We start from the raw sequence: 46,515 nt of genomic DNA on the forward strand, positions 1-46,515 counted from the left end.
CCCCCGCCCCCCCGCCGCCGCCGGGGGGGTCCGCGGCCGCCGCCGCGGCGGCCTCGGACTTGCGTGGGCTCCGTAGCGACCGGCTCGACCTCGCGGCGCGGATGATCGGTCCTGGCGCCGACGGCCTGGTGCGCCGCGCCGCCGTGACCACGATGGTGGCCGGCCGGCTCGCGCAGCTGTGGGACGCCGCGGTCGCCGAGCTCGACGACTCCGAGGGCGTCGCGCTCGCCGCGGTCGGCAGCCTCGGGCGAGGCGACGCCAGCCCGGCCAGCGACCTGGACCTGCTCCTGGTCCACGACGGGCGCAGCCACTCGGCGGCCGAGGTCGCCGCACTGGCCGAGCGGCTCTGGTACCCGATCTGGGACGCCGGGCTCCAGCTCGACCACTCCGTGCGGTCGCTGGCGCAGTGCCGCCAGGTGGCCTCGCACGACCTGCCGGCGGCGGTCGGGCTGCTGGACCTGCGCCCGATCGCGGGGGACCGGGCGATCATCGCCCGGGCCGGCTCGGCGTTGCTCGCCGACTGGCGCTCCGCCGCGCGCCGGCGGCTTCCCGAGCTGCTCTCGTCCACCAAGGCCCGGGCGGACCGATCCGGCGAGCTCGCCTACCTGGTCGAGCCGGACCTCAAGGAGGCGCGCGGCGGCATCCGCGACGCGGTGGTCGTCTTCGCCCTGGCCGCGACCTGGCTCACCGACCGCCCGCACGGCGCGGTCGACGACGCCTACACCCACCTGCTCGACGTGCGAGACGCGCTGCACGTGGTGACGCGTCGGGCGACCAACCGGCTGCTCCGGGTCGACCAGGACGAGGTCGCCGAGCTGGTCGGCGCCGAAGACGCCGACGAGCTCCTGGCCGGCCTGGCCGAGGCCGGACGCACGGTGTCGCACGCGCTCGACACCACCGTTCGGCACGCCCGCCAGGCGCTCGAGCGCCCGTCGTTGCGTCGTCCGGTCCTGGTCCGCGGGCGCCGGCAGGCCCCGCGACTGCGCTCGGTCGGCGAGGGTCTGGTCGAGCACGACGGCGAGCTCGTGCTCGCCGCCGGCGTCCGGCCCGAGGACGACGCGCTGCTCGCCCTGCGTGCCGCGGCGACGTCCGCGCGCACCGGGCTCCCGCTGTCCCCGGTGACCGTGACGTCGCTCGCGCGGACGCCCGACCTTCCCGAACCCTGGCCGGCCGCGGCGCGGACCCACCTGCTCGCGCTGCTCGGCTCGGGCAGCGCCCAGATCCCGGTGTGGGAGACCCTCGACCTGGCCGGCGTCGTGACCCGCTGGATCCCGGAGTGGGCGGCAGTGCGCAACCGCCCGCAGCGTTCGCCCATCCACCGGCACACCGTGGACCGGCACCTGATCGAGACCGTGGCGCGTGCCGCGCGGCACAAGGGCGACGTCCGGATGCGCCGGGACCTCCTGCTGGTCACGGCGCTGCTGCACGACATCGGGAAGGTCAAGGGCTCGACCGACCACTCGGTCACTGGCGCCGAGATCGCGCCGGGCGTGGTGCGACGGATGGGCTTCGACGACGCCGAGGCGGTGGATGTCGGTCGCCTGGTGCGCCATCACCTCACGCTGGCGGACCTGGCCACCCAGGAGGACCCCGAGGCCCCGGCGACGATCGACGCGCTGCTCGAGGCCGCGGACCACCGGCTCGACCTGCTCGAGGTGCTGCGTGCGCTCACCGAGTCCGACGCCTCCGCGGCCGGGCCGAAGACCTGGACGCCGTGGCGCGCGCGGCTGGTCGACGACCTGACCGTGCGGGCCCGCGCCGCGCTCGGCGAGGCCTGACCGGACCGCTCGGGCGGTCCACCCCGCGGACACACGCCGGGTGGGCCACCCGGCGGGCTGCGTGGGGCCGCGCACAGGTACCCTGTGGGGGCTCGTGCAGCAACCACCGGTGAGGTCCTGTGTTCGCCACTCTGTCCGACCGCCTGTCCGCGACGTTCAAGAACCTGCGGACCAAGGGCCGGCTCTCCGAGGCCGACATCGACGCGACGATCCGTGAGATCCGTCGCGCGCTGCTCGACGCCGACGTCGCCGTCCCCGTGGTCCGTGACTTCGCCGGCACGGTGCGCGAGCGCGCCCTGTCGGCAGAGGTGTCCGGTGCGCTGAACCCGGCCCAGCAGGTCGTGCAGATCGTGCACGAGGAGCTGATCGCCGTGCTCGGCGGCAGCCAGCGGCCGCTGACCTTCGCCAAGCGCCCGCCGACCGTCGTGCTGCTCGCCGGCCTGCAGGGCGCGGGCAAGACCACCCTGGCGGGCAAGCTCGCCCTGCACCTGCGCGAGCAGGGCCACACCCCGATGCTGGTCGCGGCGGACCTGCAGCGGCCGAACGCGGTCACCCAGCTCCAGGTGGTCGGCGAGCGGGCCGGGGTCCCGGTCTTCGCGCCGCACCCGGGCGCGAGCGACGAGGGCGAGCCGGAGGATGGTCGCCGCTGGTGGCAGCGCTCCGCCAAGGCCGACCCGGTCAAGGTCGCCCGCGACGGCCTCACGGAGGCGCGTGAGAAGCAGTACGACGTGGTGATCGTCGACACCGCCGGCCGTCTGGGCGTCGACGCGGAGATGATGCAGCAGGCCGCGGACATCCGGGACGCGGTCGACCCCGACGAGATCCTCTTCGTGGTCGACGCGATGATCGGCCAGGACGCCGTGACCACGGCCCAGGCGTTCGCCGAGGGAGTCGGGTTCACCGGCGTCGTGCTGTCGAAGCTCGACGGCGACGCGCGCGGCGGTGCCGCGCTGTCCGTCGCGAGCGTCACCGGCCGGCCGATCATGTTCGCCTCGACCGGCGAGAAGCTCACCGACTTCGAGGTCTTCCACCCGGACCGGATGGCCTCGCGCATCCTCGACATGGGCGACGTCATGACGCTCATCGAGCAGGCGCAGAAGTCCTTCGACGCCGAGCAGGCCGAGAAGATGGCCGGCAAGCTCGTGGCCGGCGAGGACTTCACGCTGGACGACTTCCTGGTGCAGATGCAGCAGCTGCGCCAGATGGGCTCGATGAAGAAGATGCTCGGCATGCTGCCCGGCATGGGGCAGATGCGGGAGGCGATCGACTCGTTCGACGAGCGCGAGGTCGACCGGGTCGAGGCGATCGTGCGCTCGATGACACCGGGCGAGCGCGCGACCCCGAAGATCATCAACGGGTCGCGCCGCGCCCGCATCGCGCGCGGCTCAGGGACGTCCGCGACCGAGGTCAACCAGCTCCTCGAGCGGTTCACGGCGGCGCAGAAGATGATGCGCCAGATGGCCAAGGGTGGCGGGATGCCGATCCCGGGGATGGGCAACCTGCCCGGGACCGGACGCAAGGGCCGCGGCAAGCAGCAGGCGCCACGCAAGGTCAAGGGCCGGTCGGGCAACCCGGCCAAGCGCGCCCAGCAGGAGCGTGAGGCGTCCGAGCGTCGTTCCACGGCCCCGTCCGCACCGGGCGCGGCCTTCGGCCTCGGCGCCGGGCAGCCGAACGCGGACCCGTCGAAGGTCGAGCTGCCGCCGGGGATGGACAAGCTCTTCGGCCGCTGAGCGGTCGCGCGCGCCGTCGGTGACCTCGAGTTCGCCACCACCCCTCGTCCGGTGTGACCGGGAGGCACGTGGTCTGGCACAATGTCCCGCTGTACCCGGCGCGGACGGCCCCTCTACCCGTCCGTACGTCGTGTCCTCGGTCCGATCGGCTGCCTACCCCACGGGACGCCCACCCGGACCACATCGCCAGAACCAGGAGTGACCACTCAGTGGCCGTCAAGATCCGTCTGAAGCGTCTCGGCAAGATCCGGGCGCCGTACTACCGCATCGTCGTCGCCGACTCCCGCACCAAGCGGGACGGTCGCGTGATCGAGGAGATCGGCAAGTACCACCCCACGGAGGAGCCCTCGCTCATCGAGGTCAAGTCCGACCGCGCGCAGTACTGGCTCGGCGTCGGCGCGCAGCCGACCGAGCAGGTGCTCGCCATCCTGAAGATCACCGGTGACTGGCAGACCTTCAAGGGTCTCCCGGGCACCGAGGGCACCCTCAAGACCAAGGGCACCTCGGTCGACGCCGCCACCGCCGTCAAGGCCGCGACGGACGCCGCCGAGAAGGCCAAGGCCAAGGCTGCCGAGAAGAAGGCTGCTGCCGAGGCTCCGGCCGAGGAGACCGCTGAGGCTCCCGCCGAGGAGACCGAGGCCTGATGCTCGCCGACGCCCTCGAGCACCTGGTCCGCGGCATCGTCGACCACCCGGACGACGTGCGCGTCCAGGGTCGGACCCTGCGCCGCGGCGAGCTGCTCGAGGTGCACGTGAACCCCGAGGACCTGGGCCGAGTGATCGGCCGGTCGGGGCGCACGGCGCGAGCGCTGCGCACCGTGGTCGGTGCGCTGAGCCGCGGCAACGTCCGGGTCGACGTCGTGGACGTCGACCGGCGCTGACCGCACCGCACTGCTCGGGCCCGGACCCCTACGCTGGGGACCGGGCCCGACGTGCGTCCGGGCCCGGCCACCCGGTCAGGCACCGACCACCGCCCGTCCAGCACCAGGAGGACTCGTGCAGCTCGCCGTCGGGACCGTCGGACGCGCCCACGGGCTGCGCGGCGAGGTGGCCGTGGACGTCCGCACGGACGTGCCGGCCGAGCGTTTCGCCGCCGGCGCCGTGCTCGGCACGGACCCCGATCGGGGCCCGCTCACGGTGGTCCGGGCGCGCCCCCAGGGCGAGCGGTGGTACCTGACCTTCGAGGGTGTCGTGGACCGCACGGGTGCCGAGGCGCTGCGCGGCACGGTGCTCCAGGTCGAGGCAGAGGTCTCGGACGAGGACGACGCGTGGTACCTGCACGAGCTGGTCGGCCTGCGTGCCGAGCTCGTGGACGGGACCTCGGTGGGTGAGGTCGTGGGGCTCGAGCACCTCCCTGCGCAGGACGCCCTCGTGGTCGCCGAGCTGGACGGGAGCCGGACGTTGGTGCCGTTCGTGGCCGCCATCGTGCCGACGGTGGACATCGAGGGCGGGCGGGTCGTGCTCGATCCGCCGGCCGGCCTCCTCACCGGGGTCGGCGAGCCCGATGTCGACCTGCCGGACGAGGGCTGACGTGCGCGTCGACGTCGTCACGATCTTCCCCGAGTACCTCCGCCCGCTCGAGCTCTCGCTGGTGGGCAAGGCCCGCGAGGCGGGGTTGCTCGACCTTCGGGTGCACGACCTGCGGGGCTGGACGACCGACCGGCACCGCACCGTCGACGACACCCCGACGGGCGGCGGCGCGGGGATGGTCATGCGCCCGGACGTGTGGGGCGTCGCCCTGGACGACCTGCTCGACGAGGGGTCCGAGCTGGTGCTACCCACCCCGTCCGGTGAGGTGTTCACCCAGCGCACGGCGGAGCGCCTCGCCGACGTCGGCCACCTGGTGGTCGCCTGTGGGCGGTACGAGGGGATCGACGCACGGGTCGTCGAGCACTACCGCGCCGCCGGGGTGCGCGTCACCGAGCTGTCGATCGGCGACTACGTGCTCAACGGGGGAGAGGTCGCCGCGCTCGTCGTGGTCGAGGCCGTCGCGCGGCTGCTGCCCGGGGTGGTCGGGAACCCGGAGTCGCTCGTCGAGGAGTCGCACGGCGCGGCCGGGCTGCTCGAGTACCCCGTGTACACGCGGCCGCCGTCCTGGCGCGGGCTGGACGTGCCCGAGGTGCTGCTCTCCGGGCACCACGCGAAGATCGCCCGCTGGCGCCGCGACCGGGCGCTCGAGCGCACGGCTGCCCGCCGACCCGACCTGCTCCGGGCGCTGGCCCCCGACGGCCTCGACGCCGCGGACCGAGCGGTGCTGGACGCGGTCGCGGCCGAGGAGCCAGGTCCCGACCTCGGGTGACGCCGGGACGGGCGGGGCGGAAGCGTGCGGACCCGACGTCGCTCGCAGCGCCGCGGGTGTGGCAAACTAGTCGGTCGGTGTGCGCCCGCTGGCCTCTGCCACAGGGGAGGCGGCTCGAACGGCGTGCACGACTCAGATGAGCCGGGGTCCTGACGGGACCCGGCCCGACACCGCGTCTGACCTGTGGCAGGGGCGAAGGAGAGACGATGCACATCCTCGACTCGGTCGACGCAGCCTCGCTGCGCGACGACATCCCCGCCTTCCGGCCCGGCGACACCGTCAAGGTGAACGTCAAGGTCGTCGAGGGCACCCGCTCCCGCATCCAGGCCTTCCAGGGTGTGGTCATCCGCCGCTCCGGCGGTGGCGTGCGCGAGACCTTCACGGTTCGCAAGGTCAGCTTCGGCGTCGGCGTCGAGCGGACCTTCCCGGTCCACTCGCCGACCATCGAGTCCCTCGAGGTGGTCACCCGCGGCGACGTGCGGCGCGCGAAGCTCTACTACCTGCGCAAGCTGCGCGGCAAGAAGGCGAAGATCAAGGAGAAGCGCGAGACCGTCGCGCGCTGAGCTCCACGACGGGCGGCCATCCCACGGGGTGGCCGCCCGTCGGCGTCCCCGCGCTCGTCCCGTCCGCGGCGCGCCGTTCCTCGATCGGGTTCGGGACACGCCGACCGGCATGGCAGAGTGGTGGCCGTGACCGACGAGCACCCCACCCGCGAGCGCGTCGGACGGCAGCGGAGCGGGTGGGCGACCCTCGTCCGGGAGACCGCGATCATCGTGGTCAGCGCGATCGTCCTGTCCCTGGTCATCAAGACCTTCCTCGCCCAGGCGTTCTACATCCCCTCGGGTTCGATGGAGCAGACGCTCATGGTCGGCGACCGGGTGATGGTGACGAAGCTCGCGCCCGGCCCGTTCCAGGTGCACCGCGGCGACATCGTGGTGTTCGCCGACCCGGGCGGCTGGCTCTCCGAGCCTCCTCCCCAGAGCTCCTCCGGCCTCGGCGGCGTGATCGGGCAGGTGCTGACCTACATCGGCCTGCGGCCCTACGACGCCGGGGAGCACCTGATCAAGCGGGTGATCGGGGTCGCGGGCGACCACGTGGAGTGCTGTGACGAGCAGGGCCGCCTCATGGTGAACGGCGTGCCGATCGACGAGCCGTACCTCGCGGCCGGTGCGATGCCGAGCGAGATCGACTTCGACATCACGGTGCCCGAGGGCTCGCTGTGGGTGATGGGCGACAACCGGCAGGACTCCGAGGACTCCCGCTACCACCAGGGCGACCCCGGCGGCGGTTCGATCCCGGTCTCCAACGTCGTGGGCGTGGCGTTCGTGACGCTCTGGCCGTTCGACCGGATCTCCTTGCTGCGCAACCCGGGCGCCACCTTCGCCGACGTACCGGACCAGAGCGGGCCGTGACCCGCCCCCGGCCCGACCTCCGCCTCGAGCGCAGCCTGCTGCGCGCCGGTGCCCGCGTCCTGGTCGGGATGGACGAGGTGGGCCGTGGTGCGCTGGCCGGCCCGGTCAGCGTCGGGGCCGTCGCGGTGGACCTCACCACCCGGTCCGGGCCCCGCGGTGTCGCGGACTCGAAGCTGTTGACACCGGCCGCGCGGACCGCCCTGCTTCCGGCGCTGAGCCGTTGGGGCGTCGCGCGGGCCGTCGGGCACGCGTCGCCGGAGGAGATCGACGCACTGGGCATCATCGGGGCGCTCCGGCTCGCGGGCACCCGGGCGCTGGCGGCCCTCGGGACCGAGGTCGACGTCGTGCTCCTGGACGGCTCGCACGACTGGCTCACCCGGCCGGCAGGTGAGCTCGACCTGTGGGAGCTCGACGTGGCGCCGCCCGACCAGGAACCCGTGGTGCACACCCGGGTCAAGGCCGACCAGCGGTGCGCCTCGGTCGCCGCGGCCAGCATCCTCGCCAAGTGCGAGCGCGACGCGCTGATGGTCGGGCACGCGGCCGACCACCCCGCCTACCGGTGGGACGAGAACAAGGGATACGGCGCCCCCGAGCACCTGCAGGCCCTGCGCACGGTCGGACCGAGCGCGCTGCACCGGCGCAGCTGGAACCTGCCGGGAGCGGAACCGGCCGTGGATGCGGTGGCGGGTCGGCCGCTGGCGTCTCGATAGGCCATCATGGAGCCGTGAGCGCAGAGGACCTCGAGAACTACGAGACCGAGATGGAGCTCGCGCTCTACCGCGAGTACCGCGACGTCGTCGGGCTGTTCTCCTACGTCGTCGAGACCGAGCGCCGGTTCTACCTCGCCAACCAGGTGGACCTGCAGGTGCGATCGGCCGCCGGCGAGGTGTACTTCGAGGTCACCCTCGGTGACGCGTGGGTGTGGGACGTGTACCGGTCGGCGCGGTTCGTGCGCGCGGTCCGCGTCGTGACCTTCAAGGACGTCAACATCGAAGAGCTCGCGAAGTCCGAGCTCGACGTCCCGCGCTGAGCGGCTGACGGCGGCTACGCCGCCGGCGAGGCATCCCGTCCACAGCGTCGGTGCCTGCCGTCCACACTGCCGGCGCCGGCCGGCGCGTCCCCAGCCGGGCCGGGCCCTCCGACCAGGGCTGACCGTATGCCGCGACCGTGGTGCGCGGAGGTGGTCGCGTGAGCGCGAGACAGGCCCTCGGGCGGTACGGCGAACGGGTGGCGGCCGCGCACCTGGCCGCGCGCGGATGGCGGGTCGTCGACCGCAACTGGCGCGGGCGCGACGGCGAGCTCGACATCGTCGCGATGGACGGCACGACGCTCGTCGTGGTCGAGGTCAAGACCCGCAGCGGCCCCGGGTTCGGCCACCCAGCGCTGGCCGTGACACCCGAGAAGCTGGCCCGGCTGAGGCGACTCGCGGGGCAGTGGCTCACCGAGCACGACCTGCGTCCCGCGGAGGTCCGCCTGGACGTCATCGCGGTCCGCACCGACGTCCCGGTCGCCGAGCGGGTCGAGCACCTGCGCGGCATCTCGTGAGCCTCGGTCGCACCCGGGCCGTCGCGCTGGTCGGTCTGACCGGGCACGTCGTCGACGTCGAGGCCCACCTCGCCGCGAGCGTTCCGGGCCTGGCACTGGTCGGCCTGCCCGACGCCGCACTGAGCGAGGCGCGGGACCGCGTCCGCGCCGCCGTCGCCTCGACCGGGCTGGCGTGGCCGCAGCGGAAGATCACGATCAACCTCTCTCCTGCGTCGCTGCCCAAGGCCGGCGCCGGCTTCGACCTGGCGATCGCCGTCGCGACACTGGCGGGGGCCGGGTTGTGCCCGGCCGAGGTGGTCACCGACGTCGTGCACCTCGGCGAGCTCGGGCTCGACGGGCGGCTGCGCCCGGTGCGCGGTGTGCTGCCCGCGGTCGCGGCGGCGGTGTCGGCCGGGTACCGCCGGGTCGTGGTGCCCGCGGCGGACCTCGGCGAGGCACAGCTCGTGCCCGGCGCCGACGTGGTCGGCGCCGCGTCGCTCGCCGAGGTCCTCGCCGTGCACGGTGCCGAGGTCTGCGTGCCGGACCTGGTGCCGGTGCGGCGGACCGAGCCGGAGACTGCGAAGGCCGGTCAGGGCGGGGACCTCGCCGACGTGGTCGGGCAGGGCCTGCCGCGGCACGCGCTCGAGGTCGCGGCCGCTGGCGGGCACCACCTGCTCATGCTCGGCCCACCCGGTACGGGCAAGACGATGCTGGCCGCGCGGCTCCCGGGGCTGCTGCCAGACCTGGACGACCACGACGCGGTCGAGGTCACCTCGGTGCACTCGGTCGCCGGGACGTTCCGGGCGGCCGACGGGCTGCTGCGTCGCCCGCCGTTCGAGGACCCGCACCACACGGCTACCCCCGCTGCCGTGATCGGTGGCGGCTCCGGCCTGCCTCGTCCGGGAGCCGCCTCGCGCGCGCATCGAGGGGTGCTGTTCCTCGACGAGGCACCCGAGTTCTCCCCGCGCGTGCTGCAGACCCTGCGCCAGCCGCTCGAGCACGGCGAGCTGGTGCTCCACCGCGCCGCCGGATCGGCCCGATACCCCGCACGCTTCCAGCTGGTGATGGCCGCGAACCCCTGCCCGTGCGGCAACTCGGTGGGCATGGGACTGACCTGCACGTGCAGCTCGATCGAGCGACGCCGGTACTTCTCGCGACTGTCCGGTCCGCTGCTGGACCGGGTGGACCTGCAGATCGACGTCCTCCCCGTCACGAGGGTCGAACGGCTGGCGGGTCCAGGGGAGCCGACCGCGGCCGTCGCGGAGCGGGTCGCCCAGGCACGGGCCCGTGCGCAGCACCGGCTCGCCGGGACGGGCTGGCGCACCAACGCGGAGGTCTCGGGCCGGTGGCTGCGCGCGCACGCTCCTCGGGACGCCGCGACGGCGATGCGGGGACTCGAGGTGGCGATCGACCGCGGAGAGCTCAGCCTGCGTGGTGCCGACCGCGTGCTTCGCATCGCCTGGACCCTCGCCGACCTGGCGGCCGTCGCTCAGCCCGGTCCGGATCAGGTAGGCGAAGCCCTCGTCCTGCGCGGCAACCGATGAACGACCTCGAGGCCCGGATCGCCTGGAGCGGGCTCGTCGAGCCGGGCGATCCCGTGGCGGGTGCCCTGGTCGAGTCCCTCGGTCCGGTCGACGCCCTGGATCTGGTCGCTCGTACGGCACGGGCCGATGCCGTCCTTCTGCCAGGACTGACCACGGTGGCCCACGGCCGTGTCCGGCGTGGGCTCGAGGGCTGGGCGCAACGCTGGGGCGCGGACACGTGGCGCCGGCACCGGGACTGGATCGAAGCGCTGTCGGGGCGCGTCGTGGTGCCCGGCGACCCGGGCTGGCCGGCCGGGCTGGACGACCTCGGCCTCGCTCGCCCGATGTGTCTGTGGGTGCGTGGCGCGGATCCGGCGCCCCTGCTCGCGCGCGCCGTCTCGGTGGTGGGGTCGAGGGCCGCGACCAGCTATGGCGAGCACGTGACCGCCGAGCTCTGCGCGGGTCTGGCCGACGCGGATGCCTGCGTGGTCTCCGGTGGGGCGTTCGGCATCGACGCCATGGCGCACCGCGCGGCGCTGACCGCCGACGGCGGCACGGTCGCTGTGCTCGCGGGTGGGCTCGACCGGCCGTACCCGGCAGCGAACGCGCGACTCCTCTCGGCCGTCGCCGAGAAGGGCGCACTCCTGGCTGAGGTTCCGCCGGGTACGGCGCCGACGAGGCATCGCTTCCTGCTCCGCAACCGCCTGATCGCGGCGCTGGGGCAGGTCACCGTGGTGGTCGAGGCGGCCCGGCGGTCGGGCGCGCTGAGCACGGCCGGTCACGCGACGGCGTTGATGCGTCCGGTGGGCGCCGTGCCCGGTCCGGTCACATCGGCAGCGTCGTCCGGGTGCCACCATCTGCTGCGCGACGGCGCTGTCTGCCTCACGAGCGCGGCGGACGTGCTCGAGCTTCTGGACGGGACGCCCGCCGACTCCGGCATCGCCGAACCTCTGCTCGGCGCCAGGGAGCGGATCGTGCTCGACGCCTTGCCGGTTCGCCAGGGGACCGCGCCCGAGGGGTTGACACGCCCGTGCGGACTGGCGCTCCCGGAGGTGCTCGCTGCGCTCGGTACGCTCGAGCTGTCCGGGCGTGCCGTGCGGTCCGCCGGGCGATGGCGACGGGCGTGAACCGCGGTACGTCAGGCATGCCGTGACGTGCAGGAGCGACCACGTCCGCCGTCGTCGGCTTGTGGCTCGAGCGCGGACACGCCACCGTAGGGCCATGCGTGCGCCGGGGGTGGTCGTGACCGAGCAGGTCGTGGCGCGCTTCGCCACGCATCTGGCCGCAGGACGCGGGCTCTCCGCGCACACCGTCCGGGCATACACCGGCGACGTTCGGCACGCACTGGCCTACGCGGCGCGCCATGGCCGTTCCTGGCAGGAGGTGGACCTCCCGCTCCTGCGGTCCTGGCTGTCGTCCATGGTGGCCGCCCACCTGAGTCGCGCGACCATCGCGCGCCGGGGGGCAGCCGTGCGGGCCTTCTTCGCGTGGGCGGCCGCCGAGGGGCTCATCCCCGTGGACCCGGCCGCGAGGCTGGTCACGGCGCAACCCCGGGCCGCGCTCCCGACCGCGCTCGGTGTGAGGCCCGCCGCTGTCCTGGTCGACCGGGCCGCCGAGGCCGCCGCCGACGGCGAGCCCGTCGCGATCCGGGACTGGGCGGTGCTCGAGCTGCTGTACGCGACCGGTGCGCGGGTCGGCGAGGTCGTCGGTCTCGACGTCGACGACGTCGACCTCGACCGACGGCTGGTTCGGGTGATGGGAAAGGGTGCGAAGGAGCGCATGGTGCCGTTCGGCGCGCCGGCGGCCCACGCCGTGTCGGCATGGCTGACGTCGGGGCGTCCACGGATGGTCGTCGACGGCAGCGGGCCGGCCATGTTCCTCGGGGTGCGCGGCGGTCGGGTGGACCAACGCCAGGTGCGGTCTGCGGTGCATGCGGCGGCGGCCCGGGCCGGCGTCGACGACGTCGCGCCGCACGCGCTGCGCCATACCGCCGCGACCCATCTGCTCGCGGGTGGGTCGGACCTGCGTTCCGTGCAGGAGCTGCTCGGCCATGCCAGCCTGGCGACGACGCAGCGCTACACGCACGTCAGCGCGGACCGGCTCCGCGCGTCCTACCGGCAAGCCCACCCCCGAGCCTGACAGGATCATGACCATGCCTCCCCAGGCCGACGCCGAGAACGAGCGCCCGCCGTCCGAGCCGGACGGCCGGGTGTCCGCGCCGCCCGACGGCGGTCCGCTGGGTACTGCGGACCCGGAGCTCGACGAGGCGGACCCGGTGGAGGTCGAGGACGAGCCGGTCGAGCTGCCGGGCCCTGACACCGACGGCATCGCACGGGTCTGGTCGACCTTCAAGGCGACCGGTGACCGCGGTGCGCGCGAGCAGCTGATCCTGCACTACGCGCCGCTCGTCACGATGGTCGCCAACCGGGTCGGGGCAGGGCTGCCGACCTCGGTGGAGCAGGCGGACCTGGTGTCGTACGGCATGTTCGGCCTGATCGACGCGATCGAGAAGTACGAGACCGACCGCGCCGTGAAGTTCGAGACCTACGCAAGCTCGCGGATCCGCGGCGCGATCATCGACGAGCTCAGAGCGATCGACTGGATCCCCCGTTCGGTGCGCACCAAGGCGCGTGCCGTGGACCGCGCGTTCGCTGAGCTCGAGGGCGAGCTGCACCGCGCACCGACCGAGGACGAGGTCGCGTCCCGGCTCTCGATCAGCGTCGGTGAGCTGCGCGGCATCTTCTCCCAGCTGGCCACGGTGAACGTCGCGGCGCTCGACGAGCTGCTCGGCGCGGGCTCGGAGCGCGGTGACGCCCTCTCGCTGATCGACACGCTGGAGGACCCCGGTGCCGTCGACCCGCAGGGCAACCTCGAGGCTCAGGAGACGAAGGTTCTTCTCGCCCGCGCGATCGAACGGCTGGGCGAGCGGGAGAAGATCGTCCTGGTGCTCTACTACTACGAGAACATGACCCTCGCGGAGATCGGCCGCGTGCTCGGCGTGACGGAGTCCCGGATCTCGCAGATGCACACCGCCGCGATGCTGCGGCTGCGGTCGTACCTCCAGGAGGCCGAGCGCGTCTGAGCGGTCATCCGCCGGGCGGGAGCAGCACGACCGGCGCGGTGCGCCCGAGCAGGTCGAGCGGGTTGAGGTAGGTGTCCCCGTCCCGGACGCCCCAGTGCACGCCGTCGTGGCCGCTCCGGGTCTGCAGCGTGCCGAGGACGTCGCCCGCGTGGACCTCGTCGCCGACCTCGACACCCGGGTCGACCGGCTCGAGGCTCGTCCGCAGCCCGTCGGGATGGAGCACCGTGACCACGCCCCGGTCCACCACCGTGCCGGCGAACACGACGCGGCCGTCGCCAGGGGAGTGCACGGTCTGGCCGGGCGTCGCGGCCAGGTCGACACCGCGGTGGCCCGAGCTCCAGCGGAACAGCGGCGCGTCGAACAGCCTCGTCACGGGCCCTGGCACGGGCGCGCGGTAGGCGATACGCGCGCTGTCCGCCGCGGCCTCCGCGGTGCGGACCGGCGACGCGGCCGACGACGTGCTGACGACGACGTCGTCGCTCCAGACCGGCGTCGCTGCCGTGAGCAGGGCGACCGACCCGGCCGTGAGCGCGAGGACCTTGCCGATCGCTGCAACCATGCCGAGATCCTGTGCCGCGGAGGCCGTCCTGCCGCCGCCGGTCCGCCCCACCTGGGGATCGAGCCGATCCGAGGTGGTCGGTGGACGCTGGCCGTCGGTGCCCGCGTAGGACAGGCGGCGGCGACCGGCGGCCAGGAGCGGCTCGCGGCGATCCTCGACCCGTACCCGCGCACGGCGACCCGCGACCCGCACCCGCGTCCGGCGACCCGCCGCGGGTCCGCTACCATTGATCCGCGCCCGGGCTCGCCCGGGTGACATCGCGTGCCCTCTTCCCGCCACGATGCCCGGTCCCATACGGCGCCGGACGGCGGGAGCGTGTGCCGGCAACGGTCCGCCTCACGGCGGCGTCGGCAGCGCGGGGTACCAGGGGCGTCCGGCCACCCGGTCGGCGCCGACAACCGGATCCGGGCCGCCCTCGCGGCCCTCGTCAGTGCGCGGCCCCGGCCGCGTCGGAAGGACTGCGTCATGGCCGTCGTGACCATGCGCCAGCTGCTCGAGAGCGGCGTCCACTTCGGGCACCAGACCCGTCGGTGGAACCCGAAGATGAAGAGGTTCATCCTCACCGAGCGCAACGGCATCTACATCGTCGACCTCGAGTCGACCCTCACCCACATCGATCGCGCGTTCAGCTTCGTCAAGGAGACCGTCGCGCGCGGCGGCACGATCCTCTTCGTGGGCACCAAGAAGCAGGCTCAGGAGCCCGTGGCCGAGCAGGCAGCCCGGGTCGGCATGCCGTACGTCAACCAGCGCTGGCTGGGTGGCATGCTCACCAACTTCCAGACCGTCAACAAGCGACTCCAGCGGCTCAAGGAGCTCGAGGAGATCGACTTCGACGACGTCGCGGGCAGCGGCTTCACGAAGAAGGAGCTGCTCATCATGCGTCGCGAGAAGGACAAGCTCGCGAAGACGCTGGGCGGCATCCGCGACATGACCAAGGTGCCGTCGGCCGTGTGGGTCGTGGACACCAACAAGGAGCACCTCGCGGTCGACGAGGCGCGCAAGCTCGGCGTCCCGGTCGTGGCGATCCTGGACACCAACTGCGACCCCGATCAGGTCGACTACCAGATCCCGGGCAACGACGACGCGATCCGTTCGGTCACGCTGCTGACCCGTGTGATCGCCGACGCGGTCGCCGAGGGGCTCATCGCGCGACACTCCGCACGTGCCGCCACCGAGACGGACACCCCCGAGGCCGAGCCGCTCGCCGAGTGGGAGCGCGAGCTCCTGGCCGGCGCCGAGGCGGAGGCCGCGCCGGCTGAGGCTGCTGCTGAGGCGCCTGCCGCTGAGGCTGCCCCTGAGGCTGCTGCTGAGGCGCCTGCCGCTGAGGCCGCCCCCGAGGCTGCTGCTGAGGCGCCTGCCGCTGAGGCTGCCCCTGAGGCTGCCGCTGAGGAGGTCGCCGCCGAGGAGACCCCGGCCGCGGCCGAGACGACTGCTGAGGCGGCGCCCGTCGAGGCGCCCGCCGAGAGCTGACCGAGAGGACAAGGGACCACACCCATGGCGAACTACACCGCCGCTGACATCAAGGCACTGCGCGAGCGCACCGGCGCAGGCATGCTCGACGTCAAGAAGGCTCTCGACGAGGCCGACGGCGACGCCGAGAAGGCCCTGGAGATCATCCGCGTCAAGGGCCTCAAGGGCGTCGCGAAGCGCGAGGGCCGCGCGGCCTCGGACGGCCTCGTGGCCGCGCACGTGTCCGAGGACGGCCAGACCGGCGTGCTCGTCGAGCTGAACTGCGAGACCGACTTCGTCACCAAGAACGCGAGCTTCATCGCGCTCGCCGACAAGGTCCTCGCCGCCGTCGTCGCCTCGGGCGCCGAGGACGCCGAGGCTGCGCTGGCCGCCGAGGTCGACGGTGCCACCGTCGCCGACGCGATCACCGAGACCGCGGCGACCATCGGCGAGAAGCTCGTGCTGCGCCGGGTCGCCCGGGTCAACGCACCGGTCGTGACGGTCTACCTGCACAAGGTCAACAAGGACCTCCCGCCGCAGGTCGGCGTCCTGGTCGGGACCGACGCCGCAGGCGCTTCGGTCGCCAAGGACGTGGCGATGCACATCGCCGCCTTCTCGCCGGCCTACCTCACCCGGGACGACGTCCCGGCGGACACCGTCGAGAACGAGCGGCGGATCGCCGAGGAGACCTCGCGCAACGAGGGCAAGCCCGAGGCAGCCCTGCCGAAGATCGTCGAGGGTCGCCTCAACGGGTTCTTCAAGGAGGTCGTCCTGCTGGACCAGGCCTTCGCCAAGGACCCGAAGACCACGGTCGGCAAGGTCGTCGCCGGAGCCGGCGGCACGGTGACCGGCTTCGCGCGGTTCCGCGTCGGGGCCTGAGGTCCTCACGGTGGCGGTCCCTTCGGGGGCCGCCACCGTCGTATGTGCGTCATGTCAGCGGTGTGGGACCCTGTGCCCGGGACGGGCCGGGGTCCGGTGAGGCCAAGGAGGAGGCAGGGGTGACGACCGACACGCATCGACGGGTGCTGCTGAAGCTGTCCGGCGAGACCTTCGGCGGTGGTGGCATCGGGGTCGACCCCGTCGTGGTGCGACGCGTCGCCGAGGAGATCGCCGCCGCGGTCACCGACGGCGTCCAGGTCGCGATCGTGGTCGGCGGCGGCAACTTCTTCCGCGGCGCCGAGCTCGCGCAGGCCGGTATGGACCGGGCCCGCGCGGACTACATGGGCATGCTCGGCACCGTGATGAACTGCCTCGCGCTCCAGGACTTCCTGGTCCAGGCTGGCGTGGACACCCGGGTGCAGACCGCCATCGCGATGGGGCAGGTCGCCGAGCCGTACATCCCGCTGCGTGCCATCCGCCACATGGAGAAGGGGCGCGTTGTCGTGTTCGGCGCGGGCGCGGGCATGCCGTACTTCTCGACCGACACCGTGTCCGTGCAGCGCGCCCTCGAGACGCACTGCGACGAGGTGCTGATGGCCAAGAACGGGGTGGACGGCGTCTACTCGGCGGACCCGCGCACCGACCCGTCGGCGGAGTTCCTGTCCTACGTGACGTTCACCCAGGCCATCGTCGACGACCTCGGCGTGATGGACACCACCGCGCTGTCGCTGTGTCGCGACAACCACATCGTGATGCGGGTGTTCGGCATGGATGCCCCGGGCAACGTCACGCGTGCACTGCGAGGTGAGAGGATCGGCACGTTGCTCACCGCGGCAGGAGACGGCGAGCAGGTCGGGACGACGACGAAGGAGCAGCGGTGATCGACGAGACCCTCCTCGAGGCCGAGGAGAAGATGGACAAGGCCGTCGAGGTCGCCAAGGAGGAGTTCGGCGCGATCCGCACGGGCCGGGCCAACCCGGCGATGTTCACCAAGCTGACGGTCGACTACTACGGTTCGCCGACCCCGCTGCAGCAGCTGGCGTCGTTCGCAACGCCGGAGGCGCGCACGGTCATCATCTCGCCGTTCGACATGTCCGCCATGGCGAACATCGAGCGCGCGATCCGTGACTCGGACCTCGGGGTCAACCCGACCGACGACGGCAAGATCATCCGCGTCGTGCTCCCCGAGCTGACCGAGGAGCGCCGCAAGGACTACGTGAAGCTCGCCCGGCACAAGGCCGAGGAGTCGCGCGTGGCCGTGCGCAACGTGCGCCGGCACGCCAAGGACGAGCTCGACCGGATCGCGAAGGACGGCGAGGCCGGCGAGGACGAGGTCGTGCGTGCGGAGAAGGAGCTGGAGGGGCTCACCAAGAAGCACGTCGAGCTGATCGACCAGCTTCTCGCGCACAAGGAGAGCGAGCTCCTCGAGGTCTGAATGACAGACCACGCGACCGTCGCCGCGCCGACCTCACCCCGGGCCGGGCGCGATCTTCCCATCGCGATCGGTGTGGGGCTGGGCCTGCTCGCGCTCGTGGTCGTCTCCCTGTGGTGGCGCAAGGAGGCGTTCATCGCCGTCGTGGCGCTGGCCGCCGGCGTCGCGCTGTGGGAGCTCGCGCACGCGTTCCGGCGACGCAACGTCTCGCTCCCGCTGGTGCCGATGCTCGTCGGCGAGGTCGGGATCCTGGTGTCGGCGTACCTGTCCGGTGCCGAGGCGCTGTTCGTGGCCTTCATGCTCACGGCCGGCGGCGTGGTGATCTGGCGTGTCCTGGACGGCATGGGGGCGGCCGCGCTGCGGGACGCCTCGATCGCGACCTTCGCGGTCGCCTACGTGCCGTTCATGGCCGGCTTCATCATGCTCATGCTGGACCAGCCCGACGGCGTGTGGCGGGTCGGGCTGTTCATCCTGCTGTCGGTCGCCAGCGACACGGGTGGATACCTCGTCGGGGTGCTCTGGGGGCGTCATCCGCTCGCCCCGACGGTCAGCCCGAAGAAGTCCTGGGAGGGCCTGGTCGGCTCCCTGCTGCTCGCCGGTGCGGTCGGCGGCGTGGTCGTCTGGTACATCTTCGAGTCGGCCTGGCCGCTGGGGTTGCTGCTCGGGGCCGCGGCCGTCGCGTCCTCGACGCTCGGCGACCTCTCCGAGTCGCTGCTCAAGCGGGACCTCGAGCTCAAGGACATGGGCCGGGTGCTGCCGGGCCACGGTGGCATGCTCGACCGGGTGGACTCGATGTTGCTCAGCGCGCCGCTGGTCTACATCCTGATGCTCGTGCTGCTCCCGACCTCGACCGTGGCGCTGCCATGACCGGACCGATCCCGCTGACGATGACGGCGCCGCGACGGGGTAAGCCGCCGCGGCACCTGGCCGACCTGTCGACCGACGAGCTGCGTGCCGCGGTGGCCGAGCTCGGCGAGCAGGAGTTCCGCGCACGCCAGCTCCAGACGCACTACTTCACGCACCTGGAGACCGATCCGGCGGCGATGACCGACCTGCCGACCCGGTCGCGCGAGCGTCTGACCGAGGCGCTGCTGCCCTCGCTGCTCGAGCCGGTGCGCACCCTGACGGCGGACCGCGGGACGACCGTCAAGACGCTGTGGCGGCTGCACGACGGCGTCAAGGTCGAGTCGGTGCTGATGCGGTACCCCGACCGGGCCACGCTGTGCGTCTCGAGCCAGGCCGGCTGCGGGATGGCGTGCCCGTTCTGCGCGACGGGGCAGCTCGGGCTGACCCGCAACCTGTCGGCCGGCGAGATCGTCGAGCAGGTCCGCCAGGCAGCCCGGGCGATGGTCCGCGGTGAGATCGCGGGGGGACCGGGGCGGTTGTCCAACCTGGTGTTCATGGGCATGGGTGAGCCGCTCGCGAACTACAAGGCCGTGCTGGCCGCGGTCCGCCGGTTCGTCGGTCCGCAGCCGGACGGCTTCGGGGTCTCGGCCCGGAACGTGACGGTGTCCACCGTCGGGCTCGTGCCCGCGATCGACCGGCTGGCCGGCGAGGGGCTCCCGGTGACGCTCGCCCTGTCGCTCCACGCGCCGGACGACGAGCTGCGCAGCGAGCTCGTCCCGATCAACACCAGGTGGACGGTCGACGAGGCGCTGGACGCCGCGCGTCGCTACTTCGAAGCCACCGGCCGGCGGGTCAGCATCGAGTACGCCCTGATCCGCGACATGAACGACCACGCCTGGCGCGCCGATCTGCTGGCGCGCAAGCTCAACGAGCGCGGGCGTGGCTGGGTGCACGTCAACCCGATCCCGCTCAACCCCACGCCCGGCTCGATCTGGACCGCCAGCGACCCGGGCGTGGAGGCGGAGTTCGTGACCCGCCTGAGGGTCGCCGGGATCCCCACGACCATCCGGGACACCCGGGGCAGCGACATCGACGGAGCCTGCGGACAGCTGGCAGCAGAGGAGGCGTCATGAGCGGCATGTTCCGGACCGCGGGACGGATGAAGACGGGCTACGACCCGGATCAGGTCGACGAGTTCTTCACCCACGCGCGCAAGGTCTACGAAGGTGCGCCCGGAGAGCCCCTGTCGGGCTACGACGTGCGGCGCGTCGCCTTCGACCTGGTCCGTGGCGGCTACCGGCCGGCCGCGGTGGACGCGGCGCTGGACCGGCTGGAGCGGGCGTTCGTGAGCCGGCAGCGGGCCGAGTTCGTCGGCACGCACGGCCAGCAGGCCTGGCTCGAGCACCTCGCGGCCCAGGCGCGCACCCTGTACGGGCGGCTCGCGCGCCCGGACGGTGAGCGCTTCGCGCGCGGACGCGGCGGCGAGCCGTCGTACTCGACCGAGGACGTCGACGAGGTCTGCCACCGGCTCATCGAGTACTTCGACCACGGGCAGCCGCTCGGCTCGGAGGAGCTGCGCCAGATCACGTTCGCTCGTCGGCGCGGGTCGGACGGCTACGGCGAGGCCGCGGTCGACGCTTTCCTCGACCGTGCCGTCGAGGTGCTGCTCGGCGTCGAGTGACCGACCCGGCGGTCGAACCGCTCGCGCTGCGCGCCGACTGCGCGGCGTGCGTCGCCCTGTGCTGCGTGGTGCCGGCGTTCACCAGGTCCGCGCAGTTCGCGATCACCAAGGCCGCCGGGACGGCGTGCCCGAACCTCGACGGGCACCGCTGCTCCATCCACCCGACGCTGCGGGACTCCGGGTTCTCCGGCTGTGTCGCGTACGACTGCTTCGGCGCGGGTCAGCGGGTCACCGCGGAGGTGCTCCGCGGCGAGGACTGGCACGGCTCGCCCGAACGCCTCGCTCTCGCACGTGAGGCGTTCCCGCTCGCGCGCCGGTGGCACGAGGTCGCCTGGTACCTCGACACCGCCGCGCGCCTTCCCGAGGCCGCCGCCCTGCACGCCGCCCTGCTCGCGGCGCGTGACGCAGCCCTCGACCTGGCGACGGCTCGGCTCGACGAGGCCGAACGACGCGACGCGGACGTCCAGCGGGCCGAGATGGACGAGCTTCTGCGCCGGGCCAGCCGGCTGGCCCGGCAGGCGTGGCCGGCGGGGCAGGACCTGCGCGGGGCGTCGTTGGCCGTCCAGGACCTGTCCGGTGCCGACCTGCGGGGTGCCGACCTGCGGGGTGCGGTGCTGCTCGGCGCGGACCTGCGCCGGGCGCAGCTCGACGGCGCCGATCTCACCGGTGCCGACCTGCGGGCCGCCGATCTGCGGGGTGCCGACCTGAGCGGTGCGTTGTTCGTCACGCAGGCCCAGCTCGATACCGCGCGCGGCGACACGGCCACCGGCCTGCCGGCGGACCTGGAGCGTCCGGCGCACTGGGACGGCGACGAGCCCGGTTGAGTGCTCAGCGCGCGACGGCTCGGTGATCGACGGCTCGGTGATCGACGGTCAGGTCCCGTCGCCTTCGTCACCCGTGGTCCGCCTGACGTCGGCGACCGGTGTGCCGTCGCCGCCCGCGTCGGCGTCAGCGGTCGGCTCCTCCGCGTCGTCCGCGTCGTGCGTGTCGGTCTCGCCGACCGGCGGGTTCCCCTCGGCGGGGATCTCCTCGTGCAGGAGCAGCTCCTGCACCTGCAGGATGCGCCGCTCGAGGTGCGCGACGTCGTACAGCTCGACGTCGCTGGTCTCGCCGGCCGTCTGCACCACGAGCGTGCCGCAACCGAGCATCCGGTCGAGCAGGTTGCGGCGGTAGGAGACCGACTGGACGCGCTCGACCGGGATCTCGCGGCCCTCCCGGGACAGGACCCCGCGGCGGGAGATGAGCCGACGGGTGGTCAGGGTGTCCGTCGAGGCGAACCAGCCCAGGAAGGGCCACAGCCCGAACCAGACGGTGAGCACCGCGGCGATCCCCACGAGTCCCCAGCGCAGCACGGCCTGGCTGTCCGGGTCGGGGATCAGGACCAGGAGCCCGTAGAGCACGGCAGCGACGGCGAGCAGCAGCACGAGGCCCGGGCCGACCAGGCCCTTCCAGTGCGAGTGCGCCGTGAAGATGACCTTCTCGCCGCGGGCGAGCATCGACTCCTTGACCATGGTGCAGATCCTCGCATCGCGCCGACGGCGGGCGCACCAGGTAGGCCACCTGGCAGGATGCCGGGGTGGCTCCCCGCAGCGTCATCCTGCTCGGCTCGACCGGATCGATCGGCACGCAAGCCCTCGATGTGGTGGCTCAGCACCCGGACCGGTTCGACGTCGTCGGGCTCGCCGCGGGTGGAGCGGACCCCGACCTCGTCGCGCGGCAGGTGCTCGCCACCGGGGCACGGGTCGTGGCGGTGGCCGACCAGACCGCCGGGCCGGCGGTCCGCGCCGCGATCGAGGTGCGGGCGGCCGCCGCGGGCCGGCGGGCGCCGGACCTCGAGCTGCTCTCCGGGCCGGACGCCGCGAGCCGGCTGGCCGCGCGCGGTGCCGACGTGGTCCTGAACGGCATCACCGGGTCGGTGGGGCTCGGTCCCACCCTCGCCGCGCTGCGCGCCGGCTCCACGCTCGCGCTCGCGAACAAGGAGTCGCTCGTGGTCGGTGGGCGGCTGGTACGGCAGGCGCAGGTGCGGCCGGACCAGATCGTGCCGGTGGACTCCGAGCACTCCGCGATCGCCCAGTGCCTGCGGTCGGGCTCTGCCGCCGAGGTGCGTCGCATCGTGCTCACGGCGTCGGGCGGCCCGTTCCGCGGCGCGAGCCGCACGGACCTCGCCGGGGTCACCTCGGAACAGGCCCTGGCGCACCCCACCTGGTCGATGGGGCCGGTCGTCACGGTGAACTCGGCGAGCATGGTCAACAAGGGCCTGGAGCTCATCGAGGCGCACCTGCTCTTCGACGTCCCGGTGGCCGACATCACGGTCGTGGTGCACCCGCAGTCGATCGTGCACTCGATGGTGGAGTTCACCGACGGCTCGACCATCGCACAGGCCTCGCCGCCCGACATGCGGCTGCCGATCGCGCTCGGGCTGTCCTGGCCCGACCGGCTGGACCCGGTGACGCCGCCGTGCGACTGGACGCGAGCGGCGTCCTGGACCTTCGAGCCGCTCGACGAGGAGGTGTTCGCGGCCGTGCGCCTGGCCCGCCGGTCGGTCGCCGCGTCCGCCACCCATCCTGCGGTCTACAACGCCGCCAACGAGCAGGGCGTCGCGGCGTTCCTCGCCGGGCGGATCGGCTTCCTGGACATCGTCGACACGGTGGCCCAGGTGCTCGACGAGCACGACGGGACCGCCGCCTCCGATGTGTCGCTCCAGGCCGTGCTGGACGCCGAGCGCTGGGCACGGGGTCGTGCCGACACGTTGCTGGCACGCCGCTGACGACCCGTTCGTTGCGGGGATCTCGCAAAGGTTCGCTCGCAGCGCACCGCCGGGATGCGTGTGCACGCCCGCAGCGGGGGATGATGGTGCCCCACGACGAGGGGGAGCTCGATGTTCCTGATCGGCCTGCTGGTGCTGGTGGTCGGCTTGCTGGCATCCATCGCGCTGCACGAGGTCGGGCACATGGTGCCGGCCAAGCGGTTCGGCGTCCGGGTCAGCCAGTACATGGTCGGCTTCGGGCCCACGCTCTGGTCGCGTCAGCGTGGCGAGACCGAGTACGGGTTCAAGGCCATCCCGCTGGGTGGCTACGTCCGTCTGGTCGGCATGTACCCGCCGGCCGAAGCCCTGGACCGGCCACCGCGTCCGGGCCGGTTCGCCGAGCTCATCGACGCGGCCCGGCAGGCCAGCGCCGAGGAGATCCGGCCCGGTGAGGACCACCGCGCCTTCTACCGGCTCTCCGCCCCCAAGAAGGCCGTCGTGATGCTCGGCGGTCCGTTCATGAACCTCGTCATCGCCGGTGTGCTGCTCGCCGTCGTGCTCGTCGGGATCGGTGTCCCGGGCTCGGCGACCACGACCGTCGCGGTCGTCGGGCAGTGCGTGACGACGGACTTCGCGGCCGAGTGCACGGCGGGGGACACCCCGACCCCGGCGGCCGCGGCCGGCCTGCAGCCCGGCGACACGATCCTGTCCTACGGGGGCCGTGAGGTCACCAGCTGGTCCGACGTGCAGGCCGCGATCAAGGAGGTGCCCGGCGAGGACATCCCGGTGGTCGTCGAGCGCGACGGCCAGCAGATCACCCTGAGCGTCAGCCCGGTCACCACCCAGCGGCCGGTGTACGGCGCCGACGGCCAGGTCGAGACGGACGCCGACGGCAACCCGGTGCTCGCGCCGACCCGCTACGTCGGGTTCAGCCCGACCGCCGCGATCGAGCGTCAGCCGGTGTCGTCCGTGCTGCCGGCGCTCGGCAGCGCCGTCTGGCAGACGATGGGGATCGTCGTGGCGCTGCCGGTCCAGATGGTCGACGTCGTCAAGGCTGCGGCCGGGCTCGAGCAGCGCGACTCGTCATCGGTCCTCGGCGTGGTCGGTGTGGCGCGGGTGGCCGGGGAGATCGGCGCGGTGCCGGATGTCGACCTCGGGCAGCGGATCGCCGCGTGGCTGGCGCTGCTCGCCTCGCTCAACGTGGCCCTGTTCGTCTTCAACCTCATCCCGCTCGTCCCGCTCGACGGCGGGCACGTGGCCGGCGCCGTGTGGGAGGGCGCCCGCCGCACCAGGGCGCGACTGCGCGGCCTGCCGCGTCCGGCGCCGTCCGACGTGGCTCGCATGGTCCCGCTCGCCTACGGGGTCTTCGCGGTCCTGGCCGTGCTCGGCCTGGTGCTGGTGGTCGCCGATCTCGCCGCACCCGTGACGATCTAGGCGGCCGCGACCACGCAGCCGCTGCGGGGCCGTCAGCCGCGAGCGCGGACCCACTGCTGAGCGACCGCGTGCACGTGGCTCGGGTCGCCGGACAGCGTCCAGGGCCACGGGTCCAGGTGGATCATGGTCCGCGCGAGGTGTGGTCGTGCTGCGCGCCGGTCACGCGCGAGCCAGGAGAAGTACGCCAGCGTGTTGTGCGCACGGGCGCGGTTCACCGGCGACGGACCGTCCGGCCCGGACTGCCAGGCGTGCACCGCCGACGCGACCTCGTTCCGCACGGCCGGCGACGCGACGTAGCGGTCGGCCTGGGTCTGGGAGTGCTCCGCGAGCGTGAAGTAGTGCTCGATGTGCGCGTGGACGACGAGGAGCGAGAGCGCGCTGCCCGCCGGGGCGGCGGCCGAGGCGGCCCGCGCGTGCGCGAACATGTCCTCGGTCGAGCCGAACCACTTCTGGGAGCGGTACTGCAGCTCGGCCTCGTGCCCACCCTGGTGGTGCGGGGCGAGCTCGTACAGCGCCGCGGTCCGGCTCTCCAGCACGTCGACGTCGACCTGCTGGCCGCGGGCCATCTCGACGAGCACGGCCCAGGGCGTGGGGTCCGTCGTGTCGTTGTGCACCGCCTCGCGGGCGACCTCCTCGGCCTCGGCGAGGGCGGCGAGGAAGGCGTGCTGGTTCCGTGGTTCCCAGTCGGGCCCGCGCAGCTCCCACGCTCGGCGCACCGCGAGCATGGTCTTCAGGGCCTGGGCGTTCGGGTCGGTGGGGCGCGCCTGCAGCCACGCGTCCAGCCAGCGGCTGCGACGCAGCGCGTGGATCGCCAGCACGCTGGTGCGGGTGTAGCGCAGGTCGTGGTCGACGGATGCGGCGAGCAGCGCGGCCGCGGGGCGCCACTCACCGTGGTCGGTCGCGGCCCGTGCGGCGGCCAGGTCCCGGTCGTCGAGCGCGGGGTCCGGGGTGCGGAACAGCGACGCGTCGGGTTCGTCCAGACCCATCCGGCCACCGGTGGCGATCCGCAGCGCGTACCGCGTCACGTGCCCGGCGGTGAGCACGAGCAGCCCGACGACCATGAGGCAGGCCAACGTCCAGCCGATCGCCGGGGAGCGGTCGAGCACGTCGACGACGAGCAGGTCGATCCCCGCGCCGATCGCGAGCATCGTGCCCAGGTAGGCGGCGAGCATGCCGTAGGCGCGGCCGGCGCTCGGGCCGGACCACCACGGCGCGTCGTCGCGCATGCCGAGGACCGGCGCGAGCCTCGTGCCCGCCACCGCGAGCAGCACGAGGCCCCCGGCGACGAGCACGGCGGCACCGATGAGGGTGTAGCCGGCCGGCGAGCTGAGGTCCACTCCCGGATGGTCACAGATCCCCCGCTCGGAGGACACCCCCGCTGCTCCGGACGGGTGACGACGAGCCGATCTGCGCGCCCGAGGGATACTGGGTCGGTGAGCACCTCCATCGCACTCGGCATGCCGCAGGCCCCGCCCCCCGTCCTCGCCCCACGTCGACCGACCAGGAAGATCCGGGTCGGGAAGGTCGAGGTCGGCGGCGACGCGCCGATCAGCGTGCAGTCGATGACCACCACGCCGACCACGGACATCAACGCGACCCTGCAGCAGATCGCCGAGCTGACTGCGGCCGGCTGCGACATCGTGCGGGTCGCCGTGCCGAGCCAGGACGACGCCGATGCCCTGCCGGCGATCGCGCGCAAGTCGCAGATCCCGGTGATCGCGGACATCCACTTCCAGCCGAAGTACGTCTTCGCCGCGATCGATGCGGGCTGCGCGGCCGTGCGCGTCAACCCGGGCAACATCCGCAAGTTCGACGACCAGGTGAAGGAGATCGCGAGGGCTGCGAGCGACGCCGGGGTCTCGCTGCGGATCGGGGTGAACGCGGGTTCGCTCGACAAGCGCCTGCTGGAGAAGTACGGCAAGCCCACCGCCGAGGCGCTGGTCGAGTCGGCCGTGTGGGAGGCGTCCCTGTTCGAGGAGCACGACTTCCACGACTTCAAGATCTCGGTCAAGCACCACGACCCGGTCGTGATGGTGCGTGCGTACGAGCTGCTGTCCGAGCGCGGCGACTGGCCGCTGCACCTCGGTGTCACCGAGGCCGGGCCGACCTTCCAGGGCACCATCAAGTCCGCGACCGCGTTCGGCGCGCTGCTGAGCAAGGGGATCGGGGACACGATCCGGGTCTCGCTGTCGGCGCCGCCGGTCGAGGAGGTCAAGGTCGGCATCCAGATCCTGCAGTCGCTGAACCTGCGGCCGCGCAAGCTGGAGATCGTCTCGTGCCCGTCGTGCGGGCGCGCGCAGGTGGATGTCTACGAGCTCGCCGAGAAGGTGACCGCGGGCCTCGAAGGCATGGAGGTGCCGCTGCGGGTCGCGGTGATGGGCTGCGTGGTCAACGGTCCGGGCGAGGCACGCGAGGCCGACCTCGGTGTGGCGTCCGGCAACGGCAAGGGCCAGATCTTCGTCAAGGGCGAGGTGGTCGCCACCGTGCCCGAGTCGCGGATCGTGGAGACCCTGATCGACGAGGCGATGCGGATCGCCGAGTCGATGGAACCGGTCGAGGGCGAGGGGCCGACGGTCTCGGTCGGCTGAGGAACCGCGCTCGTCCGATCGGTTCGGGTCTCGTCGCCCGGCGTACCTCCGGCGGGCGTGCCGTGCCCTCGCCGGGCCACCCTGGTGCACAATCGCCGCATGGCAGTCTGGCGGACCGAGCTGCCGACCCACCGGTCGGTGGACGTCGACCTGGCCCGGGCCGCTGCGCTGTGCGCGCAGGACCCGGTCGGGTCGGTGCTGGTCGCCGCGCGGATCGAGGCTGCCATGGCGACCGGCGGTCGGTCCGGCGGGCCGCAGCTGTGGGGTGTCGAGCGCGGCGGTGAGCTGGTCGCCCTGGCCTGGGCCGGCGCGAACCTCGTCCCGGTGGTCCGCGCGGGGGACGAGGAGTCGCTCGATGTGATCGCCGACGCCGCGCGGCTCCAGGGACGGCGGTGCTCGTCGATCGTCGGGCCGGCCGAGCAGGTGATGGGGCTGTGGGCCCGCCTCGAGCACGAGTGGGGTCCGGCCCGTGACGTGCGGGCCGACCAACCCTCGATGGCCATCGAGACGGCCCCGCTCGTCGCGCCCGACCCGCTCGTCCGGCTCGGCCGCCGCTCGGACATGGCGGTCCTGCTGCCCGCCTGCGTGCACATGTTCATCGAGGAGGTCGGCTACTCGCCGCTGGAAGGCAGCCCGGGCTCGTACGAGGCGCGGGTCCGTGGCCTGGTGGCCGACGGCCGGTCGTACGTGCGGATCGATCAGACGGACGACGGCCCCGAGGTCGCCTTCAAGGCCGAGCTCGGGGCGGTGAGCTCGCGGGTGGCGCAGGTGCAGGGCGTCTGGGTGCCACCGGCGCGGCGCGGCCGAGGCCTGGCCACGGCGGGGATGTCCGCGGTGGTCGAGCACGCGCTCGAGGCCGTTGCGCCGATCGTGTCGCTCTACGTCAACGCCTACAACACGCGTGCCATCGCGGTCTACGAGAAGGTCGGCTTCCGCCAGGTCGGCACGTACGCGACGATCCTGTTCTGACTCGATCCTGCACAGACTCGGTCCGGCTCCGGTTCGGCCCCGCTGCGACTCAGCGGAGCAGCCGAGACATCCGGCGGTCGGCGAGCGGCTTGCCGCCGGTCTGGCACGTCGCGCAGTACTGCAGCGACGAGTCGGCGAAGGAGACCTCGCGGACCACGTCTCCGCAGACCGGGCAGGACTGGCCCGTGCGGCCGTGGACCTGCATCCCGCGCCGCTTGGCGTCCTTGAGCTGGGCGGCCGGCTTGCCGTCGGCCTCGGCGACCGCTGCGGTGAGCACGTCGCGGATGATGCCGTGCAGCCGTTCGAGCTCGGCGCGGTCGAGCCGCGCCGAGAGCGCGAACGGGCTCATCCGGGCCGCGTGCAGGATCTCGTCGGAGTACGCGTTGCCGATCCCTGCGATGCTCCGTTGGTCTCGCAGCAGGCCCTTGATCTGCTGGTTCTTCGCGGTGGCCAGACCGGCGAGGTGCTCCGTGGTGAACTCCTCGGACAGCGGGTCGACCCCGAGGGTCGCGACCTGTTCCACGTCGGTCGGTTCGGCCACGACGTGCACCGCGAGCCGCTTGCGGGTGCCCTGCTCGGTCAGGTCGAAGCCCGACCCGTCGTCGAGCCGGACGCGCAGGGCCAGCGGCGAGCGTCCTGGCCGCACGGGAGTCGTGGGCAGGGAGTCCGACCAGCGCAGCCAGCCGGCCCGGGACAGGTGCACGAGCAGGTGCGGCCCCGTCGTGGTGAGGTCGATCCACTTGCCGTGCCTGGATGCCCCGACGACCCGCGTGCCGACCAGCGCGTCAACCGGGGGGTCGAACGTCTTGAGCGCACCGATCGCGCCGACGTTCACGGCGGCGACCGTCCGGCCGGCGGTCCGGCCGGACAGGAACCTGACGAGGCCCTCGACCTCGGGAAGCTCGGGCACGGGTTCATGGTGCCGTCCACGGCGCCGCGGCGGAAGCGGGACGCCTGCGTCGCGCCACTAGGCTGACCGCCATGCTGCTTCGGATGTCGACCCTGTTCGTGCGCACCCTGCGCGAGGATCCGGCGGATGCCGAGGTCCCGAGCCACAAGCTGCTCGTCCGGGCCGGCTACATCCGCCGCGCCGCGCCGGGCATCTACACCTGGCTGCCGCTCGGTCTGCGGGTGCTCGGCAAGGTCGAGCAGGTCGTCCGCGAGGAGATGGACGCGATCGGCGCGCAGGAGGTGCACTTCCCGGCGCTGCTGCCGCGCGAGCCGTACGAGCGCACCGGCCGGTGGACCGAGTACGGCCCGAACCTGTTCCGGCTCCACGACCGCCGCGAGAACGACTACCTGCTCGCGCCGACCCACGAGGAGATGTTCACGCTCCTGGTCAAGGACCTGTACTCCTCGTACAAGGACCTGCCGCTGGCGCTGTACCAGATCCAGACGAAGTACCGCGACGAGGCCCGGCCCCGTGCCGGCCTGCTCCGCGGGCGCGAGTTCATCATGAAGGACGCCTACTCCTTCGACCTCGACGACGCCGGCCTCGACGCCGCCTACCTGCGCCAGCGTGAGGCCTACCAGCGCGTGTTCACCCGGCTCGGTCTGGACTACGTCATCGTCGCGGCGATGTCCGGGGCGATGGGCGGCTCGCGCAGCGAGGAGTTCCTCATGCCGACCGCAGTGGGTGAGGACACGTTCGTGCGCTCGGCCGGCGGGTACGCCGCCAACGTCGAGGCGGTCACCACGGTCGCGCCCGAGCCGCTGCCGTTCGACGACGCCCCGGCCGCGCACGTCGAGGACACGCCCGACACCCCGACGATCGAGAGCCTGGTCGCGCACGCCAACGCGCACCAGGCCCGGGCCGATCGGCCGTGGACCGCGGGCGACACGCTCAAGAACGTCGTGGTCGTGGCGTGCGAGCCGGACGGTACGCGGGAGCTGCTCGTGGTCGGGGTCCCGGGCGACCGCGAGGTCGACATGACGCGCCTGGAGGCGGCGCTCGCCCCGGCGTCGGTCGAGACGGCCGGGGAGGCGGACTTCGCGGGGCACCCCGAGCTCGTCAAGGGCTACATCGGGCCCGCGGTCCTCGGCCGGGCCAACACCGGCCGCGAGGACGCCGTTCGCTACCTGCTCGATCCGCGGGTCGTGGCCGGCACCCGCTGGATCACGGGTGCGAACGAACCGGGCCGGCACGTGTTCGACCTCGTGGCGGGCCGCGACTTCGTGGCGGACGGCACCGTCGAGGCGGCCGAGGTGCGTGCGGGCGACCCCGCACCGGACGGCTCGGGGCCGCTCGAGCTCGCGCGCGGCATCGAGATCGGGCACATCTTCGCGCTCGGCCGCAAGTACGCCGAGTCGCTCGGGCTGTCCGTCCTGGACGTGAACGGCAAGGCCGTCACGGTCACGATGGGCTCGTACGGCATCGGCGTCTCGCGCGCGGTCGCCGCGCTCGCCGAGACCAACCACGACGACGCCGGCCTCGCCTGGCCCGCTCCGGTCGCGCCCGCGCACGTGCACCTGGTCGCCGCCGGCAAGGACGAGGCGGTGCACACCACCTGCGAAGAGCTCGCGGCCGACCTGCACGGGATGGGCGTCGAGGTGATCTACGACGACCGGCCCAAGGTCTCGCCCGGGGTCAAGTTCGCCGACGCCGAGCTGCTCGGTGTGCCGGTCCTGGTGACGGTCGGGCGCAGCCTGGCCGACGGTGTGGTCGAGGTCCGCCTGCGCCGACCCGCCGACGCCGGTCTGCCGGCCGGCGAGCGACCGGACGCGGAGCGGGTGCCGGTCGCCGATGCCGCCACCCGGATCGGCGAGCTCGTCGCCAGCCTGCTCGAGCGGTGAACGGCAGCCCCGCCAGGGGCGTCAGCCGTCGATGCCGGGGAGCGCCGGCACCGCGCCGGTGAGGCTCGTCGCGGTGGTCGCGGCGCTCTGCGCCGAGGCGTACAGCTCCGCGCGCGACCCGGGGGAGGCCCGGCCGAGCAGGTCGACCCAGACCGCGGTGAGGTCGGTCTCGAGCTCGGCGGCCGCGGCGAGCCGGTCGGCCTCGCTCGCGCCGGGGTCGGCCACGGCATCGGGCAGGTCGTACGAGGCGTCGCGCGGGTCGTCGGCCGTGCCCGCCACCCCGGCGGCCTCGGCCCAGGCCTCGGCGCGCGCCCGGTGGGCCACCGCGAGGTCGACGGCCTCCTGACGCGCCTGGTCGCGGCTCCGGGCTGCGACGACCTCCCAGACCAGGCCGAGCGCGTCCTCGGAGACGATCGCCGGGCCGAGGGCGCTCGCCGACAGGCCCGCGGGGATGGTCGTGGGTTGCGCCGTCACGGCGTCGGTCGTCGTGCTCTCGGGGGTCGAGCCCTCGGGCGTGCCGAGGGCGGTGAGCAGCGCCGCGCCGGCCAACGTGCGGTTGAGGGCGATCCCGGCGACGAGCCGCGCGAGGCGCCCGTCGGTGGTGGTGAGCGCATCGGTCCGGGCCGAGTCGGCCTGGTCTGCGAGCAGCGCGACGATCTGCTCCGGGTCGACCGGCCCGGGCTCCGTGGTCGGGCCGGTCGAGGTGTCGGGCTCGGGCGTGGCTGACGGGAACGGGACCCAGACCCCGCCGAGGGCGTCGAGCTGGGTCTCGGCGGCGTCGGCGACGTCCGCGAGGACCGCGTCGACCTCCGGCTCGCCGGAGGGCACCAGCGCGAGCTCGTCGAGCAGCACGGTCGTCGCAAGCGCCTGGCGCTGGCGGACCTGCTCGACCTCGTCGGCGGCTGGGGTGGTCGGCGGCGGGGACTCGACGCGCAGCGCCGCGCAGCCGCCGAGCAGGGCGGCCGCGAGGAGCACCGCCGAGGCTCGGACGTGGCTCGTTCTCATCGGCGCGATCCTGCCATGCGTCCGGACTCGATACCCTGTGCTCGACAAGTCCACAGGGTCCGTCACCCAGCCGGCCCGCCACGATCAGGAGGCGACGATGGCGAACGACACCTCGCCGGCGCAGCGCCTACGTGCGGTCGTCGAGCCGTCGGTCGCAGCCGAGGGCCTGTACCTCGAGGACGTGGTCGTCACCCGTGCGGGTCGACGCTCCGTCGTCCGGGTCGTGGTGGACCTCGCGGACGGGCCCGGCGGTGTCGGCTCGGACCGGCTCGCCGACGTGTCGCGCGCGGTGTCGGCGGCGCTGGACGCGGCGGACCCGGTCGCCGGCGAGTACCTCCTCGAGGTCTCGACCCCGGGGACCGACCGCCCGCTGACCGAGCCGCGGCACTTCCGCCGCGCGGTCCGCAGGCTGGTGCGCCTGACCCTGCGGGACGGCTCGACGCGGTCCGGCCGGCTTGTCGACGCAGGTGAGGAGCTGGTGCTCGAGGCCGACGGCCGCCGTAGCACGGTGCCCGCCCAGGACGTGGTTCGCGGCAAGGTCGAGGTCGAGCTGACCCGCGACGAGGAGGGTGAGGTCTGATGGACATCGACATGACGGCGCTGCGACTGGTCGAGCACGACCGGGGGATCAGCCTGGACACGCTGGTGGGTGCGATCGAGCAGGCGCTGCTCTCCGCCTACCACCGGACCCCAGGTGCGTACCCCGACGCTCGCGTCGAGGTGGACCGGCGTTCCGGGCACGTCACGGTGTGGGCGCGTGAGCGGCTCGCCCCCGCCGAACCGGCTCCCGACGAGCCCGAGGACGGCGCGGTCGTGACACCGCCGCCGCCGACGTTCTCCGAGGAGTTCGAGCACACTCCCGAGGGCTTCGGGCGCGTCGCCACGGCGACCGCGCGCCAGGTGATCGTGCAGCGGCTGCGCGACGTCGAGGACGAGCAGGTGCTCGGCACGTTCAAGGGCGCCGAGGGCGAGCTGCTCGCGGGTGTCGTGCAGCAGGGACGCGACCCGCGCACCGTGCTGGTCGACGTGCGGGGCACCGAGGCGGTCCTGCCGCACCACGAGCAGGTGCCGACCGAGACGTATGCGCACGGCGAGCGGCTGCGCGCCTACGTGCTGGACGTGTCCCGGGGGCCGAAGGGGCCGTCGATCACGCTCTCGCGCACGCACCCCGGGCTGGTCCGCAAGCTGTTCGAGCTCGAGGTCCCGGAGGTCGCGGACGGGTCGGTCGAGATCACCGCGATCGCCCGCGAGGCCGGTCATCGCTCCAAGATCGCGGTGCGCTCGACGGTGCCCGGCCTGAACGCGAAGGGCGCCTGCATCGGCCCGATGGGGGCACGCGTCCGGGCGGTGATGACCGATTTGCACGGCGAGAAGATCGACATCGTCGACCACAGCGACGACCCCGCGACCTTCGTCGGCAACGCGCTGTCGCCGGCGCGGGTGAGCTCGGTGACCGTGGTGGACGCCGCAGCGCGGTCGGCGCGCGTCGTGGTGCCCGACTACCAGCTCTCCCTCGCCATCGGCAAGGAGGGGCAGAACGCCCGGCTCGCGGCGAAGCTCACCGGCTGGCGCATCGACATCCGTTCGGACGAGGAACCGGGTGCCGGCGGCCCGCAGACCACGCCGTCGGAGGCGCCGGGTCACGCTCCGTGACGAGGAGCGCTAGAATCGACGACGCTGGGCCGCGGGCCCGGCTCCCCGAGAGCGTGGGCGACGGCACTGCCGCCGCGGGTCGTGCTGCGGCCCTCACCGGATCCGACGGACCGGTGCGCACGTGCGTGGGGTGCCGGAAACGTGGTCCACGCTCCGCCCTGGTCCGTGTGGTCCGGGTCGAGCGGGACGGTTCAGACCGTGCCGAGGTCGACCCGGGGCGCTCCCGGCCCGGACGGGGAGCCTGGTTGCACCCCGATCAGCACTGCCTCGAGCTCGCCGAACGGCGTCGGGCACTGCCTCGCGCGTTGCGCGTCGCATCGCTCGACGTCACCGACGTGCGGCGGGCGTTCGGCGTGGACCGGGCACGGACATGAGTGGTTCACCGACATGGGAAAGCGGGTTGGAAGCCGATGGGCACCCGATGAGCACCTCGCGATGAGCACCCAGCACTAACCACGGTCCACCCCCTGTCCGGGGCGGACCAGGACAGGAGAGTTGTGGCAAAGGTCCGCGTCTACGAGCTCGCCAAGGAGCTCGGCGTCGAGAGCAAGGCCCTGATGGCCAAGCTCAACGAGCTCGGCGAGTTCGTTCGTTCGGCGTCCTCGACGATCGAACCCCCGGTCGTGCGCAAGCTGCGCGATCTGTACCCCGCTGCGCCGGCAGCTCCGGCGCCGGCCCCGAAGGCCGCTCCGGCCGTCAAGCCGGCCCCGGCCCCCAAGCCCGTTCCCGAGCCGAAGCCCGAGCCGGCTGCCGAGCAGCCGACCCCGGCGCCGGCCGAGCAGCCGGCCCCGGCCGAGCCGCCGGCTGCGGCGCCGGCCGAGTCGGCGCGCCCGGTGCCGAGCGCCCCGGCCCCGGCCGCCGGTCCACGTCCTGGTGGTCCGCGTCCCGGTGCCCCGCGCCCGGGCAACAACCCGTTCGCGCCGAGCCAGGGCATGCCCCGGCAGGGTGGTCCGCGTCCTGGTGGTCCGCGTCCCGGTGCCCCGCGCCCGGGCAACAACCCGTTCGCGCCGAGCCAGGGCATGCCCCGGCCCGGCGGCAGCGGCGGTGGCGGCGACCGGCCCGGTGGTCCGCGTCCGGGCGCGCCCCGGCCCGGTGGTCCGCGTCCGAACCCCGGCATGATGCCCGGCCGTACCTCGGTCGGCCGTCCCGGTGCCGGTGGCGGTGCCGGTGGCGGGCGTGGCGGCGGTCCCGGTGGTGGCCGCGGTGGCGGCCCCGGTGGCGGCCAGGGTGCCGGTGGCGGCGGCTTCCGCGGAGGTCCCGGTGGCGGTGGCGGCCGTGGTGGCCGTGGCGCCGGCCGTGGCAGCACGCAGGGTGCCTTCGGGCGCGCCGGTGGCAAGCCGGTCCGTGGGCGCAAGTCCAAGCGCGCGAAGCGCCAGGAGTTCGAGCAGATGCAGGCGCCGTCGCTCGGCGGCGTCCAGGTGCCTCGCGGCGACGGCACCACTGTGGTGCGTCTGCGCCACGGCTCGTCGCTGAACGACTTCGCGGACAAGATCGATGCGAACCCCGCCAGCCTGGTGACCGTGCTGTTCCACCTCGGTGAGATGGCCACGGCCACCCAGTCGCTGGACGAGGACACGTTCGGCACCCTCGGGGCCGAGCTCGGCTACCGCATCGAGATGGTCTCCGCGGAGGAGGAGGACCGCGAGCTGCTCGAGTCGTTCGACATCGACCTCGAGGCCGAGGAGGCCGCCGAGGACGACGAGGACCTCGCTCCGCGTCCGCCGGTCGTGACGGTCATGGGTCACGTCGACCACGGCAAGACCAAGCTCCTCGACGCGATCCGTTCGGCGGACGTCGTCGCGGGTGAGGCCGGCGGCATCACCCAGCACATCGGTGCGTACCAGGTGCACGCCGAGCACGAGGGCATCGACCGCCCGATCACCTTCATCGACACCCCGGGTCACGAGGCGTTCACCGCCATGCGTGCCCGTGGTGCCCAGGTGACCGACATCGCGATCCTGGTGGTCGCGGCGGACGACGGCGTGATGCCGCAGACGGTCGAGGCGCTGAACCACGCGCAGGCGGCCGGCGTCCCGATCGTGGTCGCCGTCAACAAGGTGGACAAGGAGGGGGCGAACCCCGCCAAGATCCGCCAGCAGCTGACCGAGTACAACCTGGTGGCCGAGGAGTACGGCGGCGACACGATGTTCGTCGACATCTCCGCGCTCAAGCGGGTCGGCATCGACGAGCTGCTCGACGCGGTGCTCCTGACCGCCGACGCGGCGCTCGACCTGCGGGCCAACCCGGACAAGGACGCGCGCGGTGTCGCGGTCGAGGCGAACCTCGACAAGGGCCGCGGTGCGGTCGCGACCGTGCTGGTCCAGTCGGGCACGCTGCACGTCGGTGACGCGATCGTGGCGGGCACCGCCTACGGGCGCGTGCGGGCGATGTTCGACGAGCACGGCGACACCGTCGCCGAGGCCTCGCCGGCCCGGCCCGTCCAGGTGCTCGGCCTGACCTCGGTGCCGCGTGCGGGTGACACCTTCCTGGTGGCACCCGACGACCGGACCGCGCGCCAGATCGCCGAGAAGCGTGAGGCCGCGGAGCGGGCCGCGCTGCTGGCCAAGCGTCGCAAGCGGATCAGCCTCGAGGACTTCACCCAGGCTCTGCAGCAGGGCAAGGTCGAGACCCTCAACCTGGTCCTCAAGGGCGACGTCTCGGGTGCTGTCGAGGCCCTCGAGGACGCGCTGCTCAAGATCGACGTGGGGGAGGAGGTCGCCCTGCGGGTCATCCACCGAGGTGTCGGTGCGATCACGCAGAACGACGTCAACCTCGCGACGGTCGACAACGCGATCATCCTCGGGTTCAACGTCAAGTACGCCGAGCGGGTCGAGGAGCTCGCCGAGCGCGAGGGCGTCGACGTGCGGTTCTACTCGGTCATCTACCAGGCGATCGAGGACGTCGAGGCTGCGCTCAAGGGCATGCTCAAGCCGGAGTACGAGGAGGTGCAGCTCGGTACCGCCGAGGTGCGCGAGATCTTCCGCTCGTCGAAGGCCGGCAACATCGCGGGCTCCCTGGTGCGTTCGGGGATCATCCGGCGCAACGCCAAGGCGCGGGTGCTGCGCGGTGGCACGGTCATCGCGGAGAACCTGTCGATCGAGTCGCTCAAGCGGTTCAAGGACGATGCGACCGAGGTCCGCGAGGGCTACGAGTGCGGCATCGGCCTGGGGTCGTCGTACAACGACATCCAGATCGACGACGTGGTCGAGACCTACGAGATGCGGGAGAAGCCGCGCTCGTGAGGTGAGTCGCGGGTGGGTCGCGTCCTCGGAGAAGGGGTGCGCGACCCACCCGGCGGCCGCTGACGCGACCGCCCTGCCAGGCCCGCCAGGGTCGCGTACCCCTTCTCCGATCCCGCTCTCCCGGGTCACCGTGGGTACCCGCGCGGGGCATGCACAAGTCGCTCCCCGGCAGCACGTCGACCGCCGAGGGGCAGGACCACCGGAGGCTGTGATGGTCGACCACCCCAGGGCGAGAAAGCTCGCCGACCGGATCCAGCAGATCGTCGCGCAGATGCTCGACACCCGGATCAAGGATCCGCGGCTGGGCTTCGTGACGGTCACCGACGTGCGGGTCACCGGCGACCTGCAGCACGCGTCGGTCTTCTACACGGTGCTCGGCGACGAGGCGGCGCGGGTCGACAGCGCGGCCGCGCTCGCGAGCGCGACGGGGCTGATCCGCTCCGAGGTGGGGCGGCAGACCGGCGTGCGGCTCACGCCGACGCTCGAGTTCATCCCGGACGCCGTGCCGGAGACCGCCGCGCACCTCGAGGACGCGCTGCGGGCTGCGGCCGAGCGCGACGCCGAGGTCGCGCGGCTCGCCGCCTCCGCCAGCTACGCCGGCGAGGCGGACCCGTACCGGCGGGCCGACGAGTCCGACGAGGACGAGGACTGACCCCGACCGTGGGCGGAGCGGGGGCCTGATGGCCGGCGACCCGGACGGGCTGCTGGTGGTCGACAAGCCGGCGGGCTGGACCAGCCATGACGTCGTGGCTCGTGCCAGACGGCTCCTGGGCACCCGGAAGGTCGGGCACGCGGGCACGCTCGACCCGATGGCGACCGGCGTGCTGGTGCTCGGTGTCGGCCGGGCGACCAGGTTGCTCACGTACCTCGTCGGCGCAGACAAGGAGTACCTCGCGACGATCCGGCTCGGCCAGACCACCGTCACCGACGATGCCGAGGGCGAGGTGGCGCAGGCCCAAGGCGTGGACCGGATCGACCCGGACGAGCTGGCCCGCGCGGTCGCGACGCTGACCGGGCCGATCGACCAGGTGCCCAGCGCCGTGAGCGCGATCAAGGTCGACGGGCGCCGCGCCTATGCCAGGGTCCGGGCGGGCGAGGACGTGCAGCTCGCTGCGCGCCCGGTCACCGTGCACGCCTTCGAGGTGGGCCCGCCGCGCGCCGTGACGGCCGCGGACGGCACGCGGCTCGCGGACGTGGACGCCCGCGTGGTGTGCTCGTCCGGGACGTACGTGCGTGCGCTGGCGCGGGACCTCGGTGCGTCGCTCGGTGTCGGGGGCCACCTGACCGCGCTGCGGCGCACCCGCGTCGGCGGCTACGGGCTCGACGGCGCCGTCGACCTGGCCGCCGCGGTCGCGGGCAGCGAAGCGCCCCGCCTGCTGTCGCTCGCGGACGCGGCGCGCGCGACGTTCCCCGCGCGCGAGCTGGACGCCGACGAGGCCGTGGAGCTGTCGTTCGGGCGGTCGCTGCCGCCGTCGGACGGCACGGCGGGCACGCGGGAGGCGCCGGTCGCCGCGTACGCGCCGGACGGCGCGCTGGTGGCGCTGCTGGCGCGTGAGCGGGGCAGGGACCGACCGGTCCTGGTGGTCGCGCCGGCCTGAGCCCACCCGTCCCGCGGGCCCCGACCGGTTCGGACCTGGGACCTGGGCGTGGCAGTCTTGTCCCCGCGGTGATCGTCGTGCCGCCGTGGGACCGAGGATCGAGGAGAGCGCGTGGAGCGGTGGACCGATCTGGCGCAGGTCCCTGCCCTGGACGGCTCGGTCGTGACGATCGGCAACTTCGACGGCGTGCACCGCGGTCACCGGTCGGTGCTCGGCGCCATGGTCGCGGACGCGCACAAGGTCCGCTCGACGTCGGTGGCAGTGACCTTCGACCCGCACCCGGCCCAGGTGCACCGGCCGGAGAGCGCCCCGCCGCTCATCACGGGCCTGACGGACCGGCTCGAGCTCCTCGCCGAGACCGGCCTGGACGCGACCCTGGTCATCCACTACACGCCGCAGTTCGCCGCGCAGGAGCCCGAGGAGTTCGTCCGCCGCTACCTCGTCGACGGGCTGCACGCGACCGTCGTGGTGGTCGGCCGGGACGTGCGGTTCGGTCGCCGCAACTCCGGGGACCTGCGGACCATGGTCGAGCTCGGTGAGCGGTACGGGTTCACCGTGCAGGTGATCGAGGACGTGCACGGCGGGCCGGACCCGTCGCGGCGCTGGTCGTCGACCTGGGTGCGCGAGCTGCTCACGGCCGGCGACGTGCGCGCCGCCGCGGAGATCCTCGGCCGCCCGCACCGCGTGCGCGGCGTCGTGGTGCACGGCGACGCCCGCGGGCGGGAGCTGGGCTTCCCGACGGCGAACCTCGGCCCGGCGATGCAGGGCATGGTCCCGGCCGACGGCGTCTACGCCGGCTGGATGCGTCGGGTCGGCCATCCGGACGACGCACCGGACGGCTTCCTGCCGGTCGCGATCTCGATCGGCACCAACCCGACGTTCGACGGCGACTCGCGACGGGTCGAGGCGCACGTGCCGGACCGCACCGACCTCGAGCTGTACGGCGAGGAGGTCGTGCTCGAGTTCGTCGAGATGCTGCGGCCGACCGTGCGGTTCGAGTCGATCACCGAGCTCATCGACCAGATGCACGACGACGTCGAGCGCACGAACGCGCTCCTGGCCGGCGGGCCGCTGCGGGCGGGCAAGGCCGAACCCGGCTGGTGAGCCCCGCTCGGTCCGACCGATTGGGGCGGCGGCTCGCCTGCTGATAGGATCACAGCCGCCGTGATTCCGGCCGCGGATCAACAGCGCCCGGGTGGACATGCCCCGGAGCACCGCGCAACGAACCCTGAAGGAGAACCAGTGCCCCTGGACGCCGCTACCAAGCAGCAGATCATGACCGAGTACGCGACGTCGCCCGGCGACACGGGTTCGCCCGAGGTGCAGGTCGCGCTGCTCACCCAGCGCATCAAGGACCTCACCGAGCACCTCAAGGAGCACAAGCACGACCACCACTCGCGTCGTGGGCTCCTGCTTCTCGTCGGTCAGCGTCGCCGACTGCTCGGTTACCTGCAGAAGGTCGACATCGACCGCTACCGCAGCCTCATCGAGCGTCTCGGTCTGCGCCGCTGACCCACTGCCCGGGCCCTAGGGCCCGGGCACGCTCATGTTCACCGCCCCCGACCGGTTGCCGGTCCTCGGTAGTGGCTCGCGGACAGGGCAGGTCCCGGTCCGCGGACCTCGATCGAAGGCCGTCACCGACGGGGCTTCGTAGAGAGGGGCTCCCGTGGAGGGACCCGAGATCCAGTTCGCCGAGGCCGTCATCGACAACGGTCGCTTCGGCACCCGCACCGTCCGGTTCGAGACCGGGCGGATCGCCAAGCAGGCCGCCGGTGCGGCGGTCGCCTACCTGGACGGCGAGTCGATGCTGCTGTCCGCGACCACGGCCGGCAAGCACCCGAAGGACCAGTTCGACTTCTTCCCGCTGACCGTCGACGTCGAGGAGCGGATGTACGCCGCGGGCCGGATCCCCGGCTCGTTCTTCCGGCGTGAGGGCCGCCCGTCCACCGAGGCGATCCTGGCCTGCCGCCTGATCGACCGCCCGCTGCGCCCGCTGTTCGTCAAGGGCCTGCGCAACGAGGTCCAGGTCGTCATCACCGTCATGGCGCTGCACCCGGACGACGCGTACGACGTGGTCGCGATCAACGCCGCGTCGATGTCCACCCAGCTGTCCGGCCTGCCGTTCTCCGGCCCGGTCGGTGCCACCCGCATCGCGCTGATCGACGGCCAGTGGGTCGCGTTCCCGCGCTACTCCGAGCGTGAGCGTGCCACCTTCGACATGGTGGTCGCCGGTCGCATCGTCGGTGACGACGTCGCGATCGCGATGATCGAGGCCGAGGCCCCCGAGGGCGCCTGGAACCTGATCAAGCACGAGGGCGCCGTGGCGCCGTCGGAGGACAAGGTCGCCGAGGGGCTGGAGGCCGCCAAGCCGTTCATCCGCGCGCTGTGCGAGGCGCAGATCGAGCTGGCCGGCAAGGCCGCCAAGGAGACCCGCGAGTTCCCGACCTTCCCGGACTACCAGGAGGACTCGTACGCCGCGGTCGAGGCCGCTGCCGAGGGCCCGCTGGGCGAGGCGCTGTCCATCGCCGACAAGCAGGACCGCGAGAACCGCCTGGACGAGCTCAAGGCGCAGATCGTCGAGCAGCTCGCGGGCCAGTTCGAGGGCCGCGAGAAGGAGCTGTCGGCCGCCTACCGGGCCGTGCAGAAGAAGGTCATCCGTCGCCGGATCCTCACCGACGGCTTCCGGATCGACGGCCGTGGCCTGCGCGACATCCGGACGCTCTCGGCCGAGGTCGAGGTGCTCCCGCGGGTGCACGGCTCGGCGCTGTTCGAGCGCGGCGAGACCCAGATCCTGGGTGTCACCACGCTGAACATGCTCCGCATGGAGCAGCAGCTGGACACGCTGTCGCCGGAGACCCGCAAGCGCTACATGCACAACTACAACTTCCCGCCCTACTCGACCGGTGAGACCGGCCGGGTGGGTTCGCCCAAGCGCCGCGAGATCGGTCACGGCGCGCTGGCCGAGCGGGCGCTGGTGCCGGTCCTGCCGAGCCGCGAGGAGTTCCCCTACGCGATCCGCCAGGTCTCCGAGGCCCTCGGCTCCAACGGCTCGACCTCGATGGGCTCGGTGTGCGCCTCGACCCTGTCGATGCTGAACGCCGGTGTGCCGCTGCGCGCCCCGGTCGCCGGCATCGCGATGGGCCTGGTGTCCGACGTCGTCGACGGGCAGCCGCGGTACGCCGCCCTGACCGACATCCTCGGCGCCGAGGACGCGTTCGGCGACATGGACTTCAAGGTCGCCGGCACGCGCGAGTTCGTCACCGCGATCCAGCTGGACACCAAGCTCGACGGCATCCCCGCCGAGGTCCTGGCCGGTGCGCTGACCCAGGCCCGCGAGGCGCGGCTGCACATCCTCGACGTGATGAACGAGGCGATCGACGGTCCGGACGAGATGTCCCCGACCGCGCCGCGCGTCATCACGGTCAAGGTCCCGGTCGACAAGATCGGTGAGGTCATCGGCCCGAAGGGCAAGATGATCAACCAGATCCAGGAGGAGACCGGCGCCGACATCACCATCGAGGACGACGGCACGGTCTACATCGGCGCGACCGACGGTCCGTCGGCCGAGGCCGCGCGGGCTCAGATCAACGCGATCGCGAACCCGCACATGCCCGAGGTCGGCGAGCGCTTCGTCGGCACCGTGGTGAAGACGACGTCGTTCGGCGCGTTCATCTCGCTCACCCCCGGCAAGGACGGTCTGCTGCACATCTCGCAGATCCGCAAGCTGGTCGGCGGCAAGCGGGTGGAGAACGTCGAGGACGTCCTGGCGGTCGGTCAGAAGGTCCAGGTCGAGATCGGCGAGATCGACCCGCGCGGCAAGCTCTCGCTGCACGCGGTCGTCGAGGAGGACGGCGCGAAGCCGGCCGACGCGCCGGCCGAGACCGAGGGCGTCCAGGCCTGAGGTGCCGCTCGCTCTCCCGCTGGAGCCCGGTCACGAGCTGACCGCCGGGCAGGACGGCGGCGCCCTGGTGCGCCGCTCCGTCCTGCCCGGCGGTGTCCGGGTCCTCACCGAGTCGATGCCGGGCCTTCGCTCGGCGACGATCGGTGCCTGGGTCGGGGTCGGCTCGCGCGACGAGCGCGACGGGCATCACGGCGCGACCCACTTCCTCGAGCACCTGCTGTTCAAGGGCACGGCTCGGCGCACCGCGATGGACATCGCCGAGGCGTTCGACGCCGTGGGTGGTGAGGCCAACGCGGCGACCGGCAAGGAGAGCACCTGCTACTACGCGCGGGTGCTCGACGCCGACCTGCCGATGGCCGTCGACGTGATCGGCGACATGGTCACCTCGGCGCGCCTCGACCCCGACGAGCTCGAGGTCGAGCGCGGGGTGATCCTCGAAGAGCTCGCCATGAACGACGACGACCCGAGCGACGTCGCGCACGAGCAGTTCGCCGCGGCCGTGCTGGGTGACCACCCGCTGGGACGCCCGATCGGCGGCACGCCCGGCACCATCCGGGCGGTACCGCGCGACGCGGTCTGGGAGCACTACCGCGAGCACTACGGGCCTGCGGGCCTGGTGGTCACGGCGGCCGGCGGGGTGGACCACGACGCGCTCTGCGCGAGCGTCACCACGGTGCTGCAGGACGGCGGCTGGCCGCTCGACGACAGCACGGCACCCGTGGCCCGCCGGGTCGCCGGGTCCGCGTGGGTGCCCGACGCGGGCACCGAGGTCGTGGTCCGGCGCGCGACCGAGCAGGCCAACGTCATCGTCGGTGGCGTGGGTCTCACCGCGACCGACGACCGTCGCTACGTGATGTCGGTGCTCGGTGCCGTGCTGGGCGGCGGGATGTCGTCGCGACTGTTCCAGGAGATCCGGGAGCGCCGGGGACTGGCCTACGCGGTCTACTCGTTCTCCTCGAGCCATGCCGACACCGGCCTCTTCGGCCTGTACGCGGGCTGTGCCCCGGACAAGGTCGACCAGGTCGAGCAGCTCATGGTCGCCGAGTGGGAGCGCCTCGCCGACGAGTCGATCACGACGGCGGAGCTCGAGCGAAGCATCGGCCAGCTGTCCGGCGGACTCGTCCTCGGTATGGAGGACACCGGCTCGCGGATGAACCGGCTCGGCAAGGCCGAGCTGGTCCAGGGCGAGCTCGTCAGCCTCTCCGAGGCCCTCGAGCGGATCCGTGCGGTGACGGCCGACGACGTCCAGAAGCTCGCCGCCGAGCTCGCGTCCCGTCCCCGTTCCATCGTGCGGGTGGGGCCGTTCGGTGGCGGGGCGTAGGGTGCCGCCCGTGACCTCGTCGCCCGTGACCCGTGTGGCGGTGCTCGGCGCGGCCGGGCGGATGGGGCGCACGGTGTGCGCCGCCGTCGAGGAGGCCGAGGCCCTCCGGCTCGTCGCCCGTCTCGACGTCGGCGACGACGTCGCGTCGCTCGCGGGTGTGGCCGACGTGGCCGTGGACTTCACCGTGCCGTCGGCGACCGAGGCGAACGTGCACGCCCTGCTCGACGCGGGGGTGCATGCGGTGGTGGGCACCACCGGCTGGGACGAGGGCTCGCTGGGTCGGGTGCGTGAGCACGCGGCCGCGTACCCCGGGCTCGGCGTGCTCGTCGCACCCAACTTCGCGATCGGGGCCGTGCTCGCGATGGCGTTCGCGGCCAAGGCCGCGCCGTGGTTCGAGTCGGCGGAGGTCGTCGAGCTGCACCACCCGGACAAGGTCGACGCCCCGAGCGGGACTGCCCGGCACACCGCGGCGGGCATCGCGGCAGCTCGCGCTGCTGCCGGCATGCCGGGCATGCCGGATGCGACCGCGGCGGCGCTGGACGGCGCGCGCGGCGCCGACGTCGACGGCGTGCGCGTGCACGCGGTCCGGCTGCGAGGCCTCGTCGCGCACGAGGAGATCCTGTTCGGCAACGCAGGGGAGCTGTTCACCATCCGACACGACTCGCTCGACCGCGTCTCGTTCATGCCGGGTGTGGTGCATGCGGTGCGTACCGTGGCGTCCCGCCCCGGCCTGACGGTCGGGCTCGAGAGCTATCTGGACCTGTGAGGACGACGGCGTGAAGCGTGGCCTGGTCGCTGCGGTGGTGGTCACCGCCCTGCTGCTCATCTACCTCGTCGTGGCGTTCGGCCGCGGCGTCGCACTGCTCGGGTCCGGTGACCTGATCGGCGTGCTGCTGGGCGTGGCGGTGCTGGCGCTCCCGGTGCTCGGGATCGCGCTGCTGGGCCGCGAGTGGTGGCTCGCCCACGAGGTGCAGCAGATGGCCGACGAGCTCGCCGCGACCGGCGGCCTGGACGCCGACACCCTGCCCCGCACGGCGGGCGGCCGGATCGACCGCTCGGCCGCCGACGAGCAGTTCGAGGTGTCTCGGGCTGCGGTCGAGGCGGCCCCGGAGGACTGGGGTGCGTGGTTCCGCCTCGGCTTCGCCTACGACGCGGCCCGCGACCGGCGCCGCGCCCGCGAGGCGCTGCGCACCGCAGCGCGTCTGCACCGCTCGACCCGTACCGCCTGACCGCGGGAACCGCTCACAGCCAGCCGTTCTGCTCGGCGGTGAGCACGGCCTCCGCACGGTTGCCGGCCGCTGTCTTGCCGATCGCCGACGACAGGTGGTTGCGCACCGTGCCTTCGGACAGCACGAGCCGCCTGGCGATGGTCGCGACCGACGCCCCGTCCCGGGCGGCGCGCAGCACGTCGGTCTCGCGGGGTGTGAGCGGCGACTCGCCGGCCAGCAGCGAGTCGGTGGCCAGGGCCGGGTCGACCACCCGGAGCCCCTGGTGCACACGCCGGACCGCGTCCGCCAGGCGGGCGGCCGGGGTGTCCTTGACCACGAACCCCGCGGCGCCGGCCTGCAGAGCGCGCCGCAGGTAGCCCGGCCGCCCGAACGTCGTGACCATGAGCACCTTGGTCGTGGGCACGCGATCGCGCAGGGCGGCGGCGGCACCGAGGCCGTCGAGCCCCGGCATCTCGACGTCGAGCAGGCAGACGTCGGGTCGATGCGTCAGGGCGGCCTCGACCACCTCGTCGCCACTGCCGACCTCGGCCACGACCTCGAGGTCGGGCTCGAGGCCGAGCAGCGCGGCGAGGGCTCCACGGACGAGTGCCTGGTCGTCCGCCAGCAGCAGCCGGATCGTCATCGCGCGGCTCCGCGGTCCGGCGCCGGGACGGTGACCAGGAGTGAGAAGCCGCGTGGCGCGACCGGCGACGTGACGACCTCCGCACCGGCCGCGGCCGCGCGCTCGCGCAGGCCGAGCAGGCCGTGGCCGAGGTCGTCGGGGCCGACTGGTCCGTGGCCGTCGTCGAGGACCTCCGCGGACGTCGGGCCGAGTCGCACCTCGCAGCGGCCGGCGCCGGAGTGCCGGATCACATTGGTGACTCCTTCGCGCACGGTCCAGGCGAAGAGCTCGCGCAGGTCGCTCTCGACGGTGTCCGTCGAGTTGGGCAGGTCGGCGGTGATCTCGGCGGCATCGAGGGCCGCGCGGGCTCGGGCGAGCTCGCCGGGCAGGGTCAGCTCCCGGTAGCCGGCGACGGCACGCCGGACGTCGGCCAGCGCGTCGCGGGACAGCCGCTCGAGCTCGAGCACCTCGGCCCTGGCGCGTTCCGGGTCCACGTCGATCAGCCGGCCCGCCAGCTCCGCCTTGACCGTGATCACTGTGAGCGAGTGGCCGAGGATGTCGTGCAGGTCGCGTGCGAAGCGGTTGCGCTCCTCGGCGATCGCGAGGCGCTGGTTCTCCTCCTGCGCGGCGCGGAGGCGGGCGTTGCCGATGGCCATCTGACGGAAGCCGAAGGCCGCGAGCATCGCGGCCAGCGTGCCGAGCAGCAGACCGTTGTCCGGCTGCCAGCCGGGCACGACGAAGCCGGTCGCGTACCAGAGCGCGGCGTTCACGGCGCCGAACGCCAGCGCCCGACGACCCGGCAGCGTCATGACGAGCATCACGCCGACGTACACGGCGGTGGTGTCCGCGACCTGGCCGAGGAGGAGGCAGCCGAGCACCGCGAGCGCGAGCGCAACGCTCACACCGACCACGGCGACCGCGGGTCGCGGCACGAACCAGCCGCCGGCGAGCCGCCTGCGACGCAGCAGGATGAAGTACCCGATGTACCAGGCACCGAAAGCGAGGGTCACCACGAACCCGGCGAGGCCCTGGGCGGTGTCCCGCCGGTCCCAGGCCGCCGCGAGCGGCTCGCCGAGGAACACCGTCCACAGCAGGAGCCACAGCACGCCGAACCGCGCGAAGGCGGGCCGGCGCGCGGCCCACGGGGGTGCGACGGCCCAGGGCACAGCCGGTTCGGGCGGGGGGGGGGGGGGGCGGGCCGGGGGGGGGGGGGGGCGGGGGGGGGGGGGGGGGGGGGGGGGG

General features: G+C 73.3%; 47 protein-coding genes. 40 read left to right on the forward strand and 7 right to left on the reverse strand.

Translation table 11 applies throughout. The features are described 5' to 3' along the window. The 15 genes from OEB99_RS17350 to whiG form a co-directional block, all read left to right on the forward strand. A partial coding sequence (locus OEB99_RS17350; protein ID WP_411910704.1) for a [protein-PII] uridylyltransferase occupies positions 1–1,778 on the forward strand: 1,778 nt, incomplete at its 5' end. Between the two features lie 119 nt (positions 1,779–1,897). After that, positions 1,898–3,508, forward strand: coding sequence for a signal recognition particle protein (gene ffh, locus OEB99_RS17355; RefSeq protein WP_263578552.1), 1,611 nt, complete (start codon positions 1,898–1,900; stop codon positions 3,506–3,508). A gap of 209 nt (positions 3,509–3,717) precedes the next feature. Next, positions 3,718–4,152: a 30S ribosomal protein S16 gene (gene rpsP / locus OEB99_RS17360; protein ID WP_263578553.1), complete on the forward strand. Its 435-nt coding sequence runs from the start codon at positions 3,718–3,720 to the stop codon at positions 4,150–4,152. Continuing rightward, positions 4,152–4,388: an RNA-binding protein gene (locus OEB99_RS17365; RefSeq protein WP_263578554.1), complete on the forward strand. Its 237-nt coding sequence runs from the start codon at positions 4,152–4,154 to the stop codon at positions 4,386–4,388. Before rpsP ends, OEB99_RS17365 begins: the two co-directional genes overlap by 1 nt. A 115-nt stretch (positions 4,389–4,503) precedes the next feature. Beyond that, positions 4,504–5,037: a ribosome maturation factor RimM gene (gene rimM, locus OEB99_RS17370; protein ID WP_263578555.1), complete on the forward strand. Its 534-nt coding sequence runs from the start codon at positions 4,504–4,506 to the stop codon at positions 5,035–5,037. 1 nt (position 5,038) lies between these two features. Continuing rightward, positions 5,039–5,806, forward strand: coding sequence for a tRNA (guanosine(37)-N1)-methyltransferase TrmD (gene trmD / locus OEB99_RS17375; RefSeq protein ID WP_263578556.1), 768 nt, complete (start codon positions 5,039–5,041; stop codon positions 5,804–5,806). Positions 5,807–6,012: 206 nt separating this feature from the next. Then, on the forward strand, positions 6,013–6,369 hold the full coding sequence (rplS, locus tag OEB99_RS17380; protein WP_263578557.1) for a 50S ribosomal protein L19: 357 nt from the start codon (positions 6,013–6,015) through the stop codon (positions 6,367–6,369). Positions 6,370–6,495: 126 nt separating this feature from the next. Next, positions 6,496–7,218 carry a signal peptidase I gene (gene lepB / locus OEB99_RS17385; RefSeq protein ID WP_263578558.1) on the forward strand — a complete coding sequence of 241 codons (723 nt, stop codon included), beginning with the start codon at positions 6,496–6,498 and terminating at the stop codon, positions 7,216–7,218. Then, on the forward strand, positions 7,215–7,928 hold the full coding sequence (gene rnhB, locus OEB99_RS17390; RefSeq protein ID WP_263578559.1) for a ribonuclease HII: 714 nt from the start codon (positions 7,215–7,217) through the stop codon (positions 7,926–7,928). Before lepB ends, rnhB begins: the two co-directional genes overlap by 4 nt. A gap of 14 nt (positions 7,929–7,942) precedes the next feature. Then, entirely contained in the window at positions 7,943–8,248 is a 306-nt protein-coding gene (locus OEB99_RS17395) for a DUF2469 domain-containing protein (protein ID WP_263578560.1), read from the forward strand. Positions 8,249–8,406: 158 nt separating this feature from the next. After that, positions 8,407–8,763: a YraN family protein gene (locus OEB99_RS17400; protein WP_263578561.1), complete on the forward strand. Its 357-nt coding sequence runs from the start codon at positions 8,407–8,409 to the stop codon at positions 8,761–8,763. Next, on the forward strand, positions 8,760–10,286 hold the full coding sequence (locus OEB99_RS17405; RefSeq protein WP_263578562.1) for a YifB family Mg chelatase-like AAA ATPase: 1,527 nt from the start codon (positions 8,760–8,762) through the stop codon (positions 10,284–10,286). The genes OEB99_RS17400 and OEB99_RS17405 overlap by 4 nt, the downstream gene beginning before the upstream one ends. Further along, complete coding sequence (dprA, locus tag OEB99_RS17410; RefSeq protein ID WP_263578563.1) at positions 10,283–11,392, forward strand: DNA-processing protein DprA; 1,110 nt, start codon at positions 10,283–10,285, stop codon at positions 11,390–11,392. Before OEB99_RS17405 ends, dprA begins: the two co-directional genes overlap by 4 nt. 94 nt (positions 11,393–11,486) lie before the next feature. After that, on the forward strand, positions 11,487–12,404 hold the full coding sequence (locus OEB99_RS17415) for a tyrosine recombinase (RefSeq protein WP_263578564.1): 918 nt from the start codon (positions 11,487–11,489) through the stop codon (positions 12,402–12,404). Between the two features lie 13 nt (positions 12,405–12,417). Beyond that, entirely contained in the window at positions 12,418–13,347 is a 930-nt protein-coding gene (whiG, locus tag OEB99_RS17420; protein WP_263578565.1) for an RNA polymerase sigma factor WhiG, read from the forward strand. A gap of 4 nt (positions 13,348–13,351) precedes the next feature. Here the strand turns inward: whiG and OEB99_RS17425 are convergent, their stop codons facing one another. Beyond that, the gene (locus OEB99_RS17425) at positions 13,352–13,906 is read right to left on the reverse strand and encodes a murein hydrolase activator EnvC family protein (protein WP_263578566.1); all 555 of its coding nucleotides are present in this window, start codon (positions 13,904–13,906) and stop codon (positions 13,352–13,354) included. 465 nt (positions 13,907–14,371) lie between these two features. On the opposite strand from OEB99_RS17425, the gene rpsB reads away from it, so the two are divergent. From rpsB to OEB99_RS17465, 8 genes are all read left to right on the forward strand, one after another. Next, a complete protein-coding gene (gene rpsB, locus OEB99_RS17430; protein WP_263578567.1) occupies positions 14,372–15,376 on the forward strand; it encodes a 30S ribosomal protein S2 in 1,005 nt (334 codons plus the stop codon). 24 nt (positions 15,377–15,400) lie between these two features. Beyond that, complete coding sequence (tsf, locus tag OEB99_RS17435; RefSeq protein ID WP_263578568.1) at positions 15,401–16,234, forward strand: translation elongation factor Ts; 834 nt, start codon at positions 15,401–15,403, stop codon at positions 16,232–16,234. Positions 16,235–16,353: 119 nt separating this feature from the next. After that, positions 16,354–17,115, forward strand: coding sequence for a UMP kinase (gene pyrH / locus OEB99_RS17440; protein WP_263578569.1), 762 nt, complete (start codon positions 16,354–16,356; stop codon positions 17,113–17,115). Then, positions 17,112–17,669, forward strand: coding sequence for a ribosome recycling factor (frr, locus tag OEB99_RS17445; RefSeq protein ID WP_263578570.1), 558 nt, complete (start codon positions 17,112–17,114; stop codon positions 17,667–17,669). Before pyrH ends, frr begins: the two co-directional genes overlap by 4 nt. Continuing rightward, the gene (locus OEB99_RS17450; RefSeq protein WP_263578571.1) at positions 17,670–18,533 is read left to right on the forward strand and encodes a phosphatidate cytidylyltransferase; all 864 of its coding nucleotides are present in this window, start codon (positions 17,670–17,672) and stop codon (positions 18,531–18,533) included. Then, positions 18,530–19,645: a dual-specificity RNA methyltransferase RlmN gene (gene rlmN / locus OEB99_RS17455; protein ID WP_263578572.1), complete on the forward strand. Its 1,116-nt coding sequence runs from the start codon at positions 18,530–18,532 to the stop codon at positions 19,643–19,645. Before OEB99_RS17450 ends, rlmN begins: the two co-directional genes overlap by 4 nt. Continuing rightward, complete coding sequence (locus OEB99_RS17460) at positions 19,642–20,193, forward strand: DivIVA domain-containing protein (RefSeq protein ID WP_263578573.1); 552 nt, start codon at positions 19,642–19,644, stop codon at positions 20,191–20,193. Before rlmN ends, OEB99_RS17460 begins: the two co-directional genes overlap by 4 nt. Then, a complete protein-coding gene (locus OEB99_RS17465; protein ID WP_263578574.1) occupies positions 20,190–21,017 on the forward strand; it encodes a pentapeptide repeat-containing protein in 828 nt (275 codons plus the stop codon). Before OEB99_RS17460 ends, OEB99_RS17465 begins: the two co-directional genes overlap by 4 nt. A gap of 48 nt (positions 21,018–21,065) precedes the next feature. Here OEB99_RS17465 and OEB99_RS17470 read toward each other — a convergent pair whose 3' ends face one another. Next, on the reverse strand, positions 21,066–21,704 hold the full coding sequence (locus OEB99_RS17470; protein WP_263578575.1) for a PH domain-containing protein: 639 nt from the start codon (positions 21,702–21,704) through the stop codon (positions 21,066–21,068). Positions 21,705–21,769: 65 nt separating this feature from the next. Between OEB99_RS17470 and dxr the strand changes: the two genes are divergently transcribed. Both dxr and OEB99_RS17480 read left to right on the forward strand, forming a co-directional pair. Further along, complete coding sequence (dxr, locus tag OEB99_RS17475; protein WP_263578576.1) at positions 21,770–22,960, forward strand: 1-deoxy-D-xylulose-5-phosphate reductoisomerase; 1,191 nt, start codon at positions 21,770–21,772, stop codon at positions 22,958–22,960. 111 nt (positions 22,961–23,071) lie between these two features. Further along, the gene (locus OEB99_RS17480; protein WP_263578577.1) at positions 23,072–24,373 is read left to right on the forward strand and encodes a M50 family metallopeptidase; all 1,302 of its coding nucleotides are present in this window, start codon (positions 23,072–23,074) and stop codon (positions 24,371–24,373) included. Positions 24,374–24,405: 32 nt separating this feature from the next. Here OEB99_RS17480 and OEB99_RS17485 read toward each other — a convergent pair whose 3' ends face one another. Beyond that, positions 24,406–25,710, reverse strand: coding sequence for a hypothetical protein (locus OEB99_RS17485; RefSeq protein ID WP_263578578.1), 1,305 nt, complete (start codon positions 25,708–25,710; stop codon positions 24,406–24,408). Between the two features lie 120 nt (positions 25,711–25,830). Between OEB99_RS17485 and ispG the strand changes: the two genes are divergently transcribed. Next, entirely contained in the window at positions 25,831–26,961 is a 1,131-nt protein-coding gene (ispG, locus tag OEB99_RS17490) for a flavodoxin-dependent (E)-4-hydroxy-3-methylbut-2-enyl-diphosphate synthase (protein ID WP_263578621.1), read from the forward strand. Positions 26,962–27,060: 99 nt separating this feature from the next. After that, positions 27,061–27,930: a GNAT family N-acetyltransferase gene (locus OEB99_RS17495; protein WP_263578579.1), complete on the forward strand. Its 870-nt coding sequence runs from the start codon at positions 27,061–27,063 to the stop codon at positions 27,928–27,930. 49 nt (positions 27,931–27,979) lie between these two features. On the opposite strand, the gene OEB99_RS17500 is transcribed toward OEB99_RS17495, so the two are convergent. Beyond that, a complete protein-coding gene (locus OEB99_RS17500) occupies positions 27,980–28,840 on the reverse strand; it encodes an Fpg/Nei family DNA glycosylase (protein WP_263578580.1) in 861 nt (286 codons plus the stop codon). Between the two features lie 71 nt (positions 28,841–28,911). Between OEB99_RS17500 and OEB99_RS17505 the strand changes: the two genes are divergently transcribed. After that, a complete protein-coding gene (locus OEB99_RS17505; protein ID WP_263578581.1) occupies positions 28,912–30,723 on the forward strand; it encodes a proline--tRNA ligase in 1,812 nt (603 codons plus the stop codon). Between the two features lie 21 nt (positions 30,724–30,744). Here the strand turns inward: OEB99_RS17505 and OEB99_RS17510 are convergent, their stop codons facing one another. Beyond that, entirely contained in the window at positions 30,745–31,728 is a 984-nt protein-coding gene (locus OEB99_RS17510) for a ferritin-like domain-containing protein (protein ID WP_263578582.1), read from the reverse strand. Between the two features lie 97 nt (positions 31,729–31,825). Between OEB99_RS17510 and rimP the strand changes: the two genes are divergently transcribed. The 12 genes from rimP (at position 31,826) to OEB99_RS17570 (ending at position 44,672) form a co-directional block, all read left to right on the forward strand. Next, entirely contained in the window at positions 31,826–32,308 is a 483-nt protein-coding gene (gene rimP, locus OEB99_RS17515) for a ribosome maturation factor RimP (protein ID WP_263578583.1), read from the forward strand. Beyond that, positions 32,308–33,381 (forward strand): transcription termination factor NusA, encoded by a 1,074-nt coding sequence (gene nusA, locus OEB99_RS17520; protein WP_263578584.1) that lies wholly within the window; start codon positions 32,308–32,310, stop codon positions 33,379–33,381. The genes rimP and nusA overlap by 1 nt, the downstream gene beginning before the upstream one ends. A gap of 167 nt (positions 33,382–33,548) precedes the next feature. Further along, positions 33,549–33,755, forward strand: a complete 207-nt coding sequence (locus OEB99_RS17525; protein WP_263578585.1) for a DUF448 domain-containing protein — start codon at positions 33,549–33,551, stop codon at positions 33,753–33,755. 123 nt (positions 33,756–33,878) lie between these two features. Continuing rightward, on the forward strand, positions 33,879–36,623 hold the full coding sequence (gene infB / locus OEB99_RS17530; RefSeq protein ID WP_263578586.1) for a translation initiation factor IF-2: 2,745 nt from the start codon (positions 33,879–33,881) through the stop codon (positions 36,621–36,623). 211 nt (positions 36,624–36,834) lie between these two features. Then, positions 36,835–37,275 carry a 30S ribosome-binding factor RbfA gene (gene rbfA / locus OEB99_RS17535; RefSeq protein WP_263578587.1) on the forward strand — a complete coding sequence of 147 codons (441 nt, stop codon included), beginning with the start codon at positions 36,835–36,837 and terminating at the stop codon, positions 37,273–37,275. 28 nt (positions 37,276–37,303) lie between these two features. Beyond that, positions 37,304–38,221, forward strand: a complete 918-nt coding sequence (gene truB, locus OEB99_RS17540) for a tRNA pseudouridine(55) synthase TruB (protein ID WP_263578588.1) — start codon at positions 37,304–37,306, stop codon at positions 38,219–38,221. Positions 38,222–38,332: 111 nt separating this feature from the next. Next, the gene (locus OEB99_RS17545) at positions 38,333–39,325 is read left to right on the forward strand and encodes a bifunctional riboflavin kinase/FAD synthetase (RefSeq protein ID WP_263578589.1); all 993 of its coding nucleotides are present in this window, start codon (positions 38,333–38,335) and stop codon (positions 39,323–39,325) included. 138 nt (positions 39,326–39,463) lie between these two features. Beyond that, positions 39,464–39,733 carry a 30S ribosomal protein S15 gene (gene rpsO / locus OEB99_RS17550; RefSeq protein WP_263578590.1) on the forward strand — a complete coding sequence of 90 codons (270 nt, stop codon included), beginning with the start codon at positions 39,464–39,466 and terminating at the stop codon, positions 39,731–39,733. Positions 39,734–39,887: 154 nt separating this feature from the next. Further along, positions 39,888–42,122, forward strand: coding sequence for a polyribonucleotide nucleotidyltransferase (locus OEB99_RS17555; protein ID WP_263578591.1), 2,235 nt, complete (start codon positions 39,888–39,890; stop codon positions 42,120–42,122). A 1-nt stretch (position 42,123) separates the two neighbouring features. Continuing rightward, positions 42,124–43,443: a M16 family metallopeptidase gene (locus tag OEB99_RS17560; RefSeq protein WP_263578592.1), complete on the forward strand. Its 1,320-nt coding sequence runs from the start codon at positions 42,124–42,126 to the stop codon at positions 43,441–43,443. A 10-nt stretch (positions 43,444–43,453) separates the two neighbouring features. After that, complete coding sequence (gene dapB / locus OEB99_RS17565) at positions 43,454–44,209, forward strand: 4-hydroxy-tetrahydrodipicolinate reductase (RefSeq protein ID WP_263578593.1); 756 nt, start codon at positions 43,454–43,456, stop codon at positions 44,207–44,209. Positions 44,210–44,219: 10 nt separating this feature from the next. Continuing rightward, on the forward strand, positions 44,220–44,672 hold the full coding sequence (locus tag OEB99_RS17570) for a hypothetical protein (protein WP_263578594.1): 453 nt from the start codon (positions 44,220–44,222) through the stop codon (positions 44,670–44,672). Positions 44,673–44,685: 13 nt separating this feature from the next. Here OEB99_RS17570 and OEB99_RS17575 read toward each other — a convergent pair whose 3' ends face one another. Next, on the reverse strand, positions 44,686–45,294 hold the full coding sequence (locus OEB99_RS17575) for a response regulator transcription factor (protein WP_263578595.1): 609 nt from the start codon (positions 45,292–45,294) through the stop codon (positions 44,686–44,688). Next, on the reverse strand, positions 45,291–46,439 hold the full coding sequence (locus OEB99_RS17580; protein ID WP_263578596.1) for a sensor histidine kinase: 1,149 nt from the start codon (positions 46,437–46,439) through the stop codon (positions 45,291–45,293). Before OEB99_RS17580 ends, OEB99_RS17575 begins: the two co-directional genes overlap by 4 nt. Positions 46,440–46,515 lie beyond the last annotated feature (76 nt).

Source organism: Actinotalea endophytica (assembly GCF_025717005.1).
Lineage (GTDB): Bacteria > Actinomycetota > Actinomycetes > Actinomycetales > Cellulomonadaceae > Actinotalea.

Bases quoted from the DNA above. Each gene is read 5' to 3' on its own strand.
- OEB99_RS17460 (WP_263578573.1), top strand. From the start codon at position 19,642: ATGAGCGGCATGTTCCGGACCGCGGGACGGATGAAGACGGGCTACGAC.
- rbfA (WP_263578587.1), top strand. From the start codon at position 36,835: ATGGTCGACCACCCCAGGGCGAGAAAGCTCGCCGACCGGATCCAGCAG.
- rpsB (WP_263578567.1), top strand. From the start codon at position 14,372: ATGGCCGTCGTGACCATGCGCCAGCTGCTCGAGAGCGGCGTCCACTTC.
- OEB99_RS17450 (WP_263578571.1), top strand. From the start codon at position 17,670: ATGACAGACCACGCGACCGTCGCCGCGCCGACCTCACCCCGGGCCGGG.
- OEB99_RS17575 (WP_263578595.1), bottom strand. From the start codon at position 45,294: ATGACGATCCGGCTGCTGCTGGCGGACGACCAGGCACTCGTCCGTGGA.
- rplS (WP_263578557.1), top strand. From the start codon at position 6,013: ATGCACATCCTCGACTCGGTCGACGCAGCCTCGCTGCGCGACGACATC.
- OEB99_RS17470 (WP_263578575.1), bottom strand. From the start codon at position 21,704: ATGGTCAAGGAGTCGATGCTCGCCCGCGGCGAGAAGGTCATCTTCACG.
- OEB99_RS17495 (WP_263578579.1), top strand. From the start codon at position 27,061: ATGGCAGTCTGGCGGACCGAGCTGCCGACCCACCGGTCGGTGGACGTC.
- dprA (WP_263578563.1), top strand. From the start codon at position 10,283: ATGAACGACCTCGAGGCCCGGATCGCCTGGAGCGGGCTCGTCGAGCCG.
- tsf (WP_263578568.1), top strand. From the start codon at position 15,401: ATGGCGAACTACACCGCCGCTGACATCAAGGCACTGCGCGAGCGCACC.
- nusA (WP_263578584.1), top strand. From the start codon at position 32,308: ATGGACATCGACATGACGGCGCTGCGACTGGTCGAGCACGACCGGGGG.
- whiG (WP_263578565.1), top strand. From the start codon at position 12,418: ATGCCTCCCCAGGCCGACGCCGAGAACGAGCGCCCGCCGTCCGAGCCG.
- OEB99_RS17505 (WP_263578581.1), top strand. From the start codon at position 28,912: ATGCTGCTTCGGATGTCGACCCTGTTCGTGCGCACCCTGCGCGAGGAT.
- OEB99_RS17510 (WP_263578582.1), bottom strand. From the start codon at position 31,728: ATGAGAACGAGCCACGTCCGAGCCTCGGCGGTGCTCCTCGCGGCCGCC.
- rimP (WP_263578583.1), top strand. From the start codon at position 31,826: ATGGCGAACGACACCTCGCCGGCGCAGCGCCTACGTGCGGTCGTCGAG.
- OEB99_RS17415 (WP_263578564.1), top strand. From the start codon at position 11,487: ATGCGTGCGCCGGGGGTGGTCGTGACCGAGCAGGTCGTGGCGCGCTTC.
- truB (WP_263578588.1), top strand. From the start codon at position 37,304: ATGGCCGGCGACCCGGACGGGCTGCTGGTGGTCGACAAGCCGGCGGGC.
- OEB99_RS17365 (WP_263578554.1), top strand. From the start codon at position 4,152: ATGCTCGCCGACGCCCTCGAGCACCTGGTCCGCGGCATCGTCGACCAC.
- OEB99_RS17480 (WP_263578577.1), top strand. From the start codon at position 23,072: ATGTTCCTGATCGGCCTGCTGGTGCTGGTGGTCGGCTTGCTGGCATCC.
- OEB99_RS17425 (WP_263578566.1), bottom strand. From the start codon at position 13,906: ATGGTTGCAGCGATCGGCAAGGTCCTCGCGCTCACGGCCGGGTCGGTC.
- ispG (WP_263578621.1), top strand. From the start codon at position 25,831: ATGCCGCAGGCCCCGCCCCCCGTCCTCGCCCCACGTCGACCGACCAGG.
- rlmN (WP_263578572.1), top strand. From the start codon at position 18,530: ATGACCGGACCGATCCCGCTGACGATGACGGCGCCGCGACGGGGTAAG.